Origin of the sequence: Brachybacterium tyrofermentans, assembly GCF_014897585.1 — a bacterium.
Classification (GTDB): domain Bacteria; phylum Actinomycetota; class Actinomycetes; order Actinomycetales; family Dermabacteraceae; genus Brachybacterium; species Brachybacterium tyrofermentans.
Window position 1 is genome coordinate 1 of record NZ_JABUXW010000020.1, and the last position, 56726, is coordinate 56726.

A 56726-nucleotide genomic window follows, 5' to 3' on the forward strand; every position below is an offset into this window, starting at 1 on the left:
CGTTCATCAGCGCTTGTTGCGCTTGGTCTCGGTATCCGCGCTCTCGGAGATGTCCTCCAAGAGCGCGCGTGCTTTTCCCATGATCTCCAGCGCGGTCTCGGTGCGATCCAGGCGCTGCTGGGTCGTCTCCAGCTCGCGCCGCAACCGGGCGATCTCGGCCTGCTCCTTGCTGGGCCGGCCGATCGCCTGCCCGGGCTGTTTGCCCTGCAGCACGCCGGCATCGCGCAGCCGCCGCCACTCGGTGATCAACGAGGAATACAGGCCCTCGCGGCGCAGGTAGGCACCGCCTTGCTGCTGCTCGCAGGCCTCCTCGTAGGCGGCCAGGTGGGCGAGCTTCTGCTCGGGCGTGAACCGGCGACGGCGCGGACCATCGGCGCGGGGATGCGAACTGCTCATGGACCCATCATCGCGGGTCGACGACGGCAGCGTGGAGAGAGTCGAGATGCTCATCGGGGTCGTTCCTGATCTCGCCCTGCGAAGGCGGACTTGCTATGAACCACTGGTCTCAACTCACCCTGACACGCAGGGGGCCACCGATGCTGGGTGGCGCTGGGTGCTGCGGATACTGCGGGCGGCAGGCGCTGCGTGCAGCGGGGATTGTGGACAGCGGACCCCACGTCCTCCGCTCTCGTAGAGTCCCCCTATGGACAGTGCCGCCCGTCATTCCGACCCCGCTCCCGAGCCCCAGCCCTGGCTCCTGATCGTCGATCCGCAACGGATCTTCGCCGACCCCGCCTCCGAGTGGTGCTCGCCATTCTTCCCCACCGCGATGGAGAACATCGCGCGCCTGGCGGAGTCCGTCGGCCCCGAGCGCACGCTGATCACCCGTTGGCTGCCCACCGCGGACCGGGCCACAGCCTGGGGCGACTATTTCCATGCCTGGCCCTTCGCCGACGTCCCGGCGGAGGATCCCCGGTACGAGCTGGTCGCGCCCGCCCAGGGGCTGAGCGCCCATCCGACGATCGACGAGCCGACGTTCGGGAAATGGGGGCAGCAGCTGGCCGAGCGCGTGGGCTGGGCCACGAACCCAGCCACACATCTGCTGGTCACGGGCGTGACCACCGACTGCTGCGTCATCTCGACCGTGCTCCCCGCGGCCGATGCCGGGGTGCGGCTCAGCGTGGTCACCGACGCCGTCGCGCACTCCGCCGCCGAGAACGGCCCACCGGCCCTGCACACGATGAGCCTGTTCCCGCCGCAGGTCGACCTGCGCACCACCGCCGACATCCTGGCGGACGGGACGATCCAGCTCGACCAGGGAAACCCGAACGCTCAGGCTCGGACGGAGCCTGACGACGACCCACGAAAGGGACGCTGATGGCCGCCAAGGAACAGGTCACCGCGACCGCGGCAGGGAAGTACGTGATGTGCGGGCACTGCGGCGGCGGCTGGTACTGGTGGCGGAAGATCGTGCTGAGCTCCGGGTCGGCGTCGTTCTTCGACGTCGAGGTGTTCAGTCCCGAGGCGATCGTGCTGTCCTGCTCGGGCTGCGGCAAGATCCAGCTCTTCGAGAGCGGGACGCTGGAGCTTCGCACCCAGCAGGAGCAGCAGCAGCGCTGAAGGCCTTCCGCACGTGAGGGCGACAGGTGCCATCCTGGAGGCATGGCCCCTTCACTGCTCACCGTCGGTCACGGCACCCTCTCGCGCCAGGAGCTCGCCGATCTGCTGCGCGGAGCAGGGATCGAGCAGCTCGTGGACGTGCGCCGCTTCCCCGGCTCCCGGGCGAACGACGCCGCCGCCCGCGGCGTCGCCGAGGAGATCTGCGCGGAGGCCGGCATCTCCTACCGCTGGGACGAGCGTCTGGGCGGACGGCGCCGGCTCACGAAGGACGAGGATGCGCAGTCGCCGGACACCTGGTGGCGCGTGAAGCAGTTCCGCGCCTACGCCAGCTGGACCCGCAGCGAGGACTTCCGCGCCGGTATCGCCGACCTGCTGGACGACGTGGCCCGCACCCGCACCGCGGTGATGTGCTCCGAGGCCGTGTGGTGGCGGTGCCACCGTCGTCTCATCGCCGACGTGATGCTGCTGGAGCACGAGGTCGACGTCGCAGACCTCATGCACCCGGGGAAGGAGCGCCCCCATGAGCCGAGCGAGGGGGCACGGCTCGACGAGGACGGCCACGTGGTCTGGGATCTGCCGGACCGCGAGGAGTCCTGACAGCACGCGCCACGGGCCGGCAAGGCTGCTGACGGCACAGGCTCCCCTACTGCTCCGACCGGTCACCGCCCCGAAAAACAGTGGTCGCCGCGGAGTTCAGGCCTTAGCGTCGGCCCCATGGACTCCCCCACCTCGCACACCACCCCGCCGCTCCCCCGCACCGCGCTGATCACGGGCGTGGGCCGTCGGCGCGGGATCGGCGCCGCGATCGCCCGCGGTCTCGCGGCCGACGGCTATGACCTGGCCCTGAACTACCACGATCCCTATGACCGCCGGGTCCTCGGGGAACCGGCCGACGTGGACCTGCTGGCCGAGGAGCTACGAGCCGACGGGCGCCGCGTCGAACTGATCCCCGGCGACCTCGAGGACCCCGCGGTCCCGCCGGCGCTCGTGACCACGGCCCGGGAGGCCCTCGGCCCGCTCGGCGTGCTCGTGACCTGCCACTGCGAGTCGGTGGACTCCTCGATCCTGGACACCACGGTGGAGAGCTTCGACCGCCACTACGCGGTCAATGTGCGCGCCACGTGGCTGCTGCTGAAGGCCTTCGCAGAACAGGTGGAGCTGGGCCGGGACACTCCCGGTGGTGCGATGATCGCCCTGACCAGCGACCACACGGTGCACAACCTGCCCTACGGCGCCACGAAGGGGGCGCTGGACCGGCTCGTGCTGGCCGGCACCCACGAGCTCGCCGACCGGGACGTGCGCACCAACGTCATCAACCCGGGCCCGATCGACACCGGCTGGATGGACGACGCGATCCGCGCGTCCGGGGCGGCCGCGACGCCCGCAGGGCATCTCGGCGAGCCCGGGACCGTGTCCGACCTGGTGCGCTTCCTGGTCTCCGAGCAGGGCGCCTGGATGCGCGGTCAGCTGCTCTACTCCAATGGAGGGTTCGCCTCGCCGGCCCTGTGAAGGCTGCGGGAACCACGTAGCGGGAACCGGTCAGCAGGAGGCAGGCAGCAGGCGGGACGACTCAGGCGTCGTCGGGATCCGTCGGTCGCACCTGAGGGTCTGCCTGCTGTGCGTCGGGGTCTGCCTGCCGCACGTCCGGGCCCGTCGGCCGCACGTCGGGGTCCGTCGGCCGCACGTCGGGGTCCGTCGGCCGCACCGCTCCGCAGCGCCAGCAGGGCACGCTCGGATCGCGGGTGCCCTCCCCCTCGGGCATGGCGCCGCACTCCGGACACAGCAGACCGATCCAGCACACCGCCTCCCCGGCAGAGTCGGTCGGGTCGACCTCGTCGTCCACGATTGGCTCCTCGTCCCAGTTCCGCCTGATCCCGCGCTCACGACTCTACGCCGCAGCGGAGAACCACTTCTGGCCTGGGACGATCGCCGGTCCCCGAGCAGCGCCCGCGGAACTGACACCGGCAGCTCCGCGCCGACGGGAGCCTCGCGACCCCCGCCGGGCTCTCAGATACCGCGGCGCAGCGCGAAGACCCCTCCGTGGTCGAGCACGGCCCAGGCCTTCTTGGTGCGGGGATCCACGCCGTAGGTGCCGACGTCGTAGCCCTCGCGGTAGGCACCCTTGACGAACTGCGTGGTGCCGGTGTGGTTCCCGGTCACGGCGTTGGCCCATCGGCCGCTGTCGGTGCGCTGGGCCACCCCATAGCTGCCGTCGGCGCGGAAGGGACGGGCGTCGCCGGTGAGCTCGAGGACGAAACGGTCGCCCTGCCCGGTCTCGTCCTGGTCGGGGAGCTGCCCGGTGAGATCCTCGTCGTGCAGCGCGATGTTGTGGTGCATCCCGTGGAGGTGGAGACGGTGGGAGGCGTCCCCTGCCTGCGCGGGCTCCCAGCCGGTGACGATGCGCCGGGACATGGTGCGCCCTGCATAGTCGGTCCGCTCGGACGTGTTCGTGCCCTCGATGATCGCGGCGGTGGTGCCCTCGAACTCGTCGGTCACCACGGTGTACCGCTCTCCGGGGGCGACGACGAAGCTGGCACCGTTCAGCGAGCTGCCCCATCCTTCGCGCCAGGACCACCCGGTCTCCGGCGGGGTCGCGGTGAGGGACGCCGGGCCGTAGTCGACGCCCGTGCTCATGGAGAAGAAGTCGACGCTCAGGTTCGGGCCGTCGACGGTGATGACGTAGTGGGTCAGCGTCCACAGCTCCTCGGCGAGGACCGTCTCGGACGGCCCGCCGTAGGTGTCGGCGATCGCCGGCCGATCGGGCGTGTAGAACTTCGAGCTGTCCGAGCCCGCGATCAGCTGTTCGACGCTGTGCCGACCGTCGGTGCTGGTGATGATGGAGCGCTTGTGGTGGTGGTCGTGACCGCCCCAGACGAAGGCGACACCACCTTCGTCGCAGATCCGCAGGAAGCGGTCGACGCCGTCCGGGTTGTCGGAGGGGTCCGCCCCGAACAGGCAGTCGACGTGGTTGCCGCCGATGAGGTTCTTGTGGGCGGCGATGATGCAGTGCATGTCCTCGCTGCGGCTCATCACCCGCTCCTCGATCCAGTCGAGCTGGTCCAGGATGTTGTCCCCCGTCGAGCCCGTGCCGTCGGGGCGGGTGAACTGGTCCAGCATGATGATCCGGACGTTCTTCACATCGAAGGAGTAGGACAGCCCTGCGAGCAGTTCGGACGGGGAGGAGAAGTTCGTGGCGCCGCCCAGCGGATGGTCGCCCTCACCGAGATGCTGGGGGAAGACCTCCGGCAGCTCCTGAGCGGCGGTCTGCGAGGACTCGTGGTTGCCGCGCAGGGTGTAGAAGCCGATCCCGGCGTCGTACAGGGGCTGGACGAGCTCGCCCTTGATCGGCAGGGTGCGCACCTCGGGGCGGCCGTTGTAGCGGTCGTCCTCCACGTCGACGTTGTCCCCGACCTGGATCAGGAAGGCTGCGCCCAGCTCGATCATGCGCTCGTCGATCAGCCGCTGGAGGCCACCGGCAATGGCGCCGGGGTTCTCCCCGTCGGCGTCGGCGCCCCATTGGGTGTCGCACATCAGGCCGAAGGTCCAGGCATCGCCCGACGCCGGAGCCGTCGGAGCCATCGGAGCGGTGGGCGCGGTGGGCGCGGTGGCGGCAGCGGAGGCGGCAGATGCACCCGCACCGGTGCCGAGCGCACCGACTCCGATCGGCAGGCGAAGAACGGTGCGACGGTCCGGACGGGACAGAGCGGACATGAGGTCTCCATATCGGGTCAGCTGGACGTGAACGATCACGCCCGAGGCTAGGCACCTGCCCTCTCGAACAGCTGGCCTCTGACCCAACACCGGATGGCCATCACGCGTACCGGCGACGACCTGACGTCACTCCTACGAGGAGGACCCGCTCTCGACCCGGTTCCTGGAGCTCTTCGGGGGGATCAGCAGGGAGGCGGCGACGGCGGCGCCCATGGCGACCACGATGACGGTCAGCGAGAGCCAGATCGGGACCTCGGGGATCTTCTCCAGGGCGGAGAAGCCGGGGATGAAGTCCAGCGGGGCCTCGTGGATCGCGTGGATCATCAGCTTGATGCCGATGAAGCCGAGGATCGCGGCGATGCCGTAGTGCAGGTAGGCCAGGCGCTCCAGGAGGCCACCGAGCAGGAAGTACAGCTGGCGCAGCCCCATCAGCGCGAACAGGTTGGCCGTGAAGACCAGGAACGGGCTCTGGGTGACCGCGAAGATCGCCGGGATCGAATCCAGCGCGAACATGACGTCGGTGAGGCCGATCGTGATGAACACCAGCAGCATCGGGGTGAACAGCTTCTTGCCGTTCACGATGGTGCGCAGGTTGTTGCCGTCGTAATGGTCGGAGACGGGGAACAGCTTCCGGACCCCGCGCATGATGAACGAGTCGCCGCTGTCCTCGTCCTCCTCCTGGGTCTGCTTCCAGGCGGTCCACAGCAGGAAGAGGCCGAAGATGTAGAAGATCCACGCGAAGTTGTTGATGAGCACCGCGCCGGCCACGATGAACAGCGCGCGGGCGATCAGCGCGATGATGATGCCCACCATCAGCACTTCCTGCTGGTACTTCTTCGGGACCGCGAACTTGCCCATGATCACGATGAAGACGAACAGGTTGTCGATGCTCAGCGAGTACTCCAGCAGCCAGCCGGTGACGAACTCGGAGGCCGGTGCCACACCGCCCACGAAGAACAGCACCACCGCGAAGATGAGCGCGAGGCTGACGTAGAACCCGATCCACGCCGCGCACTCCTTCATGGAGGGCAGGTGGGGACGCTTGAGGACCAGCAGGAGGTCGACGAGCAGGATGGCCACGAGGACGACCAGTGCCGCGATCTCGAAGCCGAGGTGGAGCTCTCCCATGTGCATTCCTTCGGGTGGTGCGGGCGATCTTCCCGAGGGGACGGGACGGGAGTGCTCGAGCAATCCCGGAGTCAGAGTACTAGGGAGCTCGCCCGGGATCCCCCGGAGTGAGGACCCTCTCCCTCAGCTCTCTCCCGCAGCCCGACGCCTCTCGGTCCGCACCGACGGCAGCACGTGTCCGCGACGGGTCGCGAGCACCAGCATCACGATGCCCACGGCGAAGCCCAGGAGCACTGTGACGAGGGACCCCTCGATCCCCATCGACCCGCCGGTCAGCCAGTCCGGTCCGTTCGTCTCGGCGAGGAGCAGTCCCCTCTGCTCGCCCGTCCCGGACACGGAGGAGGAGAACACGCCGCCCTGCACGGTGTTCCACGCGATGTGGATACCGATCACCAGCCACAGCCGCCGGGTCAGGAGGTAGGCGGCGCCCAGCAGCACTCCCGCCTCGACGACGAGGCCGAGCGCGGTCAGGACCGACGCCCCGGGGTTCGTCATGTGGATCAGCCCGAACAGCAGCGAGGTGATCGCGAGAGCCGCCCAGCTTCCCACCCAGGAGTCGAGCACGCGCAGCAGGACCCCACGGAACAGGATCTCCTCGAGGAATCCGGCACCGATGCCGATCGCGAGCGGCGCCAGCAGCTGCGGCGACGCCGAGAAGCCGGTGACGCGGTAGCCGCCCAGCAGGGCGATCAGGCCGACGGCGAGGGCCATCAGGGCGGTGCCGAGCACCAGCCCCACGGCCAGCTCGGCGAGCTTGCCGCGGCCACGCAGGCCGAGCCCGGGGCTGCCGCCGATCGGGCCGACGATCAGGAGGTAGCCCCCGATGCCGAGGGCGGCGCCCACGCACGCTCCGAGCAGGAGCGCCCACGGACCGCCGAGAAGCGCGGCGAGCCCCGTCATCACCACCTCGGCGACGACGAACAGGACGATGCCGAGCGGCAGCTGGAGTCCGCGGCGGCGATCGCTACGGTCCACGGGAGAAGCGCTCCGGGCGGTGAGAGAGGCGAGGCGAGACGTCGAGGTCGAAGAGTTCACGGAGGTCATGGCGTTGAGCATGCGCCGTGACGGGCGCGCTGTCACTGCCTGCGACACGATCGTCGGGGCAGCCCGACATCGCCCGTCCGGCCACCAGGTCCCAGCGCCATCGATCGCGGACGAATGCGGGCGGACGCGGGCGAGCCCGGTCGGGCCGGCATGGAGCACGGAGACCCGCAGCCACGACGCCGCCAGGTGTCAGCGGGCGTCGTCTCCCGCAGCGGCGAAGACCTCGCCGAGAGTGCGGATGCCGGTCTCGATCTGCTCGTCGGTGGAGCTCGTGAAGCTCAGGCGGAGGGTGCTGCGGCCGTCGCCGTGGGCGAAGAAGGGCTGCCCGGGGACGTAGGCGACCCCGGCCCGGACCGCCGTGTCCAGCAGGGCGCCGGTGTCGATCGCCCTGCCGGCCGTCGTACGCGGCTCCTCGGCCCCGGATCCCAGCTCGATCCAGCAGAACATGCCACCGTCGGGCTCGCTCGCCTGCGCATCCGCCGGGAAGTGCCGGCGCAGGGCGCTCGCCATGACGCCGGCCCGGTGCCCGTAGGTCTCCCGCAGGCGCTCGAGCTGCTGCGGGAGCACGTCCTCCACGAGTGCGTGGACGATCATCTGGTTGAGGGTCGGCGAGTGCAGATCGGCCCCCTGCTTGGCGAGCACGAGCCGGTCGATGACGTGCCGGGGCGCCTGCACCCAGGCGTCGCGCAGGCCGGGCGCGAGAACCTTCGAGAAGCTGCCGAGGTGGACGACGTGCACGTCATCGAGCGAATCTGCCTGCTCGCGAGCGAGCTCGAAGAGGGTGGGCAGGTGCTCACCGCGGAAGCGCAGTTCGTTGTACGGGCCGTCCTCGAGCACCGTGACGCCATGGCGACGGGTCACCTCGAGCAGAGCCCGACGCCGTTCCAGGGGCAGGGTGCGGCCGGTCGGGTTCTGGAACGACGGGATCGTGTAGAGGAGCGTCGCGGGCGTCCGCTCGAGCTGCTCGGCGAGGGCCTCGGGGATGATCCCGTCCGCATCGCTCGCGATCTCGACGAACTGCGCGCCGTAGGGGCTCATGGCCTGGAGCGCACCGAGGTAGGTGGGCTGCTCGACGAGGACCACGTCGCCCGGATCCAGCAGCACACGGGAGACGAGGTCCAGGCCCTGCTGGCTCCCCGACGTGATCTGCACGCGATCCGCGGTGGTCCCGGCGCGGTCGGCGATCCACTCGCGCAGCGGCAAGTGGCCCTCGGTGGTCGAGTACTGCAGCGCCTCGCGACCCTGCGTGCTGAGGATGCTGTCGGTCGCGGCCTGGATCTCCTGCAGCGGGAACAGCTCCGGGGCGGGAAGGCCACCGGCGAAGGAGATGACGTGCGGCTGCTGGGTGACCTTGAGGATCTCTCGGATGGCGCTCGAGGTCATCCGCCGGGAGGCGGAGCTGAGGGGGATCATCCGTCGCACCCTACTCAGCGTTCCACCGGCGCGGCGGGTCGTCTCAGTGCCGTCCCGAAGCCGACTCAGCGCCGTCCCGAAGCCGGCTCAGTGCCTGCTCAGCGTCGGTTCAGCGCCGCTCAGCGCCGCTCAGGGCACCACGGTCACCGCAGCTCCCCGGCGACCTCCTGCACCGCTGCCAGCACCGTCCCGTCCAGCAGGCGGGCCTCGGCCTCGGCGATGTCCGGGGCGAGGAAGCGGTCCGGGCCGGGGCCCTGGACGGTGCGGCGCAGCACGGCGACCGCAGCGGCGCTCGCGGCCGACGGGGCCAGCGGCGCGCGCAGGTCGATCGCGCGGGAGGCGGTGAGCAGCTCGATGGCGAGCACGCGGCGCAGGTTCTCCACGCTCGTGCGCAGCTTGCGGGCGGCGTGCCAGCCCATCGACACGTGGTCCTCCTGCATCGCGGAGGACGGGATCGAGTCCACGCTGGCCGGCACCGCGAGCCGCTTCATCTCCGAGACCAGGGCGGCCTGGGTGTACTGGGCGATCATGAAGCCGGAGTCCACGCCCGGGTCGTCTGCCAGAAACGGCGGCAGCCCGTGGGAGCGGGACTTATCCAGCATGCGGTCGGTGCGACGCTCGGCGATCGAGGCGAGATCCGCGGAGACGACCGCGAGGAAGTCGAGCACGTAGGCGACCGGTGCCCCGTGGAAGTTGCCGTTGGAGGTGACGGTGCCGTCCTCGAGCACGACGGGGTTGTCGATCGCGCTGGCGAGCTCGCGCTCGGCGACCGTGCGGGCATGGTCGATGGTGTCGCGCACGCCGCCGGCGACCTGCGGGGCGCAGCGCAGCGAGTAGGCATCCTGCACGCGCGAGCCCTCCGCGGCGACGTCGGCGATGATCGGCGAGCCCTCGAGCAGGGCGAAGATGTTGGCGGCCGACGCCTCCTGGCCCGGATGCGGGCGCAGCGGCGCATGCAGCTCGGGGCGGAACACGGAGTCCCGACCCCGCAGGCCCTGCACGGTCAGCGCCGTGGTGAGATCCGCGGTGCGCACCAGCTCGTCGAGGTCGGCGATGGCCATGAGCAGCATGCCGAGCATGCCGTCGGTGCCGTTGATCAGTGCGAGGCCCTCCTTCTCCTCGAGGAGCACCGGCTCGATCCCGGCCTCGGCGAGCAGCTCGGGCACGGGGCGCTCCACGCCGTCGCGGTCGCGGGCGCGCCCCTCCCCCATCAGCACGATCGCGCAGTGGGAGAGGGGGGCGAGGTCGCCGGAGCAGCCCAGGGACCCGTACTCGTGGACGATCGGGGTGATCTGCGCGTTCAGCAGCGCGAGGATCGTCTCGACCACGACGGGGCGCACGCCGGTGCGGCCGGAGGCGAGGGTGCGGGCGCGCAGCAGCATCAGGGCGCGCACCACCTCGGTCTCCACCTCGGGCCCGGCGCCGGCGGCGTGGGAGCGGATCAGGGAGCGCTGCAGGGCGTGGCGCATGGACGGCTCGATCGCCGTGTCCGCGAGGGCGCCGAATCCGGTGGAGACCCCGTAGACCGGCGCGTGGCCGGGGGCGGCGAGGGCGTCGATGTGCTCGCGCACCGCGGCGACCTGCTCACGGGCCGCGGGATCCAGCTCGACGGGGGCGAGACGGCGGGCGACCGCGAGGACGTCGGCCGCAGTGAGGCCGGAGCTGGCGAGAGCGACCGTGCGGTCGTCGGTGGAACGTGCGGTGGTGCTGGTCATGGGGTGCCTTTCGGTCGGCGGAGGAGCTGACTGGGGTGCTGACTGGTGCGGGCGGAGAGGGGGGCCGGCGGGTGCGCCGACGTGATCACGCGCCGGTCAGAGCAGCAGGTGTGCGAGAGGTGCGGTGAGGAGGATCGTGAGGATCACGCGCTCGAGCCACAGGATCACCAGGCGCCCCACGTTCACGGGGATCGAGGTGGCCAGGATCGAGGGGACCAGCGCGGAGAAGAACACGATCTGGGAGACGGCGGTGACGCCCACGGTGAAGCGGAGCACCTCGGACTCGTGGCCCGCCACCACCGTGGCCGGCAGGAACATCTCGGCGATGCCCACCGCGACAGCCTTCCCGGCGAGCGCCGGGTCCGGCAGGCCCACGAGCGCCGCGACGGGCACGAAGATCCAGCCGATCAGGTCGAACACCGGGGTGTAGGTGGCCAGCAGCAGGCCCGCGAGGCCGATCGACAGAATCGAGGGGACGATGGCGGAGCTCATGAGCACGCCGTCCTTGAAGGTCGACCAGGTCCCGCGCACGAGGCCCGGGGCACCGGCGAGGGCGCGCATCGCCTCGTCCCAGGCATGGGCGAAGCGGTTGCCGGTGGGGACGGGTTCTGGTGCGTGGTCGACGCCTTCGAAGGGTTCGTCGGGCACCCCGCGCAGCGGCGGGATCCGCACCGTGATCGCCGTGACCGCGAAGGTCACCACCAGGGTGAGGAAGAAGTAGAGGGTCCAGTGGTGCATGAGGTCCAGCGTGCTGGCCACGATCACCATGAACGTCGCCGAGACCGTCGAGAAGCCGGTGGCGATGATCGCCGCCTCGCGGCCGGTGTAACGGCCTTCGCGGTACACCTTGTCGGTGATCAGCAGCGCGAGGGAGTAGGAGCCGACGAAGGAGGCGACGGCGTCCACAGCGGCGCGGCCGGGGACCTTCCAGAGGGGTCGCATGATCGGCTGGACCAGCACGCCCACGAACTCCATCAGCCCGTAGTTGATCAGCAGGGCGAGGAACACGGCGCCGACGGGCACGATCAGGCCCACCGGGATCGCGAGCTTCTCCCACAGGAACGGCCCGATGTCGGGGTTCGCGAGCGGGCCCGGGTAGTAGCCGGCCGCAGCGCAGACCGCGACGACCAGGCCCACGACGTTGGCGAGGGCGAAGACGGTGCGCAGGGCGCCCTTGCGCCAGGAACCGGTGACGAAGGGGCGGATCGTGCCGAACGCGACGAGAGCCACGACCACCCACGGCACGGCGGCGCCGAGCACCCGCTGCACGAGGGTCAGCACGTGGTCGACGAGGATGGTGGACTTCCCGCCGATCTCGATCGACACGAAGAACATCGCCAGGCCGATCGCGCTGTAGAGCAGGAAGCGCCAGCGGTGAGGAGGGATCGCCCGCTCGGTGCCGTCGGCTCCGATCACGGAGCCGGCGCGGCCGGTGGCGGAACCGGTGAAGTACTCATCGCCCGAGGAGGTGCGGGCGTCCTCGGGTCCAGGTGCGGCGAGAGCGTCAGGCGTCGTCATCGACGGCCTCCTCAGGGGGTCGGGGCCCCGTGCCGCCACACCTGATGGGTGAGCGGCATACCGGGACGGTAGGCGAGATGGATGGCGGCGGGGGCGTCGAGCACGTGCAGGTCGGCGCGGGCGCCGACGGCGAGGTGGCCGACGTCGCTGCGGCGCAGGGCGAGGGCCCCGCCGCGGGTGGCGGCGCGGATCGCCTCGGCGAGCGAGAGGTGCATCTGCAGCACGGCGGTGGCCACGCAGAAGCCCATGGCGCTCGTGTAGCTGGTGCCGGGGTTGCAGTTGCTCGCGATCGCGACGGCCGCTCCGGCGTCGAGCAGGTCGCGGGCCGGGGCGAGCGGGGCGCGGGTGGAGAGGTCGCAGGCCGGGAGCACGGTCGCGACCGTCGGCCCGGCGTCGACCGAGAGGCGGCCCGGCAGGTCGGTCGCGCTGGTGGCGAGTGAGGCGGTCGCCGCGAGCGCGTCGACGTCGTCGGTCGAGAGGTGGTTGACGTGGTCCACGCTCGCGGCGCCCAGCTCGGCGGCGAGCGCGACGCCGCCGGAGCGGCCCAGCTGGTTGCCGTGCACGCGCAGTCCCAGCCCCGCCGCGGCGCCGGCGCGCAGCACGCGCTCGGACTGCTCGGGGTCGAAGGCGCCGGCCTCGCAGAACACGTCGATCCAGCGCACGTGCGGGGCGACGGCGGCGAGCATTTCGCCGCTGACCAGCTCGACGTACTCCTCCGTGCCGGGCCGGCCGTCGCGGCCGTCGAACTCCGCGGGCACCAGGTGGGCGCCGAGGAAGGTGGCCTCGTCGAGCTCGCCGGCCGCCACGAGGGAGGAGGCGAGGCGGGCGGAGCGCAGCTCGTGCTCGAGGGTGAGGCCGTAGCCGGTCTTTGTCTCCATCGTCGTGGTGCCGCCGGCGACCGCCTCCGCGATCCGACCCCGGACGAGCTCGCGCAGGCGCTGGTCGGTGGCGGAGCGGGTGGCGCCGGTGGTCACGCCGATGCCGCCCGCGGCATAGGCCTCCCCCGCCATGCGGGCCTCGAACTCGGCGGCACGGTCGCCGTCGAAGATCAGGTGGGAGTGCGAATCGACCCAGCCGGGGAGCACCGCGCGACCGTCCACGTCGACCCGACGATCGGCCGACGGGGCGTCGGCCGCGGGGCCGGTCCAGGCGACCACGCCGTCCTCGATGACGAGGGCAGCGTCGTGCAGCACCTGGGAGTCGGCGACGCCGTGCGGGGTCGAGGGGTCGTCGAGTGCGGGATCGAGGGTCCACAGCTCGCTGATGCCGGTGATCAGGGTGCTGGCCATGACGGTGCCTCCTGCAGGTGAGGGTGGGGAGAGTATGCCCCGGGGCCGGTCCGACCTCCCGCGAGCTGTCGGAACGCTCGGACGAGGTCGGGCCGGCCCCCGGGCAGGACGGGGCGTGGTCAGTCGCGGCGGGTGGGGGTCATCGGGACGCGCACGCCCCGCTCGTGGGCGACCTCGTCGGCCCGCGAGTAGCCGGCGTCGACGTGGCGGATCACGCCCATCGCCGGGTCGTTGGTGAGCAGGCGCTCGAGCTTGCGCCGCGCCAGGTCGGTGCCGTCGGCCACGCCCACCTGCCCGGCGTGGATCGAGCGGCCGATGCCCACGCCGCCGCCGTGGTGGATGGACACCCAGGTGGCGCCCGAGGAGGCTGCGGTCAGGGCGTTCAGCAGCGGCCAGTCGGCGATCGCGTCGGACCCGTCGAGCATCGACTCGGTCTCGCGGTACGGGGAGGCGACGGAGCCGGAGTCGAGGTGATCGCGGCCGATGACGATGGGGGCCTTGACCTTGCCGTCGCGCACGAGGTCGTTGAAGAGCATCCCGGCGCGGTGGCGGTCGCCGTAGCCGAGCCAGCAGATGCGGGCGGGCAGGCCCTCGAACTCGACGAACTCGTTCGCCGCGTCGAGCCAGCGGTGCAGGTGCTCGTTCTCGGGGAAGAGCTCCTTGAGCGCGGCGTCGGTGACCGCGATGTCCTCGGGGTCACCGGAGAGGGCGACCCAGCGGAACGGGCCGAGGCCCTCGCAGAACAGGGGACGGATGTAGGCGGGGACGAAGCCGGGGAACTCGAAGGCGCGGTCGTAGCCGGCGTGGCGGGCCTCGTCGCGGATCGAGTTGCCGTAGTCGAACACCTCGGCGCCGGCGTCCTGGAACTCGACCATCGCGTGCACCTGGCGGGCCATCGACTCGCGGGACTTCTTGGTGAAGCCCTCCTCGTCGGCCTCGGACTCGCGCTGCCAGTCCTCGACGGAGACCTCGAGGGGCAGGTAGCTCAGCGGGTCGTGGGCGCTGGTCTGGTCGGTGACGATGTCGATCTCGATGTCGCCCGCCTGATGGCGCTCGAGCAGGGCCGGGAAGATCTCCGCGGCGTTGCCGACGATGCCGATCGAGAGGCCGCGCTTCTCGGCCTTCGCGGCGTTGGCGCGGGCGATCGCGTCGTCGAGGTCGTCGGCGATCTCGTGGCAGTAGCGCTTGGCGACGCGGCGCTCGAGGCGGGTGCGGTCCACGTCGGCGATCAGGCACACGCCGTCGTTCAGGGTGACGGCCAGCGGCTGCGCGCCACCCATGCCGCCGCAGCCGCCGGTCAGCGTGATCGTGCCGGCGAGCGTGCCGCCGAAGCGCTTCTGCCCGATCGCGGCGAAGGTCTCGTAGGTGCCCTGGAGGATGCCCTGGGTGGCGATGTAGATCCAGGAGCCGGCGGTCATCTGGCCGTACATGGTCAGGCCCTCGGCCTCGAGCCGGCGGAACTCGGGCCAGGTCGCCCAGTCGCCCACGAGGTTGGAGTTGGCGAGCAGCACGCGCGGGGCCCATTCGTTGGTGCGCAGCACGCCGACGGGCTTGCCGGACTGCACCAGCAGCGTCTCGTCGTCCTCGAGGTCCTCGAGGGTGCGGACGATCGCGTCGAACGCCTCCCAGGAGCGGGCCGCGCGGCCGGTGCCGCCGTAGACGACGAGGTCATCCGGGCGCTCGGCGACCTCGGGGTCGAGGTTGTTCATGAGCATCCGCAGCGGGGCCTCCGTCTGCCAGGACTTCGCGCTGAGGGTGGTGCCGCGGGCTGCGCGGACGGGGCGGGCTCCGGGGAGGGTCATCATCGGCTCCTGGTGTCGGGGACTGCTCGGGAGGTTCCGAGGGGTCGGCGTGTTCCCACCAGGACACCACCGCCGACGGGGCGGGTCGAGACCGCGGAGAGCGGTTGTGTCCGGGATACCGGACAGTGTCGTCCGGGTGGATCAGCCGTCGTGACGCAGAGGCACCGTGGCGACGGGCCGTCCCGGGGCAGAACGCACCATCGCGCGGGCCTCCGCAGAGTCAGGCGCTCAGCCCACCCCGGAGAGTCGTCACACGCAATGACAACAGCTGCTCCGCCGTGCCGGCTCCGCCACGTCAGCCGCCCTCGCCGGCCAAGCCTTCGAGGGCGTCGTGAGCGGCGTGCTCTCGCAGGTGGTCCGCGGTATAGGGGATGGTGAAGCGGACCTTTCCGTGGCCGGCCGACTCGATGATGCCGTCACGGATCAGTCGTCGGCGGTACTCGCCGGCGTATTGGGCAGTCACGTCCATGCGCTCGGCGATCTTCCCGGTGCGGGAGGGCCCGTCATCCTGAGCCATGGCGAGCAGGTAGGTGCGGTCGACGCTCGACAGAGGCCGCAGCGCTGGAGTGTGGACATGTCGGCCGAGGCGACGGCGCGCGGCCGCGATCCCGGCATTGACCTCGTCCGTGGTGATCGGACCAGTGGCCTTGTGAGCCTTGAGAGAGTGGTAGCCCACGAGCTGGAGCATAAAGGGGTACCCGTCGACAGCATCGGCCGCGAGGTCGAGGGCTTGGACGTCGATCTCACGGCCGCTGTCGGCGATCGTTCCGGCGAGGGCCGCTCGGACATCTGCACGGCTCACGCGACCGACGGGATAGTGCTCGGCGCGGCGCAGGAACGTCGCTCCGGGATGGTCGAGGAGCTCTTCGATGGGAGTCGAGAGCCCCGCGCCCATGAAGGCAAGGAGTCGCTCCTCCCGGCGGCCGTACTGGATGATCTCGCCGACCTTGCGAAGGTCTTCGATATCGGCAGCCTGAACCTCATCGATGGTGATGACGAGGCCTCGGCCGGAGGGCCGGAGAGCATCGGTGAGCTCGGTGATCTGCGATCGGAGTGTGGACTCGGCGGGATAGCGCTCGGTCCAGGAGACACCACCTCCGAGAGGGCCGACGGTGCCGCTCGCGGACTCGAGCCGTGTCCGCGGTTCGTCGGAGTGGTCACGGAGCAGGCGGGGCAGATGATCTCGCGTGAGTCGCTCCAGGAGTCCGGCGCTGGAGCTCTCGGTGATGACCAGCCATCCAGCGCTTTCAGCGGCCCGCCTGTAGGAGTCGAGCAGCACCGTCTTGCCCATCCCCCGCTGGCCGGACAAAAGGACCGTCAGACCGGCCGGGTCGAGGATCCCGTCGAAGGCGTCCTCGAACTCGTCGAGCAGCTGATCGCGGCCGACCAGGAGGTGCGGGTAGGTTCCGAATGATGGCTTGAACAGATTGCGCGACATATAAAGAGTATAAAGCGAAGGGCTCATATCCAAAGGGATCAAAAGACCGCCCCACCGAGGTCAGGACTGAGGCGCATCGAGTGTCGGCTGGCGCTGACCAGCGGTTCAGCCTTCCCTTTCGGTCGCCAGCTGCCCATGGGAGTCGAGTACCCGCGGGGGACGGGCGCCTGCGCTACTGCCCGTCGGTCGCCCGCAGCGCGTCCCGCTCCTCGCGCACGAGCTCCCAGGTGCGCACGAGGCGCGGGAGGGTGAGCATCAGCAGGCCGCCGGCCATGTTCAGCGGGATCACCCAGGCGAACCACACGAGCCAGGACAGGTAGGAGATGTCCGCCCCGGCGTGCATCGCCCCGAAGATCACGGCCGAGCTCAGGGCGCCGTGGAGCATGCCGAGACCCACCACGAGAAGGCCGCTGATCAGGGAGTTCGCAATGGTCGCGATGCCCTCGGTGGAGCCCTGCGCCATCCGGGTCACGAGGGTGATGGTGAAGCCGGCCAGCAGCGCGAGCGCAGCGGTCTCGACGGTCAGTCCCTTGTCCATATACCCGGTGGCCGCCTCGATCAGCACGTCGTCGAAGGCAGGGAAGGCCGCCACGACGACCCAGGCGAACGCCCAGCCGCCCACGAGGTTCGTCACCAGCGTCACCGTCCACAACCTCACCAGTTGCCCCCAGGTGCCGTGGCCGGCCACGATCGCATTGATCGGCACCAGGAAGTCCTCGGTGAACAGCTCGGAGTGGGCCAGACGCAGGGCGTACAGCCCGATGCCGAAGGCGAGCCCGCCGAGCAGCTTCGACCCGGTCGCATCCAGCACCGCGAGCATCGCCAGAAGACCGATGCCCACGTCGATCCCGCCGAACAGCCCGGTGATGACCAGCGCGCGCCAGGTGCGGTTCAGGCGGTTCGCGCCCTCCTCGACGGTGCCGCGGAACTCCTCGACGAGCTTGTCCTCGAGCGGCTCGTCGGACTCGCCGAGGTGCTCACGCTCGTCGTGCTGGCTCCGCGTGTTCGGCGCAGGCTGCTTCGCCCGGGGTCGCAGCCTGTCCCGACCGCGCTGCCCGGCCCGCCCGCTCTGGTACTCCCGCTCGCGCCGGTTCCCCCGCTCGCGCCGATCAACCTGCCCGGCCTGCTCATCCCGTTCGCCCTGTTCACTGTCAGCAGCCACGGTCGGCACCTTCTCTCCGGAGTTGCGGTGGAGTTGCAGTGCGCCGCACGCTATCAGCGGGAACGGGACTCTTCCGCAGTCGCCGGGCGATCATCCTCTGCTGCACGCGGCTGAGCCGGACCGGACGAGTTGCGGCATGCGGCGCATCCTGACGCCGCACTTGCTGCCGCACTCACTGCAGAGCAGAGGGTTCGGTGGAGGGGTGTCCCGAGCGCCGGCCCAGCAGGCGACGGGTGATCTCGTCGGCCGCGAGCCGCACCGCGGCATCGAGCCGTTCGCGCAGCTCGTCGTCCACCCTCGCCTCGACGAACGTCAGCGCGACGGCCGCCGCCGGCCAGCCGGTGTGGTCGCGCACCACGGCGGCCACGGAGCCCAGCTCGTCGGTGACCGCCCCGGATTCGTGCGCGATGCCGTCCGCCCGCACCCCGGCCAGCAGCTCCCGCAGGGCGCGCGGCGTCTCGGGGCCGGGCGCCTCGGTGCGGGAGGTGAAATCCCCCTGGTGGCCGAACAGGGCGCGCAGCTGCGCCGGTGGCAGCTCGGCGAGGATCGCGCGGCCGCTCGCGGTGAGGTGCGCGGACAGCCGCACACCGACGTCGGTCACCAGGCTGGGCCGGTTCCGGGCGCGCTCCTCGACCACGTAGAGCACATCGCGTCCGTGCAGGACCGCGAGGTGGCCGGATTCCCCGATCTCGTCGACCATCGCCTCGATGACCCGTCGGCCGATGCGCGCGAGCGGCTCCTGGCGCAGGTAGGCGCCGGAGAGCTCGTGGGCGGCGGGGCCCAGCCCGTACAGCCGCTCCTCCCCCAGGTGCATGACATAGCCGTGCTCGACGAGGGTCGCCAGCAGGTCGTAGGTGCGCGAGCGCGGCAGGTCCAGCTCCTCGGCGAGGCGCACGGCGGCGACCGGGGAGCGGCACGAGGCGAGGAAGGTCAGCAGGCGCAGCGTCGCGTCCGCCGCCGGGACTTTCGGGGGTGTCATGATCGGCAAGGATGCCACCGGAGCTGTCCGGTGGGCCGGACGGTGGCTCTCGACGCGCCGTTCCGCGCGGCGCGGCGGGTGCCATGATGGAACGATCGCACGCCCTGACCCGCCGACGAGGAGCCCCGATGACGACCTCTGCGCACCGCGAGAGCCCCTGGACCGGGCGGCACGACGGCGACGGCCCCGAGCATGCCCGCTGGCACCAGACGGTGCAGGTCGTGGCGCCGGGGGCGGCCGACGCGGATCCTGCGGCGCCGCACGTCGCGCTGCTCGGCTTCCGCTCCGACGAGGGGGTGCGCCGCAATCGCGGCCGGGTCGGAGCCGCCGACGGCCCCGCGGCCCTGCGCGGAGCGCTCGCCCCGCTCGCCCTGCACGGGCCGCTCGCCCGCGGTGAGGTCGGTCTGCACGATCTGGGCGATGCGGTGACCGTGGGCGAGGACCTCGAGAGCGGCCAGGCCGACGCCGCCGCCCTCACCGCGCACGCCCTGGATCGCGCGGGCTCACGCCTCGCCGTGGTGCTGGGCGGCGGGCACGAGACCGCCTGGTCCTCGTACAGCGGGCTGATGGGCTCCGGTCTCGGCCCGCGCGCGGGGCAGCGCTGGGGTGTGCTGAACCTCGACGCCCACTTCGACCTGCGCGAGGAGCCCCGCCCCACCTCCGGCACCCCCTTCGCCCAGATGGCCGCCGCCGAGCGGGCCGCCGGGCGGGACCTGCGCTACGCCGTGCTCGGGATCGCCGAGCCCTCCAACACCGGCGCCCTCTTCGCGAGGGCCCAGGAGCTGGGCGTGCAGTGGTGGACCGACGAGCAGTGCCTCGCCGCGGGGGCCGACGGGATCCGCGAGTTCGTCGCAGACTTCGCCGCTGACCTGGACATCCTGTACCTGACCATCGACCTGGACGTGCTCCCGGCCGCCACCGCCCCCGGCGTCTCGGCGCCGGCGGCCTACGGGGTGCCGCTGCCGCTGATCGCAGCGGCCGTGCAGGCTGCGGCCGGCAGCGGGAAGCTCGCCCTGCTCGACGTCGTGGAGCTGAACCCCTCGCTCGACGTCGACGGCCGGACGGCGCGTGCCGCGGCCCGCCTGATCGACGACGCGGTGCGCATCGTGGTCGGTACGCGGGCTCTGCGCTCCGCACCTTGAGCAGACCACCCCTATCTCACGCTACTCTTCGGAAGGCTCATGCGATAAGGCCGCGTCGCCGCCTCGAGCTCGAAACCGAGGGAGGCGTAGAACGCCCGCGCCTCCGGGCGATGCTCATCGACGGTCAGCACCACTCGCTCCCGGCCGGAGCTCTGCTGCGCACCGTCGATCAGTGTGACCCCGATGCCCGCCCGGCGAGCGTCCTGGTGGACGGCGATGAAGTCCATGTAGAGGGTGGACTCACCCTGCAGCTGGAAAGCCACGTAGCCGAGAACGGTGCCTTCAGGCTCGATGACCAGTGTCGAATAGGGGCCATCGGGACTCACCAGTTCCGCAGCACGCGCATAGGTGCCCGGGAATTCCTGATCATGCAGCTCCTGGATGGCTGCTTCGTCGGCCAGGACAGCAGGTCGGACCCCCGGGGCGAACTCAACCTTCGGCACCGAAGAGGTGCGGGCGTACTCGAAGTTGGCCTCGCCTGACCGCCATCCGCAGTGGGACGCGAGCCAGGCCATTCCGTCATGGTCGACGCTCGCATACATCTCATGGTGTCCCACGGGGGCTTGCGTCGTGACCGCCGCCAGCAGAGCGGGGCTCAGGGACTGCCACTCATCGTCTTCGGCCCAGGGCCCATGCACCCACGAGCGGTCCATGCCCTCGTCCCATTCGATGACCGCTGCACCGATGATCCGCCCGGTATCCGACACAGCCACGCGGACCGTCTCGGTCCAGTGCTGGTCCAGCGCCTCCAGGTCACCCCGGATGTCGGGCGGCTCGGTGCCGAGATAGGCGCACGCCGTACCGACGGATTGCTGCTGGCGGACGATGAAGTCCACTACCGCATGCTGGTCGAAGCCTTCAGAAATGATGCCCATGGCGCCATGCTCCGGCCTCGGTCGTGCCAGGTCAACCGACTTCTCCGCTCGAACCGGCCGCGTCGCGGCCCGACTGATCGACGACGCGATACGCATCGTGGTCGGCGCTGGCGCCTGAGCGGTCACACCGAGGTGCGGAGCCACTCCTCGAGGTCCATGTCGTCGACCTCCGCGTCAACGGGGAGCAGCCCGCCGCCGGCGATGGCCGAGCCCAGGTACGGGAGCTCGACGACCAGGCGAGGGGACCTGCCCTCGATGTCACCGCGACGTGCCAGGATGCGTCGCACGAGCTGCGCGGAGGTGAGCTCCTTGGGGCCGCGCAGCGCGAAGGTGCGGTCGGTGGAGTCCTCGTCGACCTCGACTTCGCAGGCGATCCGTGCCGCGAGCCTGTCCGCGGCGACAGGGGCCATGCGCATGGTGGGCAGCAGAGCGACGGGTCCGATGCTCGCCTGGGACAGCAGCAGCCCCGCGATCTCGAACCACTGCGTCGAGCGCACCAGCGTGACCGGGAGGGCCGCCTCCAGATAGGTGGCCTCCTGGGCGGCCTTGCCCCGGTAGTAGGCGAAGTACCGGTGCACGTCCGGATCCGCGGCGCCGGCGATGGAGACACACAGGATGCGACGCGCTCCGCCCTGCTCCGCGGCGCGGGCGATGTTCCCGGCGGCCCGCGTATGGGTCTCGACGGCGCGCCGGGCGCTGAGCGACGGGGTGCTGATCGTGTCGATCACGAGGTCCGTGCCCTGCAGGGCCTCCGCGAGGCCGGCGCCGGTCACGGCGTCAACCCCGGTGCGTCGGCCGAGGGCGCGGACTGTGTGCCCCGCGGCCTCGAGATGGGTGACGAGATGGTGGCCGAGGGTCCCGGCCGCTCCGAGCACGGCGATGTCCATGTCCGTCACTGTAGACGCACGAAGGAGCGCAGCTCCGGCTCGTGGTCGTGGGCCTCGATGAATCCGAGCGACTCGTAGAAGGCGCGCTGGCCGGGCTCCGCATCGGTGAGCAGCACCTGCTGGCGCACCGTCGCGAAGGGGGCGAAGGCCGCGTCGACCAGGCGTCGGCCGATGCCGGCCCGGTGGACGTCGGGCCGCACGAGCACGTCCTGCAGGTAGGCGATGGTGGCGCCGTCGCCGACCACCCGGGCCAGGCCCAGCAGTCGGCCGTCACGGCGTGCCGTGACCACCTGGGCGCTCCCGGCGAGCGCGCGCAGCAGCGTCGAGGGGTCCTCGGTGTACGCGCCCCACCCCACGGCGTCATAGAGGTCCAGGACCTCCTGCAGCGCCGGGACCTCGGTGCCGACCACGAGCTCCCCGGCTGGTGGGGCAGACGGCGGGTCCGACGGCCGCCATCGCGAGTCGACCAGCTGGAACAGGCGGCAGTCCGCCCACTCCCCGCCGAGCCGCAGGTAGGAGGGCGCCAGACCGTACTCGGCGAAGCCGCAGTGCTCGAGCACGCGCGCCGAGGCGTCGTTGCCGACCTTCACCTCCGCCTGGATCCGGTGCAGGCCGAGACCGCCGAAGGCCACGGCGATCGCGCTGCGCACCGCCGCCGTGGCGATGCCCCGCCCGCTGACGGCGTCGTCGACCCAGTAGCCCAGCGACGCCGAGTCGAACGCGCCACGGATGATGCCCGAGAGGTTGAGCCGGCCGACGATCCGCGTCACCCCCTTCTCCTCGAGCCGGATGGCGAGCGGCAGGCTGCGCCCGGCCTCGCGGTCGGCGAGGGCGTGGGCGATCGCGGTGCGCTGCCCGGCCTCGGTGAACCAGCTCTCCGACCGGGCGGGTGCGCCGACCATCAGCTGGTCGCGGTTGCGGGTCTCGAGCTCCACGAGGGCCGGGGCGTCATCGGCCGCGAGGAGGGTCAGCGTGACCTGATGGGTCTGGACGGGAGTTCGCGGCGCGGGCTGGGGCTTTCGCGGCGCGGACTGCGGAGGCTGCGGCGCGGGCTGGGAGTGTCGCGGCTCGGGCCGTGGAGGCTGCGGCGCGGGGTTGTCGGACATGCCGCCCAGTATCCGGCACGTGCCCGGCACCTGCGGTGACGTCCCATCCACTCCGCCCCTCAGTCTCCGTTCCTCAGTACCCGGTGCCGCCGTCGATCGCCTCGCGCAGCAGGTCGAGATGGCCCAGGTGGCGGGCGTACTCCTCGATCAAGTGGGTGAGGATCCACCGCAGGTTCACCTGCTCACCGTGGCGCAGCCCGAGCACGGGGCCGTCGAGGTCGCTCCAGCTCGCCTGGGCGGCGCGGGTGGCCACGAGTTCCGCGCAGTAGGCCTCGACATCGGCGAGCGCGGTCGCGGGGTCGACGTCGTCGAAGTCCCCGTCGGGATTGTCGTCGGTGCAGTGCGGGTCGGGCTGCTCGTCGTCGAGCAGCACCTCGCGCAGCCAATAGGCCTCGACGTCGGTGAGGTGGCGGACGATCCCGATCGGGCTCAGGACCGACGGCGGCACGGAGCGACGCGACAGCTGCTCCGCGTCGAGTCCGTCGATCTTCCGCAGCAGGGTCTCGCGGTAGAACTCGACCCAGCGGTCGAGGGACTCGCGCTCCCCGGCCATCGGCGGCGGGTCGACGCGGGTGTCGACCGCGGGGGTGGCTGGAGGCGTGGTGGACGGGGCAGAGGACGGTTCGGGTGTGCTCATAGGGGCACACTTCCACGGCACCGGGCTGACCACGAGCGATTTTGGGGGCGGAGATCCGCACTCGCCCCCTGGGAGTGGAGGACGCAGGACCCCATGTGGTGCCGTGCGTCGGTATCGCCCGCCCATTCCGACGCACCAGGCCACATGGATGCGGGAGTAGCTGCGTGCGGGGCAGTACGCGGTGGGCTGCGTGCGGGTGCAGCGCCCGGGCAGGGCCGGGGCCGGGGCCGGGGCCGGGGAGCGCGGAAGGGCTGCTGGTGACGTGAGCTGGCAGTATCGCCAGCTCACGTCACCAGCGGCCCTCCGGCTACATGAACCGTCCTCGCCCCCGGTTGTGGTCCCGCCCAGCCCCGCAGGGTCTGACCGGGCAGCGCCCGCGGTGTCAGCCGAGCAGGGTCTGGGCCAGCGTCACGGCGGCCACCCCGCCCAGCAGCACCGAGAACAGCAGCGTGAGCGTCGAGGGGCGCGCCTTCGTGGACAGCGGTCCGCCGAGGATGCCGCCCACCGCGGAGCCGGCGGCGAAGATCAGTGTGATCGTCCAGTCCACGTGCACGTCGGTGCCCAGACGCGCCAGCAGGCTGGTGGCGGTCGCGATCACCATGACCAGCAGGCTCGTCCCCGAGGCGCGACGCATCGCCAGACCCAGGGCGATCACCAGCATCGGCACCACGATGAAGCCTCCGCCCACGCCGAAGAACCCGGTGAGGAAGCCGGTGAGGGTCGCCGCGGCGATGACGAGCGGCAGGCGCGGGGACGCCGACGCGGCCGGGGTCGTGGGCAGCTCGGGCTCGCCGTGGTGGCGCTGGATCCCGTCGGCCGATTCGACGGTGTCGGGGCCAGGCTGATCCAGCACCGGGTCGTCGTGCACGGCGACCGGTTCCTCGGCCTCGAGCTCCGCGGGGGTGCCGTGCGCGATCGCCTCGGCCCGTTCGTCCCGGCGGGTGCGCAGGGCCCGGCGCAGCATCGCGATCGCCACCCCCACGAGCATCACGCCGAACAGGGTGAGCAGCACGGGCGCCGGCACCAGGGCGCTCAGGCGCGAGCCGACGACGGCGCCGACCACCGAGACGCCCGCGAAGACCAGGCCGTTCTTCCACTCCACGTTCCCGTGCCGGGCGTGGTGCGGGAGGCTGACCAGGGCGGTGATCAGCACGATGATCAGACTCGATGCCGTCGCGGAATGCGTGGGCATGCCGAGCAGGAACACGAGCACGGGGACCGCGAGGATGCCGCCGCCCGCTCCGAGGGCTCCGACCACGATCCCGACTCCGAGGCCGACGCCGATCGCGAGCAGGGCGAGCTCCATGGAGGGACTCCTCAGGGTGCGGGGCCGAGGAGTCGTAGGCCCCGGCGACGATCAGATCGCCTCTACCGTACGTGCCGGTCGCCGGACGTCAGCCCTCCTCGTGGCGAAGGAAACTCCCCGAATCCTGCCCACGTAGGATCGAAGGCCCCGCTTCCCAGGAGTCGACATGGTCCCCGCTGCGCCCGATCACCCCACGGCCCTGATGGATCCGGCATCGCCCGCGATGGGGCAGCGGCTGGTCGAGGCGTGGCGCACCGGCGCGCTGATCATGCCGCTGGGCGCGGACTCCTCCCCCGTGCACCTGCCCGGCCTGCACCGCTCCGTGCTGCCCGCCTCGCTGTCCGGCACCGCCCGCGTCTCGCTCGCGGGGGTGGGCGAGCGCTTCGCCGCCTGGCGTGTGACGCCTCAGGAGAACGCCCCGCTCATCGTGCGGATCCCCCATGTCCCGCCGGATGAGCTGCACCAGGACCTCTCCCAGGAGATCGCGGCGCTGACCCTGATCCCCACCGGGGTGGGGCCCGCACCGATCGCCGTCCACGATGATCCCGTGACCAGCCCGATCGGGCACGCCTATGTCGTCGCGTCCGACGTGCCCGGCATCGCGGCGGCCCCCGAGGCCTGGACCGACCAGGGCCTGGCCGCGCACGCGCGGGTGCTCGCCCGCCTCCACGGCGTCCCTGCCCCGGGCCGTGGCCCGGTGGTGCTCGGCGCGGACCCGTGGGCGGCGGTGCCGCGCGGCGTCCCGTCCCTGCTCAACGAGGTGGAGGAGGAGGTCGCGGCCTGGCGCGGCGCGCACGCCCCCGTGATCGAAGAGCACGGCCTGGAGCTCTTCCTCGAGGCGGCGCTCGCGCGGGTCGCGGCGGTCGAGGGGGAGATCGCCGGACTGGACGACTTCGTGCTGTCCCACGGCGACCTGTGCGCCACGAACATCCTGTGGGAGCACGCCTCGGTCGTGCGGTACATCGACTTCGAGTGGGCGCAGGGCGACGACCCTGCCCGCGACCTCGCGATCATCGGCGGCGCTGTGCACGGCGGGCCCTGGTACGTCCCCCTGGTCGAGGAGCAGATCACTACCTTCGTCGACACCTACGTGCAGGCACGCGGAGAGAACGGCGAGCTGCCCGCCTCGGTCGCCGACACCGCCTCGCTCCGCGACCGGATGCGGGCGTGGACCGCGTACGAGCGCACCGCGATGCTCGTCCACGTCGCCTCGCGCGCCTCCACCCGGTCCTCGCACCGTCGGGTGCTCCCGATCCTGCGCGGCACCCTCGCCCGGGAGCTCGGGCTCACCGACTGACCTCCGGGCCGGGCGGACGGGCAGACAGGCAGACAGGCAGACGGGCAGACGGGCAGACGGGCAGACGGGCAGACGGGCAGACGGGCGCATCCTGCGTGCTGTGCCACGCTCAGGCCGGGCACGGTTGCCCTCCGGGGCGATCTGCGTACGGTGGGGCCATGAGCGACTTCGTGAAGAACGGTCCGAACGCCCCCAAGGGGTACTTCGCCGCGGAGGCCGCCGGCCTCGAGTGGCTGGCAGAGCCGAAGACGGTGCCGGTGGTCCCGGTGCTCGAGGTGGGCAAGGGCGAGCTGCGCCTGGAGCGCCTCGAGGAGATCGCCCCGTCGGCCGACGCCGCCCGCGCCTTCGGCGCGCAGCTGGCCCGCCTGCACGACGCCGGGGCGCCCGGCTTCGGCTGGACCCCGGGGGACGGTGCCTGGTTCGGCCCCCTCGAGAGCCCCTTCGACGTCCCGACCGTCGAGCACGAGGACTTCCCCGACTTCTGGGCCGACGACCGCCTGCGCCCCCTGGCCGACCGCATCACCCGCACCCTCGGCGCCGACGGGCACGACACCGTCGACGAGGCGATCGACGTGATCGCCGACGGCGCCTTCGACGGCATCAGCGGACAGGGCGCCGAGGAGCCCTCACGGGTCCACGGCGACCTGTGGTCGGGGAACCTGCTGTGGACCGCGGACGGCGCCACCCTCATCGACCCGTCGGCCCACGGCGGCCACCGCCTCGAGGACCTCGCGATGCTGTCCCTGTTCAGCGCGCCCTTCCTCGACGAGATCTTCGAGGGCTACGAGAGCGAGCACCCGATGCCCGGCGACTGGCAGCAGGACCTGCCCGCCCACCTGTTCTTCGGCCTGCTCGCCCACGTGCACCTGTTCGGCGAGGCCTACGTGGACCAGGCGATCGCCACCGCCGAGTCGATCATCGCCCGGGGTGACGAGCTGGGGTTCTGAGCCCCGCAGACTCCCCACCACACCACCGGCACCGATCGGCCACCCGCGCCGAGGCCCGCGCGACAGGTGCAGGACGAGCGCAGGAGGAGTTCAGGACGCCTCCGGAGCCCTTGCACGACGCGAGTGTGCGCTGTGCTTCCACCGAGGGAAGTGCAGCGCACACTCGCGTTCTGGAGGGATGGTGGGGACAGGAAGGTCACAGTGTCGACCGGGGTCGGGCGTCTGGCGTCAGGCCGTGACCGGAGTCGGCCTCAGCGGCAGCATGCCGCTCGAGTCCAGGTCAGTGGTCGTGGTCTTCGTGCTCCGCGTCGCCCTCGTGCTCCTCGTGGCCGCCGGCGTCGCTCGCCTCCGACTCGTCGTGGTCGTCGTGCTCACTCGCCTCGGCATCGTCGTGCTCGTCGGCGCCCGGCGCGATCTCGTACTCGCCTGACGCGGTCCCGGTGGTCACCTGGATCTCGTGCGGCACCACGGGCAGGTCCAGCTCGCGGTAGATCTCGCCGCTGGCGACGTCGACCATCGTGAGCTTCTGCGCCGCGGGGTCGACGACGAAGGCGGTGCCGTCGGCCACGGACATCATGGGGCCGGCCTCCTGCCAGTTGTCCGGCTCGGTCCACTCCCCCGTCACGGGGACCTCGTGGAGAATCTCGCCGCTCTCGGGGTCCAGGATGTTCAGCTCGCCGTCGGCGGTGAGCACCAGGGCCTCACCGTTCGGACCGCGGTCCAGGGAGCGGAACCAGTACTCCGAGCCCAGGTCCACGATCTGCTGGGTGTTGTCGCTGGTGTCGATCAGGGCGATCTCGGTGGGGTGCTCGGCACCGCCCTCGGGATCGGCCTCGACCTTGTGGTCGGCCAGCACGATCGACGAGTCCTCGTGACCCTTCTGGTTGCCGGAGCGCTGGAAGTCGCCGTCGATCGCGACCTTGTGGAACTCGCCGTCGCGGTAGATCACGGAGCCGTTCTCGCAGCCCAGGCTGATCACGTCGCCGGATTCCGTGGGCTTCGCAGCGGCTTCGCCGTGCACGCCGGGGCAGTCGTCGGTCTCGGCGGTGACGTTCCCGTCGGCGTCGAGCGCCTGCACAGTGTGGCGCTCGTCCTCGGTGCCCTGGGTGACGAGCAGGCCCCCGTCGGAGAGCGGTACCGCGACGCCGTGGTGGGGGGCCTCGGTGCTGGTCTCCTCGAGGATCCCGAGGTCGCCGTCGACCAGCGCGGTGGGGTCGATCAGGGTGATGTCGCCGGTGCCGTCGGCGAACAGGGCGGTGCGGTCCCCGTGGGGGACGACGTGGCCGGGCATCGGCGCCGGGACGGACAGATCGGTGAGGGCGGGGTCCTGCACGTAGTAGTGGAAGTGGTCGCCGTGGCCCTGGGCGAGCAGGCCGGTGTCGTACATCGTGATGGCGTCGGAGGCGCTTACGGCGACGTGGCGGCCGTCCCCGGCCGGATTCAGCCGCACGTACCCCTCGACGTCGGAGCTGCCGACGGTGCTGCCGTCGGAGGAGTCCAGCGTGGTCACGCCGCCCTCGTGGGCGAGCACGATGCGCGGCGAGAGAGCGGCCACCTCGGTGCGGTCCGTCTCCGGGGCCGCCGCGTCGCCGGCCGTCCCGCCGTCGGAGGCTCCGTCGGACCCGTCTGAACCGCCTCCAGCCGGACCGCCGCAGGCGGAGAGCGCGAGCACGCCGACACCGAGGAGCGCAACAGCACGCCGTTTCATGACAATGGTTCTCATCTGAATCATGATCAGAACAGTAGCAGTTCCTGAGAACTGTTCTCGGCAATGGGAGGGTACCCCGGGTCACACTCGGCGGGTACCCTGAACGGGGCGATGGGGGTCGCCTGCTGGGGGAACCGCTCGACATGCTCAGGGGGAGCCGACATGGAACGACGTGATGCCACGACAGCGCAGAATCCACTCGGAGAGCGCGGCGATCGCCGACGCCCGCGGCGACATCGCAGGCGCCGCCTCCGCCGGGGAACGACGGTCGCCGCGGTTCTGACCCTGGCTCTTACCAGCTGCTATCTGCTGGATCCGGACCTGCTGCCCGAGGGCACGGACGAGGTGTCGATCGAGGTCGGCGAGACGGCCCAGGTGGATCTCGGCGAGTGGTCGCCGAGCATCGGGGACCGCTGGGGTGCGGTCCCCCTGCAGGAGGGCGACGCCGCCGAGTACGCCGCCGTGGACGACGGCGTCGTCACCGCCCACGTGGTCCAGGGCGCCGAGGTGTTCGGGGTGCGTGCACGCCGGGACGGCCCCGAAGCGGGCGGCACCACCCCTCACGCCATCGAGCTCACCGGCGTCGCGCCCGGCACCTCGACGGTGCGGATCGTGCACTGCTACCGCGTCGGGATCGCCGAGGACTGCGACCAGGGGCCCCGCGACATCGATCCGATCGAGCTCACCGTGACGGTCACCTGACGCGGTCGTCCGCACTGCCCGACCCCTCACGCCGGTTCCGCTCCGCCGGGAAGTCCACGGCCTCGTGGCGAACGCGATCGTGCGCCGCGCTTCCGACAGGGGAAGCACGGCGCACGATGGCGTCTCGCGCCGGGTCGGACCCGGCCAGATCGGCCCAGGGCCAGATCAGACCGGGGCCGGCTCAGCTCTGGACCGGCTCAGCTCAGGGCCGGCTCAGATCACGCCGAAGGCGATCATGGCGTCGGCGACCTTGCGGAAGCCGGCCACGTTCGCGCCCACCACGTAGTCACCGGGGCGGCCGAGCTCGTCGGCCGTCTCCAGGCAGGTGGTGTGGATGTTCTTCATGATCTCGGTGAGGCGCTTCTCGGTGTGCTCGAAGCTCCACGCATCGCGGCTCGCGTTCTGCTGCATCTCCAGAGCGGAGGTCGCGACGCCGCCGGCGTTCGCGGCCTTGCCCGGGCCGAAGGCCACGTCGGCGTCACGGAGCACGCTCACGGCCTCGGGGGTGCAGGGCATGTTCGCGCCCTCGGACACGGCGAGCACGCCGTTCTTGACCAGGGTGCGAGCGGCTTCGACGTCGAGCTCGTTCTGGGTGGCGCTGGGCAGAGCGATGTCCACCGGGACATCCCAGACGCTGCCGCCGGCGACGAACCGCGCACCGTTTCCGCGACGTTCGGCGTACTCGTTGATGCGGCCGCGCTCGACCTCCTTGATCTGCTGGAGGAGCTTGAAGTCGATGCCGTGCCCGTCGACCACATAGCCGGAGGAGTCCGAGGCCGTGATCGGGACGCCGCCGAGCTGATGCGCCTTCTCGATCGCGTAGATCGCGACGTTGCCGGAGCCGGAGACGGCGACGCGGCGACCCTCGAAGGACTTGCCGCGAGCCTTGAGCATCTCGTCGGCGAAGATGGCCGCGCCGTACCCGGTGGCCTCCTTGCGCACGAGCGAGCCACCCCAGTCCAGGCCCTTGCCCGTGAGCACGCCGGCCTCGTAGCGGTTGGTCAGGCGCTTGTACTGGCCGAAGAGGTAGCCGATCTCGCGGGCACCCACACCGATGTCACCGGCGGGGACGTCGGTGTACTCGCCCATGTGGCGGTGCAGCTCGGTCATGAACGACTGGCAGAAGCGCATGACCTCGCCGTCGCTGCGGCCGTGCGGATCGAAGTCGGAGCCGCCCTTGCCGCCGCCGATGGGCAGGCCGGTCAGGGAGTTCTTGAAGATCTGCTCGAAGCCGAGGAACTTCACGATGCCGAGGTTCACGCTGGGGTGGAAGCGCAGACCGCCCTTGTACGGGCCGAGCGCGGAGTTGTACTCGACGCGGAAGCCGCGGTTGATCTGCACGACGTTCTGGTCATCGACCCACGGGACGCGGAAGATGATCTGACGCTCCGGCTCGCACAGGCGCATGAGGATGCCCTGATCGTTGTACTCCGGGTGGCGGCCCTGGATGTACTCGAGCGACTCAAAGACCTCGCGCACTGCCTGGTGGAACTCGGGTTCGCCGGGGTTGCGGTGCAGCACCTGGTCATACGTGTTCTGGAGCATCGAATCGATCATCGCGGTCCTTTCAGGGTCCCCTGGGGAGGAGAGTCTGCGGTGACAGCGGGCACGGGGGCCCGCGGCGACCTACGGTCAGAGCCGTTCCAGAGTACGTAGTCATCCCAGATGTTGGAACACCGCGTCCGAGCAGTGAGCCACTCTCCGGGGCAGTTCTCGTCGGATTCAGCAGAAGTCCCTGCTCGACACCGATTTCCGCAGATCGGGCAACCCGCCGGCGCAGCGAGGCGAGGATCACTGTCGACAGCACATCAGGTCGTTAAGTACGATCGTACGCATGCCTCTTCCCCTCCCCGAGGTGCGCCGCGCCCGTGGCGCCGTCGCCGCGATGTTCCTGACCAACGGCGCTCTGCTCGCGAACCTCCTGCCCCGCTATCCCGAGATCAAGGGAGAGCTGGGCCTGGCGAACTCCACCTACGGCCTGGTACTCGCCGCGTTCCCCGCCGGCGCGATCCTCGCCGGACTGGGAGCCGGAGCGCTGATCCGACGCGTCGGATCCGCCCCGCTGGCGGTGGCCGGCACGATCCTCACGGCGATCGGGCTCTGCGCCGCCTCCTGGGCACCAGTCGCCGGCCTCCTGGCGCTCGCGCTCCTCGTCGCCGGAGCGTGCGACGCGATCACCGACGTCGCCCAGAACGCCCACGGCCTGCGGGTCCAGCGCCGCTACGGACGATCGATCATCAACTCCTTCCATGCCGTGTGGTCCATCGGAGCGGTGCTCGGCGGCTCCATGGCAGCCCTGGCGATCGCGCTCGATGTGCCCCTTCGGGTGCATCTGAGCGTCTCCGGAGCGCTGTTCGCCGCGATCTCCCTGGTGGCGCTCCGATTCGCCCTCCCGGGCAAGGACCCGGAGAACTCCGCAGGCGGGGCCGACGGGGGCACCGCGGCGACGGACAGCGCGGAGGCGGCAGCTGCGGCCGGCCCGACGGGCACTCCCCCGTCGGCCGCCCTGCGCCCGACCCGAGGACGCACCGCGCTCCTGCTGGGTGCCCTCATCGTGATCGCCATCGGCGGCACGCTCGTCGAGGACGCCGGGAACTCCTGGGCGACCCTCTACCTCGCCCGTGACCTCGGCGCCCCGGCGGCGATCGCCGCCACCGGATACATCGCCCTGGTGGGTGCGCAGTTCGTGGGGCGCCTGGCCGGTGACTCCCTGGTGGACCGCTTCGGGCAGCGCACCGTGGCCCGCGCCGGCGGCCTGATCATCGCCGTGGGCATGGCCACCGCGCTGGCGTTCCCGACCGTGCCCGGCACGATCATCGGTTTCGCCCTGGCCGGGCTGGGCAGCGCGACCCTGGTGCCCGCCGCGATGCAGGAGGCCGACGACCTGCCCGGGCTGCGCCACGGCACCGGTCTCACGGTCGTGTCCTGGCTGATGCGGCTGGGGTTCCTCGCCTCACCTCCGCTGGTGGGCCTGGTGGCCGACGCCGCCGGGCTCCGATTCGGCCTGCTCGTGGTCCCGATCGCCGGAGTGCTGGTGATCGCGCTGTCCGGCGTGCTCAGCGGCCGACGCCCACTACGGCGCACCGAGCCCGAGAGCGTCTCCGCCGGGCTCTGAGCAGACCGGTTCTTCCCGATGGTCAGTCCGGCCGGGCCAGACGCCCCAGCGCGCCGCGGATCAGCGCGGCGGCCGACGGATCGATGTGCAGCGCACGATGCAGGGCGAGGCCCTCGTTCAGGGCGTCCAGCATGACCGCGGTGTCGGCGTCGACGAAGGGCGCCAACGTGGCCCGCGTGCGCGCCATCCAGCCGCTGGTGATGTCCCGGAACTCCGGACGGCGGGCCGCCAGGGTATAGAGCTCCTGGCTGATGACCAGGTCGCGCTGGGTCACGAAGACGTCCTCGTCGATGTTCGCGGCGAAAGCATCGAGCGCCTCGTCGAGAGTCGTGGCCGACGCCATCCGGCGCTCCACCAGGGCCGCGCCCCGATCCGCGTAGCGGAAGAAGGCCTCGCGCAGCAGGTCGTCCATCCCGTCGAAGTGATAGGTCATCGACCCCAGCGGGACGTCCGCGGCCGCCGCGACCCGGCGGTGCGACGTGCCGGCCACGCCGTGCTCCGCGATCACGTCGAGACAGGCATCGATGATGCGGTCGCGGCGCTGCGGGTCATGGCGGCGGGTACGGGCGGAATCGGGCACGGACCTGACCCTAGCGGGGTCGGGCGGATACGCGACCGTCGGACTCGGCGCTCGGGTCGAAGGCGCCGTCGCGGACGACGGCACGTGGGTCACTCGGCATGGCCGTCGACGATCGTCCGATCGCCGACGGGCTGCTCGGTCTCGACGAGGGTCGTGTACTCGAGCAGAGGGGCGTCGCATCCCCCGATGTGACGCGGGAGGCCCCCGGTGGAGGCCGAGATCGTGATCGAGCTGGCCGTCTCCTCGACGTCGACGTCATGGCCGTAGCAGTCGTCGACGCCGCCCAGGAAGGTCACACGGATGTGGGTGTCGTCGACGATCTCGGTGCTCTCCCACGCGGTGGGCAGAGCGTCCACCAGGTCGGATTGCGGCAGCTGGTCCCCCGCGTCGCTGTAGCTGGTCGTCGCCGAACAGCCGGCGAGGAGGAGCACGGCGGCTCCCAGAGCGGTCAGTCGCTGCCTGGAGCGACGTAGTCTGCCCATATCCGAACTCCCTGCTGCGCGATGTGCGGTGCGTGAGTCCTGATCCTGCCATCCTTGCTGACTCCGTCGGCGAGATGACGCCGCTCTCGCTCCCTCGAGCGAATGCCCCGCTGGTACGTTGACGCGATGGATTTCACCGAGTGGGACACGCGTTTGAGCGCCTATGCCGTGATCACCGATGGCCACGGACACATCCTGCTGACCTGGTTCAACGGCGCCGCTCCGCTGTGGACCCTCCCCGGCGGCGGGGTCGAGTTCGAGGAGTCCCTCGAGGCGGCTGTGGCGCGCGAGGTCTTCGAGGAGACCGGGTTCCATGTGGCCGTCGGCCGACCGCTGTTCAGCAGCACGATGACAGCGGACGTGGGCTCCAGGTCGCCGCGACCGTTCAAAGCGGTCCGCATCATCTTCGAGGCCACCATCGTCGGCGGGGAGCTCGGGACCACCGAGATCGGCGGGGAGCTCGGGACCACCGAGATCGGTGGGACGACGGACGAGGCACGCTGGATGCCGCTGACAGGGCTCCCGGACCACGAGCCCCGAGCGGGCATCGTCGACCAGGCCTACGAGAGCCTCCGGCGCACGACCGGCAGCTGAGTGCTACCGGGACAGCGGCCCCTCCTCGACGAACGCCGGGAACAGCGGTGCCGACGGTTGCGTGGCGTCCGGCCACCGGGCGATCATCGCGTCCCTCAGCGCGCCGAGCCAGTCGCTGACGGCAGCCAGCCCCTCGGCCCGCTCCGCGAGCTGCAGGAAGGTGCGTATCTGCTGCACCACCTGCCCGCGGCGACGCCAGCTGTCCTGCGGCGCCTGGTCCGGCCGGGAGACCTGTCGCAGCCTGCTGATCCGTCCGATCAGGACGATGGCTGCGCCCTCCGCGAGCAGCTGGCCATAGGAGTCGAGAACCTGGTGCGCGCCGCCGTCGGCGAGGGCTGTGCGGTAGGCCGCGTCGGCGGAGTCGACGACGCCATCCGGCAGCAGTCCCCAGGGGCTGCTGTGATGCGGGAACGGGTAGTGCAGGAAGCAGGCGTCGATCCCGAGGTGCCCGAAGCCGCTTCCCTCGACGTCGACCAGGCGTGCTCCGGCATCGGTGAGCAGCACATTCGTCGGGTTCAGGTCCCGATGGATGAGCGCTGAGGAGGGGCCTGGGCCGGTGGATCGCGCCAGGAGGCAGGTCACCTCGTTGCGAGCCCTCGTCGCGGACGGAAGGCCGAGCTCGGTGCAGGCCTGTTCGATCCCGTCCCAGTGCTCCGCGCCGTCTACGTACATCTGGCCGGTCTCCACGTCCGCGGAGAAGGCGGCGAGGTGTCGCTGGTGCTCAGCACGCCGGTCGATCGTGCTGGCATGCAACCGGCCGACGGCAGTGGCCATCTCGACCATGCCCCGGGCAGCAGCCGCCGGATCGTCACCGAGCAGGACGTCCTGCAGGGTCGGCCACTCGCCCAGGTCGGTCTGGAGCATCACGCCCGCGTCGTCGTCGACATGGATCCCCTGGGCGGTGACCCCGCTGGACGCGGCGGTTCGCAGCGCCGCGACCTCGCGGCGCAGGAACGCCGGACCACCGTGCCCTTCCCCGTCGACTCGGCGGGTCTTGGCCACGACCGTCGAGCCGATTCCGGGAATGTCCCGATCCAGGCCGAGACGGGTGACGGGCGCCGACTCGTGACCGACGTGCTGCTCAGAGGTCACTCTCACGGGGCCGCCGGCGAGACGGGACAGCGCGGAGCAGATCTGGTCGCGCCGTGCGGCGGTCAGCGGGTACGCGGGCATGCACCTCAGAGTAGGCGGGCCGCCGGGGCGCGGCATCACCGCGCCCCGGCGCCGCACCCCGGCCCTGCACCTCAGGAGGCCGGCGGGGTCTCCCCGACGCCGAACTCGCGGATCTGCACCCACTGACCGGTGGGGTTCTTCGCAGTGACGCGAAGGCGGCAGAAGCGGGCGTCGAGGGGTTCGTCCAGGGTCGCCGTGGCCACGGCGGAACCGTCGGTCGTGCCGATCTCGGTCCACGTCTCCCCGTCGGCGGAGAGCTCGAGGACCCCCTCGTAGACCTGGTCGCCGGGGGTCGAGTCGCTCTTGGCCATCTGCACCTGCACGTGCCGGATCGGGTGGGTCTCCTCGAGCTCGACCTGCACCACGTCGTCGACCTTCGGGGCCTTGCTGGACCAGAACATGGTCGCGAGGTCGCCGTCGACGATCCGCTCGATCGCATAGTCCTTGTACGTGCCCAGCGTGGTGGTCGCCGTGCCCGGCAGGCCGCGGAACGGCAGGGACGGATCCTCCGGCAGCACCTCGCGCAGCTCCTCCCAGGCCCGCGCGATGAAGCCCTCGAACACGCCGTCGCCCACGCTCGGGACGATCTGGTTCTCCTTGTAGACGCCGTCGGCGCGCTGGTCGGGCACCGTGGCCTGGCCCGCAGCGGCGATGTGCTCCGCCACGCCGGCCGCCGCGGCGGAGGCGTCCTCGAGCCGGCCCTCGGTGAGCGCGAGGAGCATCTGCTGCTGGGCGAGGAGGGCGCGGGCCCACTGCCCGGCGGCGACCATCCACGGCTTCGTATCCTCGTAGAACCCGGTCGAGGCCATCGGCTCGAGGCTCGGGGCGAGCTCGGTGATGGCGGTCAGCCGGGCGACGAGGGCCTCCCCTGCCGCATCCCCGGACTCGTACGCCGTCCAGAACTCCTCGACATCGGCGGCGAGCTCCGGCGCCATCGGGGACCCGCTGCGATAGGGCCAGTTCTGGTTGAGATCCGTGAACACGCGCAGGTCCTCACGGATCGACTCCGTCGGCCCCGCGAGCTCGTCGACCGCCGCCTCCCAGGAGTCCTCGGCGTCGTACGCGGGCGGGTTCCAGCAGTAGTCGGCGTAGTTCGCCAGGGAGATCAGCGAGGCGTACGGCTGGATCATCGGGTTCGCCGTGAACCCGGCGAGATGCTCGTGCAGCGTCGGCGCCCGCCCCTCGAGCGGGTTGAGGAACAGGCGGTCGCGCCGGCCGTCGTTCACGGGGAAGTTGTCCCAGATGTACAGGTGCTCGGTGTGGTACGACGCCACCGCCGTGACCACGGACTTCTCGGTGATCGACGGGGAGAAGACCCCTTCGCCGGTCCACTGGATGCGGGTCTCCGGGTGGGCGCCCTCCCCGAAGTCCGTCTTGTACTCGCTGGGGCCGGAGCCCGAGTAATGGGTGGGGACCGTCTGGAGCGGGGCGAGGTCGTGGGCCTCGACGTAGTCCGTCTGCACACGGTTGAGGTAATGGACCTGCGCCTCGGCCAGGGAGCCGAACTGCGCGGCATCCTCCTCGCCGAGCTCGGTGGGAATGTCGTCCAGCGCGATGTAGAAGCTGGTCACGCCCAGCTCGCGCAGCTGCTCGAACTTCGTGACCGTGGCCTCGAAGTCGTCGTCGCTGCCGTAGGTGATGTCGTTGCCGGGCGAGAGGGCGAAGGTGAAGCTCACGTGGTGCGCGTTCGCGGTCTCGACCAGCTCGGCGAGGTTCTCGAGCTCGTCGCCCGCGTAGAGCTCGCGCCACTTCGAGCGCAGCAGCAGGTCATCCTTCGGGGTGTAGATGTAGGTGTTCAGCTTGTGGGCGCCATAGAAGGCGAAGTGATCCAGGCGCGCCTGATGCGACCAGGGGATGCCGTAGAACCCCTCGATCGCGCCCCGGATCTCCATGAGCGGTTCGTCGCGCACCTGCACGGCGGGCAGACGGGTGCCCCCGGCGAGGAGCTGGCGCAGGGTCTGCACGGCGTAGAACGTGCCTCGTGCATCGCGCCCGGCGAGAGCCACCACGGCGCCCTTGTCCTTCGCCGCGGCGAGCACATACCCGTCGGCGGCGAGACCGTCGGGGCCCTCGACGCCGACGGTCTCGAGTGCCGCAGCGAGCGTCGGGTTGTCCTCGGGGGTCCCGAGGTGGATGCGGGTGCCGGAGGCCGTGGTGTCGGCGCCCTGGGCGGTGACCGTCCGGACCGTGCAGCCGTTGGTCTCCAGCAGCTCGGTCAGTGCTCGTTGGGCGGCCGCGTCGGTGTCCTTGCCGACGATCACGCTGACCTGGCGGCTGAGGACCACCTCCCGGTCGGCGCTCTCGACGGCACCGGGCTGGGGCCTCACCGTGCGATCCCCGCCCCGGGAGGCGTTGCCCCCGGCAAGCGCACCGCCCGCGGGGAGGGCGAGCGTTCCGCCGGCGGCCAGTCCGAGCCCGAGGGCGGCGCGGCGGGTGAGGGAGGTGGGGAGAGACGAGATGTCAGCGGTGGATCGATTCACAGCAGGAGCCTTCCGGGGCCTCGGGCAGGAGGCGCGGGGTGGGGGACGCGGGACGACGCACGCCACAGGACTGTGACGCGCGCCATAGGGTCCCGGTCAACGTACCAGGAAGAAGAGTCGGGGTTCCGAACATCGGGGAGACGGGGGTCGAACGACAGCACGACGTGGCTCACGCCCCCGGAGAGACGGGGCTCTGCCCTCGGGGTGGAGTCCGGGAGGCCGTACCGAGGAGCTGGATCAGCTCCCCTCGTCAGCCCCGTCCTCGACGCCGCCGGCTCCCTCCGGGTCCTCGGGCTGGAAGATCTCCTCGATCGGGGCCCCGAAGAGGGCGGAGATCCGGAAGGCCAGCGGGAGGGAGGGGTCGTACTTGTCGTTCTCCAGCGCGATGACCGTCTGCCGGGAGACGCCGAGGGCCTTGCCGAGCTCGGCCTGCGACCAGCGCAGCTCCGCACGACGAGCCTTGATCTCGTTACGCATGACTCCCCCTCTCAGCGGTAGCGGACGGCGGAGACGATGGTGCCCACGATCCACGAGACCATGAGGATCGAGAACGCGAAGATCCAGTTGATCTCCGGCAGCACCGAGAACTGCAGCACGCCGACGGCCAGGATCAGCGGCGTCGCGATGAGGAAGGCGAGCAGGATCACCTCGGCGATCTTGCGGCGCTCGAACTCGTCGCCGCTGCGGTACATCTCGATGTTCGCCCAGGCCATGAGGCCGATGCCGGGGAAGACCAGGAGGGCGGGGAGGAGGGCGGGGATGCCGATGACGTCGGAGATGTCGGCGAACAGGACGCCGAGGACGTAGAGCGCGACGCCGATCGCGAAGCGGACGGCGAACGCGCGGTTGGCGCGAGTGCGGGGGCTGGCGGCGGCATTCATGGCGAACTCCTTGCATCGAGGGCTTCCCGCGCGATCGACCAGCCATCCATCCAGTGCCGGTATCGCTCGTGGTGTGCCCCAAATGTAAGGCATCCTTGACATCAAGGTCAAGGGGTCTTGACATAAAAAGTCAATGTTCCTTGACTTCGCAGGTCATCTGACGGTCACAGCCGCCTCGCGGCCCCCTGCCCAGGAGTGCCGCTCAGAGTCCCCGCACGTCGAGCTCGTGCTGCACCCACGCCGGATCATCGGTCGTGATCGTGTCGACACCGCACGCCAGCGCCACGGCGAGCTGCTCGGGCGTGTTCACCGTCCAGGGGTTCACCGCCAGCCCTGCCTCGTGCGTGGCCTCGGCGGCGCGCAGCGAGAGACCCGTGATCGACGGGCCGATGCCGGCCGCGCCGAGCTCGCGCGCGGTCGCCAGCTCCTGCTCGCCGACCTCCCTCACGAGATAGGAGACCGGGGTGTCGGTGGAACGGCGGATCTCGGAGAGCGCGTCGGGATGGAAGGAGATCACGGTGGAGGCCGCCGCCGGCGATCCGACGGGGAGCGCGCGCAGCAGTTCGGCCACTGCCTTCGCCGCCGCCGCGACCTTGACCTCGATGAAGATCGGCACGGTGGTCATCGCCAGCAGCTCCTCGAGCGAGGGCACCTTCTCACCGTCCGCGAGCAGCACGGTGTCCAGCTCGGCGCGGGTGAGGTCGCCGATCGCGCCGGTGCGACGAGGGGAGTCCGGCGCGGCGGTGCGGTCGATGGTCTCGTCGTGCATGACCACGACGTGCCCGTCCGCACTGAGGTGGACATCGCACTCGAGCACCTGCGCGCCGTCCTCGATGCCGCGCCGGAAGGCGGCGAGCGTGTTCTCGGGGGCGTGCGCGGAGGCGCCGCGGTGGCCGACGATCGCGGGACGCTGCAGGGACGGGGCGGACTGCTCGGACATTGTTCTCCTGGACTGCTTCGGAGCCGGCCCGCGGGCCGGCGCTGGTGGTGGACTGCTGAGCGCAGGGATCGAGCGCGAGGATTGCTGAATCGAGCGCGGGTCGCGCACGGAAGGATCCTTGGACCCTACCGGCGGCCCGGCTCGCCAGGGGTCAGTCCCGGGAAGGTCAGTCCCGGGACGGTCAGTCCCGGGACGGTCAGTCCCGGGACGCGAGGTGCTCCTCGACGACGCGTCGGGCATGGGCCGGATCGTCCGCCCCGATCGCCGGCACGCCGAGATCCACAGCCCGACGGATCTCGTCATCCGTGCGGGCGGCCCAGGCCGACGGGATCAGGCCCACGCCGCGGATCCGGTCGAAATCGCCGTCGCGCAGATCCGAGAGCCTCACGCCCAGGATCTCGGCCTTCGTCGCCATCGCGTCGTCGAGCGCCTCCTCGCTGAGCGCCCGGACGAGCAGCCCGCGGGGCACGGCCGGGGCCACCTCGAGCGCGATCCGCAGCGCCTCGGCGTGGAAGGAGATGATCCGCGCCGGGGCGACGGCCTCCCCCGACCAGGCGGAGTCGGGGAAGGTGTCCCGGAGGACCTGACCGGCCAGTGCGGCCGCCGCCGGGGCCTTGATCTCCACGAGCACGGGCAGCCGTGTGCCGTCCTCCCGCACCGCGGCATCGAGCACCTGGACGAGAGTGGGGATGTGCTCGCCCTCCCCCACCAGGACCTCGTCGAGCTCGGCCCGCGTGAGGTCCGCGACCGCACCGGTGCGCCGGGGCGAATCGCCCTGGGCCGTGCGGTCGATGGTGGCGTCGTGGATGATCACGTCGCGCCGGTCGCGGCTCAGGTGCACATCGCACTCGAGCTGATCGGCGCCGTCGGCCACCCCGCGGCGGAAGGCGGCCACCGTGTTCTCCGGGGCCACGGCCGCCGCGCCGCGGTGACCGGTGATTCGGGGGGCGGATGGTCGTCGGTTCATGCGTTCACCAGCTCCTCCAGCAGCGTGGATGCCCACGCCGGGTCGTCCACGGTGATCGTGTCGCAGCCCAGCTCGAGGGCTCGGGCCAGCTCCTCCTCGGAGCGGGCGGTCCACAGGTTCAGCTCCACCCCGAGCTCGCGGGCCCGGACCACGTCCGCCTGGCGGGCGTCGGCGATCCGCACCCCCACCTGGACGACCCCGAGCTCCTGGGCGGTCTCGAAGAACTCCGGGGAGGTCGCCGTGGTGGTCAGCAGCAACGGCAGCCGAGCATCGGCCTCTTTGACGGCACGCAGGGCCTCGGCGTGGAAGGAGATCACCAGCGCCGGAGGCGTCGGCCCCTCCCAGGCCTCGCCCGGGAAGTAGGCGGTGAGGATCTCGACCACCCGTCGGGCGGCGGCCGGTGCCTTGATCTCCACCAGCACGGGCACCCGCGTGCCGTCCTCCCGGACGGCGACGTCGAGCACCTGCTCGAGGGTCGGGAGGTGCTCGCCGCCGCCCACCAGCACCCGGTCCAGCTGCGCCCGGGTGAGGTCGGCGACCGCCCCGGTGCGCAGGGGCGAATCGTCCTGCGCGGTGCGGTCGATGGTGGCGTCGTGGATGATCGCGTCGACCCCGTCGCTGCTCAGGTGCACATCGCACTCCAGCAGCTGGGACCCCTCGGCGATGCCGCGACGGAACGAGAGCACAGTGTTCTCGGGCTCCACCGCAGCGGCTCCGCGGTGGCCGACGAGGGCTGGCAGCACGGCCAGGGCGGGCGCCGCCATGGCCGCGCCCGTGGCATCGGGGGCGACGGTGCGGGCTGCGGCGGTCATCACTTCCACCCCTGGAAGTCGACGGCCTCGTAGCCCTCGCGCTTGTCGTCGAGCGTGTCCTGCAGCTCGGCGGCGAGGGCGTCCAGGACCTTCTGGGGAGCGGCGCCGTCGCCGTAGACCTGGCCCTGCGTGGCGCCGATCTCGGTGACCATGCCGGAGTCCCAGTTGGTGTAGTCCGCGGTGCGGGCGTTTTCCAGCTGGTTGAGCGCCACCAGGTAGTTCGGGTTCTTCGCGACGAGGTCCTTGACCGACTGGGTCTCGGCGGCGGCCTGCACGATCGGCACGTAGCCGGTGGCGATGTGCCAGGCGGCGGACTGCTCGGCGCCGGCGAGGAAGCGGAACAGCTCGGCGCAGGCGTCCTGACGCTCCTGCGACTCGGTGCGCACGATCGAGAGGCCGGAGCCGCCGGTGGGGACCTGCTTCTTCTCGCCCTCCTTGGAGAGCATGAAGGCCACGCCCACGTCGAACTTGTCGCCCGCGGCCTCGGTCTGGCCGGTCAGCGAGGCTGTCGAGCCGCGCCAGCCGGCAGTCACGCCGGCCTGGAAGTCGGTCCCGGCATCCTTGGCGAGGTAGCCGAAGCCGTCGTCGTGGATGAACTTGCGCTGCCACTCGAGCCACTCGGCGCCGGCCTCGTCGTTGATCGTGACCTCGAAGTCCTGGTTCGCATTCGCTCCGCCGAAGCCCCAGATATCGGCCTGGCCCGTCCAGGCGTCGGCCGAGAACGCCATCGCGGACAGCGGGCGGCCCTCGACCTCGATCTTCGCCAGCTCGGGGGCGAACTCCGCGAGGTCCTCCCAGGTCTCGGGGCCCTCCTCGGGAAGGCCTGCGTCGCGGTAGATCGAGCGGTTGAAGTAGAACAGCGGCGTGGAGCGGGCGAAGGGCACCACGAAGGTCTCCCCGGCGGCGACCCCCTCGTTCACGTAGTTGGGGATGTAGATGTCCGTGTTCCACTCGTCGTCGAAGTACCCGTCCAGCGGGGCGAGAGCGTCGGAGGCATGGAACTGCAGCCACTGCATCTCGGGGAAGCAGACGATGTCGGGCACCGCGCGGGCCTGCAGGGCCGCGGTGAACTTCTGCGTCAGATCGGCGTAGCCGCCCACGGACTCCGCGATCGCGACGATCTCGTCCTGCGACTCGTTGAACTCGGTGAACAACGTCATGAGGGACTCGTAGAGCTCTCCGGTCCAGGGGGCCCAGAACAGGATCGCGGTACGGCCCTCGTAGCCGGCGGGCACGGTGTGATCCGCCTGCGAGAAGCCGTCGCGGACATTGCTCTCGGCGTTGTCGCCGCCGCCGTTCGGGGAACCGCAGGCGGCGAGGCCGGCGGCGCCGGCTCCGAGTCCCAGGGCGGCGAGCAGGCTGCGACGGGACGGGCTGGAGAGGTGACGGGACATACGAGGTGCTCCTTGGAGAGTGGTCCGGTTCGGGGACGGGCGGGGGGTGGTCATCGGGTCAGCGGTCGGGAGGTCGGGTCGGGAGGTCGGGGGCTGCGGGAGAGGTCGGGCCCGGGCGTGGCCAGCGATCACTTCAGGGCTCCTGCGGCGAGGCCGCCGATGATGCGCTTCTGGGCCAGGAAGAAGAGGATGAGCATCGGGAGGGAGACGAACACGGCGCCGGCCATGATCACGCCCCAGTTGCTGTAGCCCTCCTGGCTGCGGAGGAACAGCAGGCCGATGGGCAGCGTGCGCATATCCGCGGTGGAGGTGACGATCAGCGGCCACACGTACTCGTTCCACTTGCCGACCATCACGATCAGCGTCGCGGTGAGGATCATGGGGCTGGACAGCGGCACCACGATCAGGACCATCCGGCGCAGATGCCCGGCGCCGTCGATCTCCGCGGCCTGCAGGATGTCCTTGTCGATGGTTCGCATGAACTGGTAGAGCAGGAACATCGCGAAGGCGCTGGCGATGCCGGGCAGGATGATTCCGGCGTAGGAGTTCAGCCAGCCGAGGTTCGCCACGGTGATGTAGTTGACGATCAGCGTGACGTGACCCGGCAGCATCATCGAGGCGATGATCAGCGCGAAGGCGATCTTCTTGAAGCGGAAGTCGACGAACACGAAGGCGTAGGCGCACAGGATCGCGAGCGAGAGCTCGAGGAACGTGCCCACCCCGGTGGTGATGATCGAGTTGACGAAGAACCGGTCGAAGGGCGCCGAGTTCCACGCATCGGTGAAGTTCTCCAGCGTCAGCGAGGTGGGGATCCACTGCAGCGGCCAGGAGTAGATCTCGCCGTGCGGCTTCAACGACGAGGAGAACAGCCAGTACAGCGGGACCAGGAACATCGCGATGGTGCCGAGCACGGCGAGGATCAGCAGGACTCGGAGCCACAGGGGGCGGCGCGGTCCGCGCCGGCGGCCGCGGTTCGCGCGGGGGCCGCCGCCGGCGGCGTCGGCCGAACCGGACGAGCCTGCGGCGCCGGAGAGCTTCTGGTTCTCGAGGGTCAGAGCGCTCATGAGGAGTAGTTCACCTTCTTCTCGCCGACGCGGACCTGCAGGTAGGTGATGACCAGCAGGATCGCGAGCAGCACGGTGGCGGCCGCGGACGCGGAGCCGATGTCGAACTTCTGGAAGGCCTCCTCGTAGACCATCCAGCTCAGCGTGCTGGAGGAGACCCCGGGGCCGCCGCTGGTCATGATCGAGATGATGTCGAAGGCCTGAGCGGCGGAGATGATGCCCGTGATCGAGAGGAAGAACGTGATCGGGCTCAGCAGCGGCAGGGTGAGGTTGCGGAACAGCTTCCAGCCGTGCGCGCCGTCCAGCGCCGCCGCCTCGTAGAGGTCCTTGGGCAGGTCGAGGATCGCGGTGTAGCAGATGACGGTGACGAAGCCGAGGCGCTGCCAGGTGTACGCGATGGTGATCGCCCACAGCGACCAGTCCGAGGTGGTGGTCCAGTCCGGGGAATCGGCACCGACCAGGGAGAACGCCCAGCGGGAGAGCCCGTAGTTGGGGTCGAACATGAACAACCACAGGATGCCGACGGCCGCGCCGGGCAGCATGTGCGGCGCGAAGGCCATGGTCTGGGCGAAACCGGTCAGCGGGACCTTCGTGGCCAGCAGGCTTCCCAGCAGCAGGCCGCCGATGATCGACCCGACCACGCTGACGCCGGTGAAGATCAGCGTGTTCATCATGACCTGGCCGAAGTTCGGATCGGTGAACAGGTCCGTGTAGTTCTCCAGGCCCACGAACTCCGGGCTCGGCGCCACGAAGTCCCACTCCATGAAGCTCAGGCCGATGTTGTAGATCGCCGGGTAGTAGGAGAAGACGATGATCGCGATCAGGTTCGGAGCGATCAGCGCGCCGAACAGGAGCGCGTCACGGCGGCGCCGGCGACGGCGCTGGGGCGAGGGCGGGCGTCGCTCGAACGTCGGCCGGGCGGCGTCCGTCGGACCGGAGGGATCCGAGGGATCTGCAGGATCTGCGGGTCCGCCGTTCTGGTCGCCCCGGGATCGGGCCCGGGGGTCCGCATCGCGGGGCGGTCGGACTGCGAGTGTCATGGGAGCGCTCCCAGCTTCCTGGTCGGAGGGGCGGTCCGCAGGGCGGACTGCCGGATGGAGGGCCGTGGACCGGCGGGCGGATCAGGCCCGACGGGAGCTGGTCACGGTTCTGCACCTGCAGGTCCGCTGCCGCTCCGAGGGCCGACGTCCCACACCGTAGGAAGGGTTCGACGCAACGCGCCAGCGCTCCCGTCGACCCGGTGAACCACACATGAACGACCTTCATCACTGCAGGTCATCTAGCTGTTCCGGGGCACCGGCGGCGCACGCTCGATACAGAGCGCGCGCCCTCGGGGTGCCGGTCCACCGAGTGTTCATCCAGCAGTCCGGAACTGTTCGCCGAGGAGCCGTGCTCGCAGATCGCACGCGCACCGAGGCTTCACCTGGAGGTCACCCGTGCGCCCTGGTGGCTGCCGTGGGCTGCGCTACCCTGCGCAGACCACGCACACCGTTCCGCGGCCGCCTCGCAGCCCGCACCGACTGCCGGGAGACCCCCAGACCATGCCCCGACCACCGACGATGGAGGACGTGGCGCGGACCGCCGGGGTCTCCCGCTCCACCGTGTCGCGCGTGTTCCACCACGGCGGCGAGCGCGTCTCCCCCGATGCGGTGATCGCGGTCCATGAGGCGGCCGAGCGCCTCGGCTACGTGCACAACCTCGTGGCCAGCGGACTGGCCCAGCGCCATGGCACCCAGCTCGGACTGCTGATCCGCGACGCGACCAACCCGGCCTACGGGCACCTCCATGCCGAGATGAATCGGGCCGTCGAGGCGACGGGCCGCACCCTGATCTCGGTGACCGCCTCCCGCCACGACTACGGCACCGCCGAGGTCGACGGGCTGAAGCGTCTGATCGGTCAGAGGGTGGCCGGCCTGTTCGTCGGGACCGGCGTGACCGCCGCCGAGGACCTTGTCGAGACCGTCAGCGCGACGCCGATGATGATCGTCGGCCGCCCCAACCGACACCCGCAGATCGAGTCCGTCAGCTACGACGAGCGGGCGCACGGTCGACTCATCGCGGACCGGATCGCGGAGGCGGGCCACCGCCGGATCGCAGTGCTCTCTGCACCCCTGCTCTACTCCCGGGTGTTCGACCTGCGGGTGCGCAGCCTCGTGGAGCGGTGCGCCGAGCTCGGGGTGCAGACCGTGCCGGTGGAGCTGCTCCCGGTCGAGAAGGGCGTGGTGAGAGCGCTCGACCTGGCCCGCGAGGAGCAGCTGACCTGCATCGTGAGCCCGGTGGACTATGTAGCTCTCGACCTGCTGCGCGCGGCCGCCGAGCGCGGGGTGCGCATCCCGGAGGAGCTCAGCACCGTGGGCTTCGACGGGCTCAGCGACGGCATCGACCTCATCGGCCTGGCGACCGTGAAGCTGCCGGTGGCCGAGGTCGCCCGAGAGGCGGTGGACCGGATGGGCGAGCTGCTGAGGCGAGCGCAGGCCTCACCCGGCCCCGGCCCCGAGGGCACGCCGTCGGCCCTTCACTCCGAACAGGCTCCGCCCGCTCGTCACACCGTGCACGCGGGCAGGTTCCTGCCCGGCCGGACGCTCGGTCCCGTGCCCGAGACGATGCGGCCGTGAACTCCGGACTCCACCCCCGACCTCGCACGTGACCTCAGGCACGGCAAGGCTCTCCACGGCTGACAGCGCACGTCAAGGGGGCTATCGTCGGCTCCATGAAGATGAGCAATGACCTTGAGAAGAAGTTCCAGGAACAGATCACCCTCGAGTTCGAGGCATCGATGACCTACCGACAGCTGGCGATCGAGGCCGACGAGCAGGACCTCCCGGGCATCGCCGCGTGGCTGCGCCACCAGGCAGATGAGGAGATCGTCCACGCCAACAAGTTCATCCAGCACGTCTCGGACCGCGACAACCACGCCGCCATCGGCGCCATCAAGGCCCCGGGCGTGACGCCGGGCCTGTCGGTGCTCGAGATCTTCGAGGCCGCCCTCGCGCATGAGCAGAAGGTATCCGAGGCGATCCGCGAGCTGTACCGCAGCGCCGACAAGGAAGGCGACTACGACTCCCGCCCGCTGCTGAACTGGTTCGTCGACGAGCAGATCGAGGAGGAGGCCACCGCCTCCGAGATCATCGGCCGCGTGAAGCTGATCGGCGACGACGGCTCCGGCCTGCTGCGCCTCGACTCCGAGCTGGGCGCCCGCCCCACCGAGTCGACCGAGGCCGACGCCGGCTGATCCCCTCGGGAGCTACGAGCTCCTCGGGTGCCGCGAGCTCCTCGGGTGCCGCGAGCTCCTCGGGTGCCGCGAGCTCCTCACCTCTGCCGAACGGGCCGATCCGCTGACGACGCGGATCGGCCCGTTCGCTGTTCGCCCCGGAGGGGACGGGTCCCAGAAGTCTCGAATCCGGCGCGTCGAGCCTGCACCACGTGTCGTTGAGGCTCCTCTCACCGACACATGGCGCAGGCTCGACAGTGGCCAGCGAGGTGCGGGGCCCATCCACGCCGCGGCACGAGGCGACGCGGCACGAGGCGACGCGGGGCGAGGCGCGGCCGTGGAGTGGGAAGTCGCCCGTCGGCCCCGCGGCTCAGCTCGTGCTGAGGCGGGACTCCTCGTCGGTCCGGCGTTCGCGGTTTCGCACCATCGGGTCGCGGCGCAGCATCATCACGAGCGAGACGGCGAGCGCGAGGATCACGAAGATGAACGGCGCCGCGGAGAGCATCACCGCCGTCTGCAGCGCCTGCAGGCCGCCGGCGTAGAGCAGCACGGCGGCCGTCGCACCGGTGAGCACGCCCCACATGCCCATCAGCGGACGGCTGGGGTTCAGACGGCCGTCGGAGGAGATCACCGCGAGCACGTAGGTGTTCGAGTCCGCGCTGGTCACGAAGTACATGATCACCAGAGCCACGGCGACCACCGAGGTGAGGCCCGTCAGCGGCAGCTCATCGAGCAGGGCGAAGAATGCGGTGTTGACGTTCTCGGTCGCGGCCTCGCCGATCCCGGTTCCGCGCTCGAGGTCCATGAACATCGCCGAGCCGCCGAACACGGTGAACCAGGCGGAGAAGATCAGGCTCGGCACGCCGAGCACGACCAGCACGAACTGACGGATCGTGCGACCGCGGGAGATGCGGGCGAGGAAGATGCCCACGAAAGCGCCCCAGGAGATCCACCAGGCCATCATGAAGTAGGTCCAGAACTGCATCCATTCCACGTCGGCGCCGTCGGTGGGCAGCATCAGGCTGATCTCGACGAAATCTCCGACATAGCCGCCGAGCGAGCGGAGGAAGAGGTTGATCAGCCAGCTGGTGGGGCCGGTGGCGAGGACGAACAGCAGCAGGGCTGCAGCCACCACCATCGTGGTCTGGCTCAGGTAGCGGATCCCTCGCCCGATGCCGCTCATCGCCGACGCCGTGAACAGCACGGTGACCAGCGCGATGATCACGAGCTGCACGCCGGTGGTGGTGAGGTCGAGGCCGGTCAGGCGGCTCATGCCCTGGCTGATCTGGGCGGCTCCGAGCCCCAGCGAGGTCGTGGTGCCGAACAGGGTGGACAGGATGACCAGCACGTCGATCGCCTTTCCGACCGGGCCGTCGGCGTGACGGCCGATCAGCGGGCGCAGGATCGGCGAGACCAGTCCCTTGTTCCCCAGGCGGTGGGTGGAGTACCCGATCGCCAGGCCGAAGGTGGCGAACACCGCCCAGGCGTGCAGCCCCCAGTCCAGGAACGTGAAGCGCAGGGCATCGACCACGGCCTCCCGGCTGCCGGGCTCGGCGAGGCCGTGTGGAGGGGTGACCAGGTGGGAGACCGGTTCGGCGACGCCGTAGGTGACCATCCCGATACCCATCACGGCACCCAGCAGCATCGCGATCCACGCGAAGGTGGGGTACTCGGGGCGGGAGTCGTCCGGGCCCAGGCGGATGTCGCCGAAGCGGGTCACGGCGAGCACGAGCAGCAGCCCGATCAGGCACAGCGGGATCAGCAGCAGCGACCATCCGCCGGTGGTGGTCACCCACTGCATCGCGCTCTCGGCGGCGGAGCTCATCTGCGCGGGCCAGAAGCCAGCGGCGACGAGGAGGGCGACGATGAGCGCCACGGCCACCCACACCACGGCGCCGCCGGTGCTGCCGGGGACCTGCGGGTCGCGCGGGAAGCGATCCGCATCGCGCCGGGCGCGGCGTGGAGCGTCGTCGCGTGGGCTGCGGCGTGGGCCGGGGCCATCGTCGGCACCAGCAGGGAGCGGGTCGGCAGGAAGCGGTTCCCCGGGAGGAGGCTCCGAGGGACGTGGGTCGGCAGAGGGGTCCAGCGACATGGCGCGGTCCGTTCATGAGGGCGCTGCCGTGCCGGGACTGCTGGAGGGCAGAGGGGCAGGCGACGACAGAGGAGGAGGTCCGCAACGGCCCATGGGCTGACGGGAGCGCCGCAGGGGTCCGGTTGCGAAGCGCCCCACCCTACGGGGACGAAGACCTCGCACCAGGGCTCTCGCGGAAAGTTGGGGCGCAGGTCTCGTCCACAGGCAGAGGACCGCCCCGACAGAGCCACGGTGGAGCGCGCCCGCCGCATGGTCGGCGAGCGGCTCGTCGTCGACGATCCTGACCGGGTGTGCGCCGTCGGATCCGAGCGGGACGTGCCAGACTGCGCTGACGTGGACGGCAAGGACGCCGCCCGATCTCGACCTGGGAGGACGTCATGCCCGCACCGCAGAACTCGCCGTACATCAGCTTCCCGAACAACGCCGCAGAGGTCCTCGCCCACTGGCAGGAACTGTTCGGCGGCACGCTCGACATCACCCTCTACGACGACCTCCCGGACCTCTCCGGCTTCCCCTTCACGCCCCCGCCCGGCACGGTCGCGCACGGCACCCTCACCGGCGGACTCCTGACCGTCGCGGGCGGGGATGGCATCGGCGAGCCGGGCCAGGAGCTGCCACCGCTGGAGTCGGAGGTGTACTCCTTCCTCGTCGGCCTCGACGCGGTCGATCAGGCGCACACGCTCATCGACACCGTCACCGCGGCGGGCGGCCGGGTCGCGATGCCCTTCGCCCTCGCCCCCTGGGGCGATCACTACGGCCAGGTGGTCGACCGCTACGGCGTGATGTTCGCGCTGGTCGTGGCTGGGAACGCCGAGAGCGCCGAGAGCGCCGAGAGCGCCGAGAGCGCCGAGAAAGCCGAGAAAGCCTGACCGGCCGGGGGTCGACGCCGAGCCCATGGCCGGCAGTCGTGGACGAGCCGATGGCGACCGGGACCCATCCCACTCTTGTTGAAAACTGAACCACTGGATAGGGTGGCCCCATGCGAGCCTTCGGATTCCTCAGTTTCGGCCACTACGGCGGCAGCCCGGCGCAGGGTGGCCTCAGCGCCCGCCAGATGCTGCACGACGCGATCGACATCTCCGTCGGCGCGGACGAGCTCGGCGTCAACGGCGCCTACTTCCGCGTCCACCACTACGCCAAGCAGTCCACCTCTCCGATGCCCCTGCTCGCCGCGGTCGCCGCGCGCACGCAGCGCATCGAGGTCGGTACCGGCGTGATCGACATGCGCTACGAGAACCCGCTCTACCTCGCCGAGGAGGCCGCCGCCCTGGACCTGATCGCCGACGGCCGCGTGGCGCTCGGCATCTCCCGCGGCGCCCCCGAGGCGGCGGATCGCGGCTGGGAATCCTTCGGGTACACCGGCTCCACGGACCCGCGCGGGGCCGACATCGCCCAGTCGAAGTTCGAGGCGTTCCTGCAGGCCATCCAGGGGCAGCCGATGGCCCGTGCGGCCGCGCAGCCCTATATGTCCGACGCCGCACCCCACGCCCCGCTGCGCATCGAGCCGCAGTCCGAGGACCTCCTCCAGCACATCTGGTGGGGCGCCGGATCCCGCGAGACCGCCGAGCGCACCGGCACCCAGGGACTGAACCTCATGAGCTCGACCCTGCTCACCGAGGCCACCGGCGCCTCCTTCGGCGACCTCCAGGCCGAGCAGATCGACGTCTTCCGCGAGGCGTTCCGCGAGGCCGGGCACGAGCACACCCCGCGGGTGTCCGTCTCCCGCAGCGTCTTCCCGATCGTCACCGAGCAGGATCGCCTGATGTTCGGCATGCGCCCGGGCGAGGACACCGACCAGATCGGCATCATCGACAACACCCGCTCGACGTTCGGCCGCTCCTACACGGGCGAGCCGGACCAGCTCATCGAGCAGCTGAAGGCCGACGCCGCCGTGCAGTCCGCCGACACCCTCATGCTCACGATCCCCTCGCAGGCCGGCGTGGAGCTGAACCTGCACATCCTGGAGTCCTTCGCGCAGCATGTGGCGCCGGCCCTGGGCTGGGTGCCGAACACCGAGGGCCCGGTCCAGGGCGACCCGATCGCCTGACCGGCACGGCTGGCTGACCAGCACGTACCCTCGACGCATGCTGCGCATCGCCACGGCCAACATCAACGGGATCCGCGCCACGCATCGTCGGGGGTTCGACGATTGGCTGGCCACGCGGGGCTGCGACGTGATCGCGCTCCAGGAGGTGCGGGCGCAGGCGGACAGGATCCCCGAGCGCGCGTTCGGGGACTTCCACGTCGCCCTCGACACAGGGACCCTGCCCGGGCGCAACGGCGTCGCGGTGCTCACCCAGCAGGCCCCCGCGGCGGTGCGGACCTGGAGCGGGACCGCCCTCATGGGTGGGCCGACGGGAACCCCCGGCGCGAGCGGCACCACGGGAACGCCGGACGCAGGCAGCACCACGGGAACGCCGGATGCGGGCAGCGCCACGGGGTCACCGGGCGCGCGTGACACGGGCTGGCCGATGATGACTGGAGCTGGCGATATCGCCAGCTCCCATCACGATCGGCCCGCCGGCGGCACCAGCACCCTCGAGCTCATCCCGTCCCCCGACCACGTCCCGCTCTCGCGCGGGCTCGGCCCCTTCGCCACCCACGGCCGCTACCTGGAGGTCGACCTCGCCGACGCACCGGTCACGATCGCCTGCCTCTACCTGCCCAAGGGCGGCCTTCCCGTCGAGCTGCAGCGCCCCGAACGGATGCGCGAGGCACCCGACGGTGGGGCCCGCTACGCCCGGAAGATGGGCTTCATGGCGGCGTTCTCGCGGTATCTGACCAGCACCCGACGGGCGGCCGCCGCCGCGGGCCGCGAGTTCCTCCTCATGGGCGACCTCAACATCGCGCACACCCGGCAGGACCTCGCCGCGTGGAGACGGAATCAGCAGAACGACGGCTTCCTCCCGGAGGAGCGGGAGTGGTTCGGGCAGCAGCTCTCCCCGCGCACGCTGGTCGACGTCGTGCGGAGCCTGCATCCGGATGAGGACGGTCCGTACTCATGGTGGTCGTGGCTGGGGCAGTCCTTCGCGAAGGATGCGGGATGGCGCCTGGACTATCACCTGGCCACGCCGCGTCTGGCCCGCAGCGCCGTCCGCGCCGAGGTCGACCGGGAGTTCCGCGGCGTGCGGCTCTCGGATCACTCACCGGTGATCGTCGACTACGACCTGCGCTGACATGCTCGCCCTCCACCCCCGCACAGACGGGCGGACCATGGCGGGATCGTGAACGGTCTCGGCTGCGGGGATGGCCAGTCGATGACGATCCGGTCAGCCCCGCCCAGAACGCCTCGCGCGGCGCAACGGCCGTGGCGAGGATGAGAATCCCGTGTCCCCCAGAACAGGATTCCCATGAGCGATCTCTCCGGAAGCCTCCTCGGCCAGGAGCCCCAGCAGTCCACCCGATTCATCGCGCCGGACCGTCGGGCGAACCTCGCCCGGCAGCGCCGGATGAGCCGCCGGATCTTCACCGGCGCCTCCCTGACCACGCTCGCCACGGCCGGGGTGCTCGGCATCCAGACGGCCAGCGCCGAGGGGAACTGGCGCGAGAAGGAGCCCTTCACCCTGGGGATCGCCTCCGGGGACCCCACCAGCAGCTCGGTGGTGCTGTGGACCCGGCTCGCCATCGACCCGCACGTGATCGACGGTCGCGGCGGCATGCCGAACGTCCCCGTCGAGGTGCGCTGGGAGCTCGCGAGCGACGAACGCTTCCGCTCGATCGTGCGCCGCGGCACCGAGACCGCCCGTCCCGAGGAGGCGCACAGCGTCCACGTGGAGCTCGAGGACCTGCCCGCCGATTCCGAGTTCTACTACCGCTTCCGCACCGGGCGGCACGTCTCCCCCGTCGGCCGCACGCTGACCACCCCGGCCAGCGGCAGCACCCGGAACCTGCGGATGGTGCACCTGTCCTGCTCCCACTGGGAGGGCGGATGGTTCACCGCCTACCGGCGCGCCGCCGAGGACCACCCCGACCTGGTGTTCGGGCTCGGGGACTACATCTACGAGGGCCGGCCCGCCACCGGGAAGACCCGTACCCACCCGGGCAAGCTGTGCACCACGCTCGAGGACTACCGCCTGCGGTATGCGACCTACAAGACCGACCCCGACCTGCAGCTGCTGCACGCGACCGCGCCGTGGATCGTCACCTGGGACGACCACGAGATCCAGAACAACTGGGCCGGTGAGTACCCCACGGACGGCGTGCCGACCGACGCGTGGGTGGCCCGCAAGATCGCCGCGGAGCAGGCCTACTACGAGAACATGCCGCTGCGACGCTCGAGCGCCCCGACGGGCTCGTCGATCCAGCTCTTCCGTCGGCTGAGCTGGGGCGACCTCGCCACCTTCCATGTGCTCGACACCCGCCAGTACCGAGACCTGCAGGCCTGCCACGACGGCGGCAAGACCTGGTGGTTCGAGGACTGCGAGGAGCAGACCGATCCGTCGCGCACCCTGCTCGGCGACCGTCAGGAGCAGTGGCTGCTGGACGGGATGGGCGAGTCGACGTCGACCTGGCAGCTCTTCGCGCAGAGCGTCTTCTTCGCCAAGCGCGATGGGCTCGTGGGGCCGGGGGCGACCGCCAGCTCGGACGGGTGGGACGGGTACCGCGCTGACCGCGACACCCTGGTGGACAGCTGGGCGGAACGGGGCGTCGTGAATCCCGTGGTGCTCACCGGCGATGTGCACGTGCACTACGCCAACGAGCTGAAGGCCGATTTCGACGACCCGGGCTCGGCGACCCGTGGCGTGGAGCTCGTGGCGACCTCGATCACCTCCGGCGGCGACGGCAGCGACACGGTCAGCAACGAGGAGACGATCTACGCCGAGAACCCGCACATCAAGTACATCCGCGGCCGCCGCGGGTACGTGTTCTCGGAGTACTCGGCCGAGGAGCTGCGGGTGGATTTCAAGACCGTCTCGGCGGTCACCACCCCCGATGCCCCGGTATCGATCGACAGGTCGTTCGTGGTGCCCGCCGGGGAGCCCGCGCTGCACGAGGCGTGACGAGCAGGCTCGCCCACCACCTCGGCCGGGAGGAGCGGGGCACCTGCTGAACGGTGAGGTCCCTGAGCAGGCCTCCCGTCAGCAGGACCGCGGAGACGAGGCCGTGGGTGATCGCTCCGCGCGGGGTGCCCCCGCAGCCGACAGACGGGCCGCCCGTGTCGACCCGATGAACCGCCGCCGCCGGAACGATGGCCGGTCGATGACGTTCTCAGCGGACTTCCGCGAACCTCGAGCGAGACGGCCGCCCGGATGGTACCTATGGAAATCCTTACCTCAGATTGGGAACTCCGTGAACAATATTTCCGGCAGTGCACTCGGCTCGACACCCTCGGAACCCACCCGTTTCATCGCCCCCGATCACCGCGCGAACCTGGCTCGGCAACGGCGGATGAGCCGCCGGATCTTCACCGGGGTGACGCTGAGCGCGCTCACCACCGCCGGCGTGCTGGGCACCCTGCCCGCCTCGGCCGACGGCGGCTGGCGCCAGCAGGATCCCTTCACTCTCGGGATCGCGTCGGGCGACCCGACCAGCAGCTCGGTGGTGCTGTGGACCCGCCTCGCGGTGGACCCGCACGTGCTCGACGGTCGCGGCGGGATGCTGGATGTCGCCATGGACGTGCGGTGGGAGCTCGCGAGCGACGAGAGGTTCCGCTCGATCGTGCGCCGCGGCACGGAGACCGCCCGACCGGAGGAGGCGCACAGCGTCCACGTGGAGCTCGAGGACCTCCCCGCCGATTCCGAGTTCTACTACCGCTTCCGCACCGGTCGGAGCGTCTCTCCTGTGGGCCGCACGCTGACCACCCCGGCCAGCGGGAGCACACGGAACCTGCGGATGGTGCACCTGTCCTGCGCGCACTGGGAGGGGGGCTGGTTCACCGCCTACCGTCGCGCCGCGGAGGACCGCCCCGACCTGGTGTTCTGCCTCGGCGACTACATCTACGAGGGTGGCCCCGGCACCGGGAAGATCCGCACCCACCCGCACAAGCTGTGCACCACGCTCGAGGACTACCGGCTGCGGTATGCGACGTACAAGACCGACCCGGACCTGCAGCTGCTGCACGCGACCGCGCCGTGGATCGTCACCTGGGACGACCACGAGATCCAGGACAACTGGGCCGGTGAGTACCCCAAGGACGGAGTCCCCACCGATGCGTGGGTGGCGCGGAGGATCGCCGCGGAGCAGGCCTACTACGAGAACATGCCGCTGCGTCGCAGCAGCGCCCCGGTGGGCTCCTCGATGCAGCTTTTCCGTCGGCTGAGCTGGGGCGACCTCGCCACCTTCCACGTGCTCGACACCCGCCAGTACCGGGACCTGCAAGCCTGCCACGATGGCGGCAAGACCTGGTGGTTCGCTGACTGCGAGGAGCAGACCGATCCGTCGCGCACCCTGCTCGGCGACCGTCAGGAGCAGTGGCTGCTGGACGGGATGGGCGCCTCCGAGACGACCTGGCAGCTCTTCGCCCAGGGCGTCTTCTTCGCCAAGCGCGACATCACCGCCGGGCCCACGACGACCCTCGCCTCGGACGGCTGGGACGGCTACCGCGCGGATCGCGACACCCTCATCGACAGCTGGGCGCAGCGAGGCGTCACGAACCCGGTGGTGCTCACCGGGGACGTGCACGTGCACTTCGCCAATGAGCTGACCACGGACTTCTGGGACCCGTCCGCCCCGACGGTCGGCGTCGAGCTGGTCACCACCTCGATCACCTCGGGCGGCGACGGCGGTGATGTCGTGAACGGCGAGGAGGATGTCTACGCCGAGAACCCGCACGTGCGCTACATCCGTGGGCGCCGCGGCTACGTTCTCTCGGAGTACTCGACCGAGGAGCTCCGCGTGGACTACAAGACCCTTCCCGCCGTCACGGTCCCGGACGCCGAGGCGAGCATCGACCGCACCTACGTGGTGCCGGCCGGGGAGCCGTCGCTCCACGAGGCGTGAGACCACCCGAACGACTCTGACCTGCAGAATCGAGGACATCGGGCTCGCGGGTCGGTCCGTCGGTCCTCCGTGTGACGACCGGCGGGGATCACAGCCCACGGCCTGTTCCCACGACGCTCCCTCCCGTAAGGTGAGGACTCGCGCGTGCCCGTCGGGGCACCCGTCCCGCACCGCTCACGGAGGATCGATGCCCTCGCCGCAGCTCGCCGCCGCACCGGCCGCGCCTGCCGCACCCCTCCTGGCGGCCCCGCCCTCCTCGGCCACCGGCACCGAGGCCTCCCGACGCCTGCTGGACCTCGAATCCGGCTCTCGCCCGATGACGCTCTGGGGCTCCTCCTCGATGAGCTCCGAGGGCGGCGCGGAGGCGACTCCGCTGCCCGTGCGGATCCACGAGCACCTCACCCTCTCGGCCTCCCCCGCCCCGGTGCACGCGTTCGGTGTGGGCGCCACCCGCTCCGCCCACACCCTGCTCCTGCGCGGCCTGGACACCCCGCGCCTGGCGGTCGTCGGTGGGCCGGCCGCGGGCACAGCGGCAGGCTCGACGGCGAACTCCGCGACCCCCTCCGATCGAGTCGAGGTCACGCTGGATTCCGGCCTCGCCCCGAGCGGCCCGATCCAGGTCCCCGGCACGGTCGA

At 71.0% G+C, this 56726-nt stretch carries 51 protein-coding genes (1 of these 51 running past the window's edge); 18 read left to right on the top strand and 33 right to left on the bottom strand.

Going from position 1 to position 56726, the window contains the following annotated elements; translation table 11 throughout:
* Positions 1–6: 6 nt before the first annotated feature.
* Positions 7–450, bottom strand: a complete 444-nt coding sequence (locus tag INT49_RS14700; protein WP_193118505.1) for a transposase — start codon at positions 448–450, stop codon at positions 7–9.
* Positions 451–643: 193 nt separating this feature from the next.
* Between INT49_RS14700 and INT49_RS14705 the strand changes: the two genes are divergently transcribed.
* From INT49_RS14705 to INT49_RS14720, 4 genes are all read left to right on the top strand, one after another.
* The gene (locus INT49_RS14705; RefSeq protein WP_193118506.1) at positions 644–1318 is read left to right on the top strand and encodes a cysteine hydrolase family protein; all 675 of its coding nucleotides are present in this window, start codon (positions 644–646) and stop codon (positions 1316–1318) included.
* Positions 1318–1560 carry a hypothetical protein gene (locus INT49_RS14710; RefSeq protein ID WP_193118507.1) on the top strand — a complete coding sequence of 81 codons (243 nt, stop codon included), beginning with the start codon at positions 1318–1320 and terminating at the stop codon, positions 1558–1560. The genes INT49_RS14705 and INT49_RS14710 overlap by 1 nt, the downstream gene beginning before the upstream one ends.
* Before the next feature lie 42 nt (positions 1561–1602).
* The gene (locus INT49_RS14715; RefSeq protein WP_193118508.1) at positions 1603–2157 is read left to right on the top strand and encodes a DUF488 domain-containing protein; all 555 of its coding nucleotides are present in this window, start codon (positions 1603–1605) and stop codon (positions 2155–2157) included.
* Between the two features lie 117 nt (positions 2158–2274).
* Positions 2275–3069, top strand: coding sequence for an SDR family oxidoreductase (locus INT49_RS14720; protein ID WP_193118509.1), 795 nt, complete (start codon positions 2275–2277; stop codon positions 3067–3069).
* Positions 3070–3130: 61 nt separating this feature from the next.
* Here the strand turns inward: INT49_RS14720 and INT49_RS14725 are convergent, their stop codons facing one another.
* From INT49_RS14725 to INT49_RS14780, 12 genes are all read right to left on the bottom strand, one after another.
* Complete coding sequence (locus tag INT49_RS14725; RefSeq protein WP_193118510.1) at positions 3131–3403, bottom strand: hypothetical protein; 273 nt, start codon at positions 3401–3403, stop codon at positions 3131–3133.
* 164 nt (positions 3404–3567) lie between these two features.
* On the bottom strand, positions 3568–5271 hold the full coding sequence (locus INT49_RS14730) for a metallophosphoesterase family protein (RefSeq protein ID WP_193118511.1): 1704 nt from the start codon (positions 5269–5271) through the stop codon (positions 3568–3570).
* Between the two features lie 132 nt (positions 5272–5403).
* Positions 5404–6399, bottom strand: coding sequence for a TerC family protein (locus tag INT49_RS14735; protein ID WP_193118512.1), 996 nt, complete (start codon positions 6397–6399; stop codon positions 5404–5406).
* 123 nt (positions 6400–6522) lie between these two features.
* Positions 6523–7374 carry a CPBP family intramembrane glutamic endopeptidase gene (locus INT49_RS14740; protein WP_193118513.1) on the bottom strand — a complete coding sequence of 284 codons (852 nt, stop codon included), beginning with the start codon at positions 7372–7374 and terminating at the stop codon, positions 6523–6525.
* Between the two features lie 258 nt (positions 7375–7632).
* Positions 7633–8856 carry an aminotransferase-like domain-containing protein gene (locus tag INT49_RS14745; RefSeq protein ID WP_226850638.1) on the bottom strand — a complete coding sequence of 408 codons (1224 nt, stop codon included), beginning with the start codon at positions 8854–8856 and terminating at the stop codon, positions 7633–7635.
* A gap of 143 nt (positions 8857–8999) precedes the next feature.
* The gene (gene hutH / locus INT49_RS14750; RefSeq protein WP_193118514.1) at positions 9000–10571 is read right to left on the bottom strand and encodes a histidine ammonia-lyase; all 1572 of its coding nucleotides are present in this window, start codon (positions 10569–10571) and stop codon (positions 9000–9002) included.
* A 96-nt stretch (positions 10572–10667) separates the two neighbouring features.
* Positions 10668–12089 carry a YjiH family protein gene (locus tag INT49_RS14755; protein WP_193118515.1) on the bottom strand — a complete coding sequence of 474 codons (1422 nt, stop codon included), beginning with the start codon at positions 12087–12089 and terminating at the stop codon, positions 10668–10670.
* A gap of 11 nt (positions 12090–12100) precedes the next feature.
* Entirely contained in the window at positions 12101–13378 is a 1278-nt protein-coding gene (gene hutI, locus INT49_RS14760; protein ID WP_193118516.1) for an imidazolonepropionase, read from the bottom strand.
* Positions 13379–13497: 119 nt separating this feature from the next.
* On the bottom strand, positions 13498–15180 hold the full coding sequence (gene hutU / locus INT49_RS14765; RefSeq protein ID WP_193118572.1) for a urocanate hydratase: 1683 nt from the start codon (positions 15178–15180) through the stop codon (positions 13498–13500).
* A gap of 295 nt (positions 15181–15475) precedes the next feature.
* On the bottom strand, positions 15476–16618 hold the full coding sequence (locus INT49_RS14770; RefSeq protein WP_193118517.1) for an AAA family ATPase: 1143 nt from the start codon (positions 16616–16618) through the stop codon (positions 15476–15478).
* Between the two features lie 172 nt (positions 16619–16790).
* A complete protein-coding gene (locus INT49_RS14775) occupies positions 16791–17654 on the bottom strand; it encodes a formate/nitrite transporter family protein (protein WP_193118573.1) in 864 nt (287 codons plus the stop codon).
* 298 nt (positions 17655–17952) lie between these two features.
* Entirely contained in the window at positions 17953–18759 is an 807-nt protein-coding gene (locus INT49_RS14780; RefSeq protein WP_193118518.1) for an IclR family transcriptional regulator, read from the bottom strand.
* 128 nt (positions 18760–18887) lie between these two features.
* Between INT49_RS14780 and hutG the strand changes: the two genes are divergently transcribed.
* Positions 18888–19901, top strand: coding sequence for a formimidoylglutamase (gene hutG, locus INT49_RS14785; RefSeq protein WP_193118519.1), 1014 nt, complete (start codon positions 18888–18890; stop codon positions 19899–19901).
* An 11-nt stretch (positions 19902–19912) separates the two neighbouring features.
* Here the strand turns inward: hutG and INT49_RS14790 are convergent, their stop codons facing one another.
* The 5 genes from INT49_RS14790 to INT49_RS14815 all read right to left on the bottom strand — a co-directional run bounded on the left by INT49_RS14790 (position 19913) and on the right by INT49_RS14815 (position 24712).
* A complete protein-coding gene (locus tag INT49_RS14790; protein WP_193118520.1) occupies positions 19913–20776 on the bottom strand; it encodes a GNAT family N-acetyltransferase in 864 nt (287 codons plus the stop codon).
* Between the two features lie 122 nt (positions 20777–20898).
* The gene (locus INT49_RS14795) at positions 20899–21663 is read right to left on the bottom strand and encodes an SDR family oxidoreductase (protein WP_193118521.1); all 765 of its coding nucleotides are present in this window, start codon (positions 21661–21663) and stop codon (positions 20899–20901) included.
* A gap of 5 nt (positions 21664–21668) precedes the next feature.
* The gene (locus tag INT49_RS21590) at positions 21669–22769 is read right to left on the bottom strand and encodes a GNAT family N-acetyltransferase (RefSeq protein WP_319021643.1); all 1101 of its coding nucleotides are present in this window, start codon (positions 22767–22769) and stop codon (positions 21669–21671) included.
* A 73-nt stretch (positions 22770–22842) separates the two neighbouring features.
* On the bottom strand, positions 22843–23406 hold the full coding sequence (locus INT49_RS14810; protein ID WP_226850640.1) for a DinB family protein: 564 nt from the start codon (positions 23404–23406) through the stop codon (positions 22843–22845).
* Positions 23407–23788: 382 nt separating this feature from the next.
* Positions 23789–24712: a sulfite exporter TauE/SafE family protein gene (locus INT49_RS14815; protein ID WP_193118522.1), complete on the bottom strand. Its 924-nt coding sequence runs from the start codon at positions 24710–24712 to the stop codon at positions 23789–23791.
* Between the two features lie 166 nt (positions 24713–24878).
* Here INT49_RS14815 and INT49_RS14820 point away from each other — a divergent pair, with 166 nt between their 5' ends.
* Both INT49_RS14820 and INT49_RS14825 read left to right on the top strand, forming a co-directional pair.
* Positions 24879–26009, top strand: coding sequence for an aminoglycoside phosphotransferase family protein (locus INT49_RS14820; RefSeq protein WP_193118523.1), 1131 nt, complete (start codon positions 24879–24881; stop codon positions 26007–26009).
* Between the two features lie 158 nt (positions 26010–26167).
* The gene (locus INT49_RS14825) at positions 26168–26956 is read left to right on the top strand and encodes a fructosamine kinase family protein (protein ID WP_193118524.1); all 789 of its coding nucleotides are present in this window, start codon (positions 26168–26170) and stop codon (positions 26954–26956) included.
* A gap of 280 nt (positions 26957–27236) precedes the next feature.
* Here INT49_RS14825 and INT49_RS14830 read toward each other — a convergent pair whose 3' ends face one another.
* A complete protein-coding gene (locus INT49_RS14830) occupies positions 27237–28679 on the bottom strand; it encodes a hypothetical protein (protein ID WP_226850642.1) in 1443 nt (480 codons plus the stop codon).
* Positions 28680–28826: 147 nt separating this feature from the next.
* Here INT49_RS14830 and INT49_RS14835 point away from each other — a divergent pair, with 147 nt between their 5' ends.
* A complete protein-coding gene (locus tag INT49_RS14835; RefSeq protein ID WP_193118525.1) occupies positions 28827–29366 on the top strand; it encodes a hypothetical protein in 540 nt (179 codons plus the stop codon).
* A 213-nt stretch (positions 29367–29579) separates the two neighbouring features.
* Here INT49_RS14835 and gdhA read toward each other — a convergent pair whose 3' ends face one another.
* Positions 29580–30923: an NADP-specific glutamate dehydrogenase gene (gene gdhA, locus INT49_RS14840; RefSeq protein WP_193118526.1), complete on the bottom strand. Its 1344-nt coding sequence runs from the start codon at positions 30921–30923 to the stop codon at positions 29580–29582.
* 277 nt (positions 30924–31200) lie between these two features.
* Here gdhA and INT49_RS14845 point away from each other — a divergent pair, with 277 nt between their 5' ends.
* The gene (locus tag INT49_RS14845) at positions 31201–32481 is read left to right on the top strand and encodes an MFS transporter (RefSeq protein ID WP_193118527.1); all 1281 of its coding nucleotides are present in this window, start codon (positions 31201–31203) and stop codon (positions 32479–32481) included.
* Between the two features lie 22 nt (positions 32482–32503).
* On the opposite strand, the gene INT49_RS14850 is transcribed toward INT49_RS14845, so the two are convergent.
* Together INT49_RS14850 and INT49_RS14855 are read right to left on the bottom strand one after the other, a co-directional pair.
* Positions 32504–33061 carry a TetR/AcrR family transcriptional regulator gene (locus INT49_RS14850; protein ID WP_319021644.1) on the bottom strand — a complete coding sequence of 186 codons (558 nt, stop codon included), beginning with the start codon at positions 33059–33061 and terminating at the stop codon, positions 32504–32506.
* Positions 33062–33150: 89 nt separating this feature from the next.
* Positions 33151–33543, bottom strand: coding sequence for a hypothetical protein (locus INT49_RS14855; protein WP_193118529.1), 393 nt, complete (start codon positions 33541–33543; stop codon positions 33151–33153).
* Between the two features lie 126 nt (positions 33544–33669).
* On the opposite strand from INT49_RS14855, the gene INT49_RS14860 reads away from it, so the two are divergent.
* Positions 33670–34137, top strand: a complete 468-nt coding sequence (locus INT49_RS14860; protein WP_193118530.1) for an NUDIX hydrolase — start codon at positions 33670–33672, stop codon at positions 34135–34137.
* A 3-nt stretch (positions 34138–34140) separates the two neighbouring features.
* Here the strand turns inward: INT49_RS14860 and INT49_RS14865 are convergent, their stop codons facing one another.
* The 10 genes from INT49_RS14865 to INT49_RS14910 form a co-directional block, all read right to left on the bottom strand.
* Entirely contained in the window at positions 34141–35310 is a 1170-nt protein-coding gene (locus INT49_RS14865; protein WP_193118531.1) for a phosphotransferase, read from the bottom strand.
* Between the two features lie 71 nt (positions 35311–35381).
* Positions 35382–37790 carry a beta-N-acetylglucosaminidase domain-containing protein gene (locus INT49_RS14870; RefSeq protein WP_193118532.1) on the bottom strand — a complete coding sequence of 803 codons (2409 nt, stop codon included), beginning with the start codon at positions 37788–37790 and terminating at the stop codon, positions 35382–35384.
* Between the two features lie 237 nt (positions 37791–38027).
* Positions 38028–38267, bottom strand: coding sequence for a helix-turn-helix transcriptional regulator (locus tag INT49_RS14875; protein ID WP_193118533.1), 240 nt, complete (start codon positions 38265–38267; stop codon positions 38028–38030).
* Positions 38268–38278: 11 nt separating this feature from the next.
* A complete protein-coding gene (locus INT49_RS14880) occupies positions 38279–38671 on the bottom strand; it encodes a hypothetical protein (RefSeq protein ID WP_193118534.1) in 393 nt (130 codons plus the stop codon).
* A gap of 202 nt (positions 38672–38873) precedes the next feature.
* The gene (locus INT49_RS14885) at positions 38874–39611 is read right to left on the bottom strand and encodes a glycerophosphodiester phosphodiesterase (RefSeq protein ID WP_193118535.1); all 738 of its coding nucleotides are present in this window, start codon (positions 39609–39611) and stop codon (positions 38874–38876) included.
* Between the two features lie 196 nt (positions 39612–39807).
* Positions 39808–40578, bottom strand: coding sequence for a glycerophosphodiester phosphodiesterase (locus INT49_RS14890; RefSeq protein ID WP_193118536.1), 771 nt, complete (start codon positions 40576–40578; stop codon positions 39808–39810).
* Positions 40575–41390, bottom strand: coding sequence for a glycerophosphodiester phosphodiesterase (locus INT49_RS14895; protein ID WP_226850644.1), 816 nt, complete (start codon positions 41388–41390; stop codon positions 40575–40577). Before INT49_RS14895 ends, INT49_RS14890 begins: the two co-directional genes overlap by 4 nt.
* On the bottom strand, positions 41390–42784 hold the full coding sequence (locus INT49_RS14900) for an ABC transporter substrate-binding protein (protein WP_193118537.1): 1395 nt from the start codon (positions 42782–42784) through the stop codon (positions 41390–41392). Before INT49_RS14900 ends, INT49_RS14895 begins: the two co-directional genes overlap by 1 nt.
* A 128-nt stretch (positions 42785–42912) precedes the next feature.
* Positions 42913–43848, bottom strand: a complete 936-nt coding sequence (locus INT49_RS14905; RefSeq protein ID WP_193118538.1) for a carbohydrate ABC transporter permease — start codon at positions 43846–43848, stop codon at positions 42913–42915.
* Positions 43845–44888 carry a carbohydrate ABC transporter permease gene (locus INT49_RS14910; RefSeq protein ID WP_193118539.1) on the bottom strand — a complete coding sequence of 348 codons (1044 nt, stop codon included), beginning with the start codon at positions 44886–44888 and terminating at the stop codon, positions 43845–43847. Before INT49_RS14910 ends, INT49_RS14905 begins: the two co-directional genes overlap by 4 nt.
* Positions 44889–45389: 501 nt before the next feature.
* Here INT49_RS14910 and INT49_RS14915 point away from each other — a divergent pair.
* Both INT49_RS14915 and INT49_RS14920 read left to right on the top strand, forming a co-directional pair.
* Positions 45390–46463, top strand: coding sequence for a LacI family DNA-binding transcriptional regulator (locus tag INT49_RS14915; protein ID WP_193118540.1), 1074 nt, complete (start codon positions 45390–45392; stop codon positions 46461–46463).
* Between the two features lie 95 nt (positions 46464–46558).
* A complete protein-coding gene (locus tag INT49_RS14920) occupies positions 46559–47080 on the top strand; it encodes a ferritin (RefSeq protein WP_193118541.1) in 522 nt (173 codons plus the stop codon).
* A 349-nt stretch (positions 47081–47429) separates the two neighbouring features.
* Here the strand turns inward: INT49_RS14920 and INT49_RS14925 are convergent, their stop codons facing one another.
* Positions 47430–49151, bottom strand: a complete 1722-nt coding sequence (locus tag INT49_RS14925) for a BCCT family transporter (protein ID WP_193118542.1) — start codon at positions 49149–49151, stop codon at positions 47430–47432.
* A 377-nt stretch (positions 49152–49528) separates the two neighbouring features.
* On the opposite strand from INT49_RS14925, the gene INT49_RS14930 reads away from it, so the two are divergent.
* From INT49_RS14930 to INT49_RS14955, 6 genes are all read left to right on the top strand, one after another.
* Positions 49529–50020 (top strand): VOC family protein, encoded by a 492-nt coding sequence (locus tag INT49_RS14930; RefSeq protein WP_193118543.1) that lies wholly within the window; start codon positions 49529–49531, stop codon positions 50018–50020.
* A gap of 110 nt (positions 50021–50130) precedes the next feature.
* Positions 50131–51198: an LLM class flavin-dependent oxidoreductase gene (locus INT49_RS14935; protein WP_193118544.1), complete on the top strand. Its 1068-nt coding sequence runs from the start codon at positions 50131–50133 to the stop codon at positions 51196–51198.
* A gap of 37 nt (positions 51199–51235) precedes the next feature.
* Complete coding sequence (locus INT49_RS14940) at positions 51236–52327, top strand: exodeoxyribonuclease III (RefSeq protein WP_193118545.1); 1092 nt, start codon at positions 51236–51238, stop codon at positions 52325–52327.
* Positions 52328–52501: 174 nt separating this feature from the next.
* Positions 52502–54151 carry an alkaline phosphatase D family protein gene (locus INT49_RS14945; RefSeq protein ID WP_193118546.1) on the top strand — a complete coding sequence of 550 codons (1650 nt, stop codon included), beginning with the start codon at positions 52502–52504 and terminating at the stop codon, positions 54149–54151.
* Between the two features lie 289 nt (positions 54152–54440).
* Positions 54441–56090 carry an alkaline phosphatase D family protein gene (locus INT49_RS14950; protein ID WP_193118547.1) on the top strand — a complete coding sequence of 550 codons (1650 nt, stop codon included), beginning with the start codon at positions 54441–54443 and terminating at the stop codon, positions 56088–56090.
* Between the two features lie 187 nt (positions 56091–56277).
* On the top strand, positions 56278–56726 hold the beginning of the coding sequence (locus INT49_RS14955; RefSeq protein ID WP_193118548.1) for a hypothetical protein. Its footprint extends 577 nt past the window's final position; the window shows 449 of its 1026 coding nt (coding positions 1–449); it begins with the start codon at positions 56278–56280; its stop codon lies beyond the right edge, outside the window.

Excerpts from the sequence above, each read along its gene's own strand:
- INT49_RS14700 (WP_193118505.1), bottom strand. The coding sequence starts at position 450 with ATGAGCATCTCGACTCTCTCCACGCTGCCGTCGTCGACCCGCGATGAT.
- INT49_RS14940 (WP_193118545.1), top strand. The coding sequence starts at position 51,236 with ATGCTGCGCATCGCCACGGCCAACATCAACGGGATCCGCGCCACGCAT.
- INT49_RS14920 (WP_193118541.1), top strand. The coding sequence starts at position 46,559 with ATGAAGATGAGCAATGACCTTGAGAAGAAGTTCCAGGAACAGATCACC.
- INT49_RS14735 (WP_193118512.1), bottom strand. The coding sequence starts at position 6,399 with ATGGGAGAGCTCCACCTCGGCTTCGAGATCGCGGCACTGGTCGTCCTC.
- INT49_RS14935 (WP_193118544.1), top strand. The coding sequence starts at position 50,131 with ATGCGAGCCTTCGGATTCCTCAGTTTCGGCCACTACGGCGGCAGCCCG.
- INT49_RS14705 (WP_193118506.1), top strand. The coding sequence starts at position 644 with ATGGACAGTGCCGCCCGTCATTCCGACCCCGCTCCCGAGCCCCAGCCC.
- INT49_RS14930 (WP_193118543.1), top strand. The coding sequence starts at position 49,529 with ATGCCCGCACCGCAGAACTCGCCGTACATCAGCTTCCCGAACAACGCC.
- INT49_RS14715 (WP_193118508.1), top strand. The coding sequence starts at position 1,603 with ATGGCCCCTTCACTGCTCACCGTCGGTCACGGCACCCTCTCGCGCCAG.
- INT49_RS14885 (WP_193118535.1), bottom strand. The coding sequence starts at position 39,611 with ATGTCCGAGCAGTCCGCCCCGTCCCTGCAGCGTCCCGCGATCGTCGGC.
- INT49_RS14825 (WP_193118524.1), top strand. The coding sequence starts at position 26,168 with ATGAGCGACTTCGTGAAGAACGGTCCGAACGCCCCCAAGGGGTACTTC.
- INT49_RS14755 (WP_193118515.1), bottom strand. The coding sequence starts at position 12,089 with ATGACGACGCCTGACGCTCTCGCCGCACCTGGACCCGAGGACGCCCGC.
- INT49_RS14945 (WP_193118546.1), top strand. The coding sequence starts at position 52,502 with ATGAGCGATCTCTCCGGAAGCCTCCTCGGCCAGGAGCCCCAGCAGTCC.
- INT49_RS14905 (WP_193118538.1), bottom strand. The coding sequence starts at position 43,848 with ATGAGCGCTCTGACCCTCGAGAACCAGAAGCTCTCCGGCGCCGCAGGC.
- INT49_RS14915 (WP_193118540.1), top strand. The coding sequence starts at position 45,390 with ATGCCCCGACCACCGACGATGGAGGACGTGGCGCGGACCGCCGGGGTC.
- INT49_RS14875 (WP_193118533.1), bottom strand. The coding sequence starts at position 38,267 with ATGCGTAACGAGATCAAGGCTCGTCGTGCGGAGCTGCGCTGGTCGCAG.
- INT49_RS14890 (WP_193118536.1), bottom strand. The coding sequence starts at position 40,578 with ATGAACCGACGACCATCCGCCCCCCGAATCACCGGTCACCGCGGCGCG.
- INT49_RS14770 (WP_193118517.1), bottom strand. The coding sequence starts at position 16,618 with ATGTCGCGCAATCTGTTCAAGCCATCATTCGGAACCTACCCGCACCTC.
- INT49_RS14845 (WP_193118527.1), top strand. The coding sequence starts at position 31,201 with ATGCCTCTTCCCCTCCCCGAGGTGCGCCGCGCCCGTGGCGCCGTCGCC.
- INT49_RS21590 (WP_319021643.1), bottom strand. The coding sequence starts at position 22,769 with ATGTCCGACAACCCCGCGCCGCAGCCTCCACGGCCCGAGCCGCGACAC.
- hutI (WP_193118516.1), bottom strand. The coding sequence starts at position 13,378 with ATGGCCAGCACCCTGATCACCGGCATCAGCGAGCTGTGGACCCTCGAT.
- INT49_RS14865 (WP_193118531.1), bottom strand. The coding sequence starts at position 35,310 with ATGCCCGCGTACCCGCTGACCGCCGCACGGCGCGACCAGATCTGCTCC.
- hutU (WP_193118572.1), bottom strand. The coding sequence starts at position 15,180 with ATGACCCTCCCCGGAGCCCGCCCCGTCCGCGCAGCCCGCGGCACCACC.
- hutG (WP_193118519.1), top strand. The coding sequence starts at position 18,888 with ATGACGACCTCTGCGCACCGCGAGAGCCCCTGGACCGGGCGGCACGAC.
- INT49_RS14730 (WP_193118511.1), bottom strand. The coding sequence starts at position 5,271 with ATGTCCGCTCTGTCCCGTCCGGACCGTCGCACCGTTCTTCGCCTGCCG.
- INT49_RS14815 (WP_193118522.1), bottom strand. The coding sequence starts at position 24,712 with ATGGAGCTCGCCCTGCTCGCGATCGGCGTCGGCCTCGGAGTCGGGATC.
- INT49_RS14860 (WP_193118530.1), top strand. The coding sequence starts at position 33,670 with ATGGATTTCACCGAGTGGGACACGCGTTTGAGCGCCTATGCCGTGATC.
- INT49_RS14710 (WP_193118507.1), top strand. The coding sequence starts at position 1,318 with ATGGCCGCCAAGGAACAGGTCACCGCGACCGCGGCAGGGAAGTACGTG.
- INT49_RS14790 (WP_193118520.1), bottom strand. The coding sequence starts at position 20,776 with ATGGGCATCATTTCTGAAGGCTTCGACCAGCATGCGGTAGTGGACTTC.
- INT49_RS14830 (WP_226850642.1), bottom strand. The coding sequence starts at position 28,679 with ATGAGAACCATTGTCATGAAACGGCGTGCTGTTGCGCTCCTCGGTGTC.
- INT49_RS14835 (WP_193118525.1), top strand. The coding sequence starts at position 28,827 with ATGGAACGACGTGATGCCACGACAGCGCAGAATCCACTCGGAGAGCGC.
- INT49_RS14745 (WP_226850638.1), bottom strand. The coding sequence starts at position 8,856 with ATGATCCCCCTCAGCTCCGCCTCCCGGCGGATGACCTCGAGCGCCATC.
- INT49_RS14880 (WP_193118534.1), bottom strand. The coding sequence starts at position 38,671 with ATGAATGCCGCCGCCAGCCCCCGCACTCGCGCCAACCGCGCGTTCGCC.
- gdhA (WP_193118526.1), bottom strand. The coding sequence starts at position 30,923 with ATGATCGATTCGATGCTCCAGAACACGTATGACCAGGTGCTGCACCGC.
- INT49_RS14820 (WP_193118523.1), top strand. The coding sequence starts at position 24,879 with ATGGTCCCCGCTGCGCCCGATCACCCCACGGCCCTGATGGATCCGGCA.
- INT49_RS14855 (WP_193118529.1), bottom strand. The coding sequence starts at position 33,543 with ATGGGCAGACTACGTCGCTCCAGGCAGCGACTGACCGCTCTGGGAGCC.
- INT49_RS14925 (WP_193118542.1), bottom strand. The coding sequence starts at position 49,151 with ATGTCGCTGGACCCCTCTGCCGACCCACGTCCCTCGGAGCCTCCTCCC.
- INT49_RS14810 (WP_226850640.1), bottom strand. The coding sequence starts at position 23,406 with ATGAGCACACCCGAACCGTCCTCTGCCCCGTCCACCACGCCTCCAGCC.
- INT49_RS14910 (WP_193118539.1), bottom strand. The coding sequence starts at position 44,888 with ATGACACTCGCAGTCCGACCGCCCCGCGATGCGGACCCCCGGGCCCGA.
- INT49_RS14795 (WP_193118521.1), bottom strand. The coding sequence starts at position 21,663 with ATGGACATCGCCGTGCTCGGAGCGGCCGGGACCCTCGGCCACCATCTC.
- INT49_RS14895 (WP_226850644.1), bottom strand. The coding sequence starts at position 41,390 with ATGACCGCCGCAGCCCGCACCGTCGCCCCCGATGCCACGGGCGCGGCC.
- INT49_RS14720 (WP_193118509.1), top strand. The coding sequence starts at position 2,275 with ATGGACTCCCCCACCTCGCACACCACCCCGCCGCTCCCCCGCACCGCG.
- hutH (WP_193118514.1), bottom strand. The coding sequence starts at position 10,571 with ATGACCAGCACCACCGCACGTTCCACCGACGACCGCACGGTCGCTCTC.
- INT49_RS14780 (WP_193118518.1), bottom strand. The coding sequence starts at position 18,759 with ATGACACCCCCGAAAGTCCCGGCGGCGGACGCGACGCTGCGCCTGCTG.
- INT49_RS14900 (WP_193118537.1), bottom strand. The coding sequence starts at position 42,784 with ATGTCCCGTCACCTCTCCAGCCCGTCCCGTCGCAGCCTGCTCGCCGCC.